This is a genomic window from Pseudomonas sp. PA-7-1E, from assembly GCF_021605325.1.
GTDB lineage: Bacteria > Pseudomonadota > Gammaproteobacteria > Pseudomonadales > Pseudomonadaceae > Aquipseudomonas > Aquipseudomonas fluorescens_BV.
The window spans coordinates 1-57,123 of record NZ_WKFA01000033.1; the positions used below are offsets into that span (position 1 = coordinate 1).

The window sequence follows — 57,123 nt, forward strand, 5'->3', positions numbered from 1 at the left end:
GCTGGCATTGACCACCAGTAGATGGGGAACGCCAGCACCAGCGCGTCGGCGCGGTCTATGCGGGCCTGTTCGGCCTGCACGTCGGCTGGCGGCGTCGCCCGAGTACGGTGCACCCGATGGTCGGCGACGGTGTAGCGTGGATCGAACCCTTCAGCGGCAAGGTCGGCTATTTCAAAGGTGTGGCCAGAGGCGCTCAAGCCCGCGCCCACCTCGGCGGCCACACTGTGGGTGAGGGATTGCGGGTCGTGATGAGCAACTACGATCAGTGCGTGCATGACTTTGACTCCATTTCGGATTAATCTACTTTTAGTAAGTTACGTCGAATAAGTTACTTTTGGTATATAAGCATGTCAAGCAGTGAATCCCCTGCCCCACGTCGTCGTTTGTCCCGTGAAGATCGCCTGCGCCAGTTACTCGACGTGGCCTGGCAATTAGTGCGTGACGAAGGCACCGACGCCCTGACTCTGGGCCGCCTGGCCGAGCTGGCGGGCGTCACCAAACCAGTGGTTTACGACCACTTCGCTACACGCGCAGGGTTGCTGGCCGCGCTGTATGCAGACTTCGACGCGCGCCAGGACCAGGTATTTGCCGATGCCATCGCCACCAGCAAGGCGACCCTTGAGGACCGCGCGTGGGTTATCGCGTCGTCGTATGTCGATTGTGTGTTGTTGCAAGGTCGGGAAATACCCGGGGTGATTGCCGCCTTGAGCGGTTCGCCGGAGTTGGAAGCATCCAAGCGCGAATACGAGGCGATCTTTCTCGATAAATGCCGAGACGCGCTGTCGCCCTTCACCCACGGCGGCAGCATCTCTCAGGCCGGGTTGCGCGCCATGCTCGGCGCGGCGGAAGCCCTGTCCCATGCGGCGGCCAATGGCGAGATCAGCCGCGAGGAAGCTCAGCAGGAGCTGCTGGAGACTATCCTCGCGATGGTCATGCGCGTCAGGCCGTAGGCAGACGGCCCTGGACGAACAGTTGCGCCTTGCGCGTCAACTGGTCCAGGTGCCGATCACGCTGTTTCTCTGCGTCGACCATGGCGCGCTTGCCGTGTTTTTGCAGCAGGTAGGTGTGGATCTGCCGCACTTCCAGCGAGCTGTAGATTGAGGCCACATCCAACACGCCCATCAACCCATCGGTGCCGTAGTTGCGGGTGTTCATCACGACCTGGGGGCCACGCGCACCGCGTACCTGGAAACCCATGGCTTCGAACACCGCAACCTTCTCTACCGCACAGGCCAGTTCGGCGTGGGGATAACGCGCCAACACTTCGTCCATCATGCTGCGTGCCACACCCTGGCGACGAAAGCCCGCCTGCACCGCCATAAACGCGATGCCACACGCGTGCGGATCATCCTTCACCGGCAGATACAGGCAAAAACCCACCACCGTCTCGTCTTCCATCGCCACGACCAACTCGACGGCGATGCCCTTTTCGCCATTCAACGCCTCAAGGTACAGGTGCACCTCAAACCCGATGGCGTACTGGTAGATGTTGTAGAGCAGATTGCTCGGTGCCAGCGCTACGCTGCTGATATCGGTGAGGTTGTCCACCACCATCTGCAGGATCTGGCTGTTGACCGGTTCGGGGCACGGCGTGGTGTAGCGGGTAAGACTGAACATGCAAATTCCTGGGGTTTCGCGTCAAGGCAGCGGCGATTGTACCTGTTGCGCGCCGATCATGGCCCGCACACCTCGCGCAAACATGCGCGCAGCCAGCGATGGGCCAGGTCGGCGTCCTGCCGCGGGTGCCACAGCATCGCCACGGTAAATGGCGGCAATGTCACCGGCAGCTCAAAGCAGTACAAGCCTCGAGGCGGCACTGTGATATAGCGCTCAGGCACGCTGGCGATCAGGTCGGTATCACGCGCCAGGGCGATGGCCGTGTTGAAACCGGCGACCACGATGCCGACCTGCCGAACCAGACCTTGCGCCTCAAGGGCCTCGTCGATCTGGCCACGGTCCTGCCCACGCCGCGACACGTAGACATGTTGTCCCTGGGCGAAACGCGCTGCGCTAAGAGGGCCGCGGCTCAGAGCATGGCCCTCGCGCACCACGCCCACCAGGCGGTCACGGAACAGCGCCTGGGTCAGCACCTCCGGGCTGGCGCCGGCATCGACCACACCGGTTTCCAGGTCGACGACACCGTCGCGCAGCAACGTACTGTGCTTGTCGCTCTTGTGCACGAAACGCAATCGCACCCCTGGGGCGTCCTGGGCGATACGCGCCAGCAAGGCGGGGCCGAAGCGTTCGACGAACTCCTCGCTAGTGCGCAGGGTGAAGGTGCGCACCACCTCACCCAAGTCCAGGGTGTTTGCCGGGCGCAATACCGCATGGGCGTCCTGCACCAATTGGCTGACCTGTTCACGCAATTGCAACGCCCGGGGCGTCGGTACCAGGCCGCGCCCGGCACGTACCAGCAGCGGATCGCCAGTGGCTGCACGCAAACGCGCCAGGGCCCGGCTCATGGCCGAAGGGCTCAGGCGCAGGCGCTGGGCGGCGCGAGCGACGCTGCCTTCGGCAAGCAACACGTCCAGGGTGATGAGTAAATTGAGGTCGGGCATGGGGTCTCCTTATCAGGCGTTGGATGCAGCTATAACCTGCAACCCCTGCGTCTTCCGCCATCTTAGGCGACGCCGTAGATTTGCGACAGGTGCATTCACTCAAGGAAACGCGCATGCAAACCTCCACACGCGGCGGCCTGGTGGCCTTGTCGCTGTCCATGTTGCTGGCCGCCCTGGGCACCAGCATCGCGAATGTCGGCCTGCCCAGCCTGGCGCACGCCTTCGGTGCCTCGTTTCAGGCCGTGCAGTGGGTGGTGCTCGCCTACCTGCTGGCCATCACCGCCGTGATTGTCAGCGCCGGGCGCCTGGGCGACCGTCTGGGGCGCCGGCGCTTGCTGCTGGCCGGGTTGCTGGTGTTTGCCCTGGCCTGCGCCGGGTGTGCCGCCGCGCCAACCCTGTCCTGGCTGATCGGCGCACGGGCATTCCAGGGCCTGGGCGCGGCGATCATGATGGCGATGACCCTGGGCATGGTCGGTGACACCGTCACGAAAGCGAATACCGGCCGAGTCATGGGCCTGCTCGGCACTATGTCGGCACTCGGCACGGCCATGGGGCCGAGTGTCGGCGGAGTATTGCTCAGCCTGTGGAGCTGGCGCGCACTGTTTCTGATCGGCCTGCCCTTGGCGGGTGTGGCTGCCGCCCTCGCCTACCGTTATTTGCCGGCGGATGCTAACGCCCGCGAAGCTTCGCCAGGCGATACACTCTGGGCGCCCCTGCGCGATGCGCCGTTGCGCGCCGGCCTGGTCATGAGCGTTCTGGTGTCGGCGGTGATCATGGCCACGTTTGTGGTGGGCCCGTTCTACCTGTCCCGTGGCCTGGGCCTCGATCCCGCCTGGATGGGCTTGGCCATGGCCGTCGGGCCAACGGTCGCGGCGGTTACCGGTGTACCGGCGGGTTACCTGACCGATCACCTCGGCAACCAACGCCTGACCCTCGTGGGGCTGAGCGTGATGCTGTGCGGGGCCCTGTTGCTGTCGCAGGCGTCCGGGCTTGGTGTTTATCTCGCGGCGCTGATCGTGTTGACAGCCGGCTACAGCCTGTTCCAGGCGGCCAACAACACGGCGGTAATGAGCGATATACAGGCGACACGCCGAGGCACAGTGTCCGGCCTGCTGAATCTGTCGCGCAACCTGGGCCTGATTTTCGGCGCCTCAGCCCTCGGCGCGGTGTTCGCCCGCGCCACCCCGGATGTCAGCCATGCCGCGCCCCAGGCGGTGGCAGCCGGCCTGCACGCGACCTTCGCCATGGCGGTAGGTTTGATACTGCTGGCCATTTTGGTGAAGGTCTTGGTCTGGCGCGATCAGGGCGCGAAACACTCGGCATTCAAGAACTGAGCAAAAAAGTTCGGACCAACGGGTGCATGGATGCACCTGGATCGCGCATCATGGGCACTTTCAAGCTCAAGGGTAACGTCCATGCGCGTTCTGTCATTGATGATGGGTCTTGCGACGCTGGCCGCCACTACGGTGTTCTGCGCCAGCGCGATGGCGAATGAAGAAAGTCAGTTAGTCCAACAGATCAACCAATACCGCAGCCAGGTGCAACGCTGCGGTGACCAGGGTTCCCAGGAGCTGCCGCCGCTGACCAGCGATACACGGCTGGTGTTGCCGGCCTCCAATGTCGGCGATTTGCAGCAGTCGCTGGCGCGGGCTGCGTACCCGATGGTGAACGTGCAGGCCATCAGTCTGTCCGGTCCCAAGGATGCCGAGGCTGCGATGAAAGCGGTGCGCGAGAGCTTTTGCCGCGTAGTGCTCGATCCGCAATTTGTCGACATCGGGGTCAGCAACAGCGGCCAGGACTGGCGCATCGTGCTGGCTCGCCCATTGGTGACCAGCGGCCTGGGCGATTGGCAGACCGAAGGCAGAAAACTGCTCGACCTGATCAACACCGCCCGTGCCGAGCCGCGCCAGTGTGGCACCCAGGCGTTCACCGCCACGGCGCCCCTGTCGTGGAACGACACCCTGGCCGGCGCAGCCAACAGCCATACCCGCAACATGGCCAACGGCAATTTCTTCGACCACCTGGACCCCGACGGCCGTACGCCCGGCGACCGCGCCGAGTTGGCGGGGTATATCGCGAAGAATATTGGTGAAAACATCGCCGCCGGCCTCGACACGCCGCGCAAGGTCGTAGACGGTTGGCTCGCCAGCCCCGGCCACTGCGCCAACCTGATGAACCCGCAATTTCGCGAATTGGGTGCCGCCTACGCCATGGACCCCAAGAGTGACGCGGGCATCTATTGGACGGGCTTATTCGGCACGCAATAAGGTTGAGCGCCGGCCCAACCCGGCCAATAATGACGGCGTGCAAATAGACAATGAAATCAAAGTGCTATCAGGGAGATAATTGCGCTGAACTGAATGCGGTCATTCCGGTCTGTTGCTAGTCGGCCTGACTCTTCAAAGCTAAACAATACGTAGCAAGCAAGGTGTGAACCCCATGATGAATTGGCTGCAAGGCAGCAGCGAAATGGCAGAGCGGGTTCGTCAGCACGATTGGGCCAATACGCCCCTGGGGCCACTTGAACACTGGCCCGATGTGTTGAAGACAACCGTTGCGCTGTGCTTCGCGTCGAGTTTCCCCCAGGCCATCGTCTGGGGGCCTCAGTTGATTACTCTCTACAACGACGCGTTCACGCCGATCCTGGGTAGCAAACCCGACGCCTTGGGCCGCCCGTTCAACGAGATCTGGCACGAGGTGTGGGACGATATCAGCCCTATCGCCGACGCCGCGTTCGATGGGCACGCCACCTATATCGAAAACTTCCCGCTGTTGATCCAACGCAACGAAGCGCCGGAACAAGCCTATTTCACCTTTTGCTACAGCCCGATTCGCAATGCCCAAGGCGTGGTGGTCGGTTTGCTCGACACGGTGACCGAAACAACCGCCACGGTATTCCTCGCCCGTCGCCTGGCAGTGCTGGACGCCATCGGCAACAGCGTGGTCAATGCTACCGACGCCGAAACCATCCTGACGTCTACGACTCGCCTGCTGGCCGAACATCTGCAGGTGTCCATCTGTGCCTACGCCGACATGGACGAGGATGAAGATGGCTTTACCATTCGGGGCGACTGGTCGGCGCATGGCTCGCCGAGCATCATCGGGCATTACAGCCTCGCGGCGTTCGGGGAATGCGCGGTCAACTGCCTGCGTGCCGGCGAGCCACTGGTGATACGCAATAATCTGATCGAGTTGCCGCCCCATGACGCCGCGAGCTTCCAGGCACTGGGGGTGACAGCCACTATTTGCATGCCGTTGATCAAAGACGGGCGGCTTACGGCGCTGATGGCCGTGCACGACAAACTGCCGCGCTTTTGGTCTTCCTATGACATGGCGCTGGTGGGCGAAGTCACCGAGCGTTCCTGGGCGCATATCGAGCGCGTACGCGCCGATGCCGCCGTGCGCGAGGGCCTGGCCGCCTATACAGAACTCAATGCCAGCCTGGAACAGCGCGTGAATGAGCGTACCCATGCACTGGCCGAGGCCGAAGCCGCACTGCGCCAGTCACAGAAGCTGGAGGCCATCGGCCAATTGACCGGCGGCGTCGCCCATGACTTCAACAACCTGCTGACCATTATTCGCTCGTCGGTGGACTTCCTGCGCCAGCCGGGCCTGTCCGAGGAGCGTCGGCAACGCTACATGTGCGCGGTGTCCGACACCGTAGAGCGGGCCAGCAAACTCACCAGCCAACTGCTCGCCTTTGCCCGTCGCCAACCGTTGAACCCGCAGGTGTTCGATGTCGGCCAGCGCGTGCAGAATATCGGCGAGATGCTCGAGAGCGTTACCGGTGCCCGCATTCATGTGCAGGTTAAATTGCCCGATCAGCCCTGCTATGCGCGCATCGACCCCAGCCAGTTCGAAACCGCACTGATCAACATCGCCCTCAACGCCCGCGATGCGATGGAAGGCCAGGGTACCCTGACCCTCAAGGTCACAGGGCAGCAAGCGCTGCCACGGATTCGCGGGGATGCCGAGTCGTGTATGCCCTACATCGCCATCTCCCTGGCTGACACCGGCAGCGGGATTCCCAGCGACACCTTCGAACGCATCTTCGAGCGGTTCTTCACCACCAAGGCCGTGGGCAAAGGCACGGGCCTTGGCCTGTCGCAGGTATTCGGCTTCGCCAAGCAGTCAGGCGGCAATATCGATGTGGCCAGCACCCTCGGCCAGGGCACGGTGTTTACCTTGTATCTGCCGCAAGTCGAAGGCGAAGCGGCGCCGGATCAAGACACCCGTGCAGATCTGCCAGGGCCGCTAGAGGCGGCTCATCAGCATGTGCTGATCGTCGAGGACAACCTCGAGGTGGGACGCTTCGCCAGCCAGATCCTCAAGGACCTCGGTTACCAGACCACCTGGGCGACCAATGCCGAACAGGCGCTGAACCTCGCTGGCAATGACGTTCAGGGGTTCGACGCGATTTTCTCCGACGTGGTGATGCCCGGCATGACCGGCGTGGCCATGGCCAGGTTGCTGCGCCAGCGCCGCCCCGACCTGCCCGTGGTACTCGTCTCTGGCTACAGTGAGGAACTGGCAGACAGCGGCTACGAAGGCTTTGAGTTCCTCGCCAAGCCCTACTCCGCCGACCAAGTTGCGCGGGTGCTGGCAAAGGCGATGTGCAAGGATCAGTCGACGACCGCTACCTGATTGCGACCCGATGCCTTGGCCTGGTACAGGGCCTTGTCGGCGCTGTTCATCAAGGCGTTCAAATCCAGAGGCTGAGTGCAGGTCGATGCTACGCCCAGGCTTGCGCTCACCCCTTGTACCGGGTCGGCGGGCAAATCATGAATCGTCTGGATCAACTCCTCGGCGATGCTGCGTGCGGTCTCCAACGAGGTATTGGGCAGCAATACCGCAAACTCTTCACCCCCCAGGCGACCGTAGATATCGGTCTGGCGAAAGGACGCACTGATCACCGCGCCAATCTGGCGCAACACCTGGTCGCCGGCCTGGTGGCCGTAGGTGTCATTAATGGCTTTGAAATGGTCCATGTCCATCATCAATGCACACAGCGGCTGCTGCTCGCGAAGGCACTGGGCATACAGCAATTGGGCCTGTTCATAGAACGCCCGGCGGTTCATCAGCCCGGTTAACTCATCGGTCTGGGCGGCACGGGTGGAAATATGATGAGCGCGCTCCATTTGCCTCGTCAGACGGAAGGCTTTTTCCAGGGCATCGGACAGCTTGCGCGTCGCACCGACCACAAACGAAGCAAACACCAGCACCGCCAGCGCCACGCCAACCTGCATCGGCGAAGGCTGAAACAGCATCCATACCGTACAGGGAAGCAACACCAGCGCCATCGAGCCCAGCGTCATGTAGCGATAGGCTGAATAACAGGACACCGCGCTGACCGACATGCCCACGGTAAACAGCATCACCAGCACCTGGGACAAGCGGTCATCGACCGGCATCACTGCCAGCGCCCCGCCGCCCCAGATACCCGCCGACAGCATCAGCGTGACCCAGTAGTGGCGCTCCCAACGTGCGGGTGTGCGCCCCGCGTCAGGGCAGCGAAACCATTGCACAAACAGATGCAGGCGCACCAATGACGAGCCCGCCAGCAGTACCAACCACACCAGGATGACCTGCTGATCGAATCGATCCCAGCACAGCCAGCAGAGCATGACGGCGCCCAGGTAGCTGCCGAAGATCGCCGAGAATGATTGACGAAAGAGCTGGTGCAAACGGTCGGTTCGCACCTGCTCTTCGATGGAGTGACCCTGATCTTGCCCGAGGCTATGCATGGGGTTGGCCTGTTTGACCGGCGACGACAAAGGCGCCATTGTGGCACCTTGCCAGCAAGCCGAACAGCGGCATACGCTGCGCTAGAGCGTTTCAGGCTCTTGAGGTCGCAAAATGAGCACGCCCAGGGGCGGCAGGTTCAACGACAGCGACACCGGTTGCCCATGGCGCGGCTCATCCTGGGTAAACACGGCCCCGCCATTCCCGTAGTTGGAGCCCGCGTAGGTATCGGCATCACTGTTGATCACCTCACTCCACCGCCCGCCAAACGGCACACCGACTGCGTAGCCTTCACGGGGCACCGGGGTGAAGTTGGCAACCACCAACACCGGCTTGCCATCCTTGCTCCAGCGCAGCCAGGCGTAGACGCTATTGATCGCGTCATCACCGATCAGCCATTGGAAGCCCTGGGGCGCATCGTCCTGTTCGTGCAGCGCCGGCTCTTCGCGGTACAGGCGGTTCAAATCGCCTACCAGCTTCTGCACCCCACGGTGCTCGGGGTACTGCAGCAAATACCAATCCAGTTGCTGATCGTGGTTCCACTCGCGCCATTGGCCAAATTCGCAGCCCATGAACAGCAACTTCTTGCCGGGGTGCATCCACATGAAACTGAGGTAGGCGCGCAGGTTGGCAAATTTCTGCCAGCGGTCGCCGGGCATCTTGTCGATCAGCGAGTGCTTGCCGTGCACCACCTCATCATGGGAAATCGGCAGGATAAAGCGCTCCGACCAGGCGTACACCAGCCCGAAACTCAGCTCGTTGTGATGATGGGCGCGATACACCGGGTCTTGCTGGATGTAATGCAGGGAGTCGTGCATCCAGCCCATGTTCCATTTGTAATTGAACCCCAGGCCACCCTGTTGGGTAGGCTGGCTGACGCCAGGCCAGGCCGTGGACTCTTCGGCAATCACCAAGGCGCCCGGGGCTTCAAGGGCAACCACGTCGTTCAGGTGCCGCAAGAAGTCGATGGCTTCCAGGTTCTCGCGACCGCCATGGCGGTTGGGCACCCATTCACCGGCCTTGCGCGAATAATCGCGATACAGCATGGAGGCCACTGCGTCCACGCGCAGGCCATCGACGTGGAAATGCTTGAGCCAGTGCAAGGCCGACGCGAGCATGAAACCGTGGACCTCGGTGCGGCCCAGGTTGTAGATCAGCGTGTCCCAGTCCTGGTGAAAGCCTTCCAGGGGGTTGGCGTATTCGTACAGAGCGGTACCGTCAAATTGCGCCAGGCCGTGGGTATCGGTGGGGAAATGCGCGGGTACCCAATCAAGGATCACGCCGATATCGGCCTGATGGCAGGCATTGACGAACCAGGCAAAGTCTTCCGGCGAGCCAAAGCGAGCACTGGGGGCAAACTGGGATAACGCCTGATAGCCCCAGGAGCCACCAAAGGGGTGTTCCATGATCGGCATCAGCTCGATATGAGTGAAGCCCAATTGTTGAACGTAAGGAATCAGCCGCTCAGCCAGTTCGCGCCAGCCATATTGACGGGCAACTTCACCGGCCTCGTCCAGCTCGCACTGCCAGGACCCCACATGCAGCTCGTAGATCGACAACGGCGCAGTGGTTTTCTGCTTGTCTCCCCGCGATTGCATCCACTCATGGTCCTGCCAATCCACTTGCAAAGGTGCGGCGACCTTCGAGGCGGTGTCCGGCGGCAGTTGGGTGGCCAACGCCACAGGGTCGGCCTTGAGCGGCAAAATGCCGTGGGCACCGAGAATTTCATACTTGTAGGCCGCGCCCGGCTGCAAGCGTGGGATGAAGATTTCCCACACGCCCGATGGATGGCGCAGGCGCATCGGGTGGCGGCGCCCGTCCCAGATATTGAAGTCGCCCACCACCGAAACCCGCCGTGCGTTCGGCGCCCAGACGGCAAAGCGCACGCCTTGCACGCCGTCGACGCTGACCACCTGAGCCCCCAGGCAGTTGCCCAGGTCACGGTGATTGCCTTCGGCAAACAGGTACAGGTCCATTTCCCCCAGCAGCAATTGGCTGAAGCTGTAGGGATCTTCGGTGATCTGCTCACCGCCGGCCCACTGGATTTTCAGCAGGTAGGGCTGGCGAGTGCTGAAGTGCCCAATAAACAGGCCTGGCACCTGGGTGGCATCGAGGCTGCCAAACGGCTCACCTGTGTCACGCGCCAGTACCTGGACACTCAGGGCCTCGGGCAGGAACGCACGGATAAACTGGCCGCCCTGCTCGTCATCATGGGGCCCCAGGATCGAAAAAGGATCGGGGTGCTCGGCGCGCACCAGCGCATCGACGTCCTTGGACGCCGGCATTGCAGTCAACTTGGGCTGCAGCGGTTCTCTCTGTGTAAAACTCATGACGTCTCCCCACCGCGTACAGGTTTAGATATAGGTGTCAGCCCGCTCAGCAAGCCGTGCAGCCCTTGCAGGGGCACCGGCAGCCAGGTCGGGCGGTTTTCTGCTTCGTAGGCCACTTCGTACGCGGCCTTTTCCAGGCTGAACAAGGTCAGCGCTGCGTCTTGGCCGTTGGCATCCTGCCAGTCATGCGCCAGTGTAGACGCAGCGGCCTGGTAAGCCTGGGTAAATGCTACGCGGGCTTCATTCAGGTAGCGGTCGGTCACGCGTTTACGCGCAGCGTTCGCTTCTGGCGTGTGATCCACCCCCTGCACATTCAGCGCCATCGCCGCGGCATAATCGAAGGAACGCAGCACACCGCTCACATCTTTATAAGGGCTGTGTTTGCCGCGCCGCTCATGCAGCGGTCGCGCCGGTTCGCCCTCGAAGTCGATCAAGTAGGCATCGCCCTTGACCACCAATACCTGGCCCAGGTGCAAGTCACCGTGGACGCGAATGCGCAACCCGCCCACCGTGGCTTTGGCCAACGCCTGAACATGCGCCGCGATGGCTTTTTTCTGCGCCAGTAATTCACTGACCAACGCCTGGTCGGCGGGGTTCAACTGGCTTTGATTAAGCTTGAGCAACTGCAAGGCGCGGTCGATCTGGGCGCCGACATCCTGGGCCCAGGCTTGGGTGTCTTTGGCTGTGGTGGGTTCGGGTTTGAAAGCCTTGTCGGCGGTTGGCGCACCCAACACCAGGTGCATTTCACCCAGGCGCTGACCGAGCAAACCGGCAAAATCCGCCAGTTCGCCGAGGGCGTTGTAATGCTGTTCCTGTTCAGAGATCGCGTCGGCCAGCTCATCGCGGATCGCCCGCTCCAGGTTGTTCTGGGTCCAGCTCCAGGCATCGCCCTGATTGCTCAGGTAACCCTGGGCAATCATCAGCAGGTTGTCCTGCCCCTGCCCGTCGCGGCGGCTCATAAAGCCCAACAGCGGCGAGATATTCGGGTAGCCGGCGGCGGTCAGGTAGGCACTCATTTCCAGCTCCGGGTGCACACCGGCGCTGACTTTACGAATCAGCTTGAGCACCAGGCTGTCACCGACCACCACCGAGCTGTTGGACTGCTCGGCAGACAAATAACGCACCGGCGATTCACGGGTCAGTTGCAGTGCAGCCAAGTGCTCAGTCGCCTCGAACCGCAGATCGCCGTCAGGGGTATTGAGCACGGTGCCGGCCTGCATGGCCTGGATCACCTCAAGGATAAAATGCTCAAGGCTGAAGGCATCGGTCACCAAACCTACCTGGCGGGTGCGTCGTACTCGGGCCAACGCCAATTGCTGGGGCAAGGCGCTGGTGAACTGGTCTTCGCCAAGGAAGCCCAAGGGCAGTTGGTAGCGGCTGACCTGGCCAGCACTGGTCACTTCGATCTCGCTGAGCAACACCGGATGCTGCGGGTCGCCAAAACGCACGCCATAAGCGATGTGCACCGTGTCGATTGCCGTATCTTTGCCGGCAAACCAGCGACGCTTGGGCAGCCAGGCGGGCAGTGAAGTCTGTTCCAGGCTGGTGCGGCAAGGTTCTTCCAGTAACTCTTCCATGCGTTTTTTCAGTACCAAAGTGGTGAAGTCGGGCATGCTTTGCGCCGGTTCCACATGCCAGCTGGGCATCTGGTTTTCCGCTGCCAGCACGAACCAATAGAAACCATAGGGCGCCAGGGTCAGCAGGAAATTCAGCTGGCCGATCGGCGGGAAGGCATTACCGCCGAGCATCTCTACCGGCACCATGCCGGCAAAGGCCGACAGGTCCAGCTCCGCCGCCTGGGCGCTGCGCGACACATTGGCTACGCACAGGATGATCTCGGTGTGGCCGTCTTCGCCGGTGTATTCACGGGTGTAAGCCAGGATGCGCCTGTTAGTCGGCGAGAGCATCTTCAGGCTGCCACGGCCAAACGCCTTGGACTGCTTGCGCACTGCGAGCATGCGCCGGGTCCAGTTGAGCAATGAGTGCGGGTCCTGGGCTTGGGTCTCGACGTTGACCGACTGGTAACCGTATTGCGGGTCCATGATCGGCGGCAACACCAGGCTGGCCGGGTCGGCACGGGAAAACCCGCCATTGCGGTCGATGGACCATTGCATGGGCGTGCGCACGCCGTCACGGTCGCCCAGGTAGATGTTGTCGCCCATGCCGATTTCATCGCCGTAGTACAGGGTCGGCGTGCCCGGCATCGACAGCAACAGGCTGTTGAGCAATTCCACCCGCCGACGATCCCGCTCCACCAGCGGCGCCAGGCGTCGCCGAATACCCAGGTTGATACGGGCGCGGCGGTCTGCGGCGTAGTAGTTCCACAGGTAGTCGCGCTCTTTGTCGGTGACCATTTCCAGGGTCAGCTCATCATGGTTGCGCAGGAAAATTGCCCACTGGCAGTTGGCGGGAATCTCCGGGGTCTGGCGCAGAATGTCCGTGATGGGGAAGCGATCTTCCTGGGCCAACGCCATGTACATGCGCGGCATCAGTGGAAAGTGGAACGCCATGTGGCATTCATCGCCGTCATCACCCTTTCTGTCGCCAAAGTACAGCTGCGTGTCTTCGGGCCACTGGTTGGCTTCGGCCAGCAGCATGCGGTCGGGGTAATGGGCGTCGATCTCGGCGCGGATCTGCTTGAGGACGTCGTGGGTTTCCGCCAGGTTTTCGTTGTTGGTGCCGTCCCGTTCGATCAGGTAGGGAATGGCGTCCAGGCGCAGGCCGTCGATGCCCAGGTCGAGCCAATAGCGCATCACCGACAGCACCGCTTTCATGACCTGCGGGTTATCAAAGTTGAGGTCGGGTTGGTGCGAGTAAAAGCGGTGCCAGAAGTACTGGCCGGCCACCGGGTCCCAGGTCCAGTTGGACTTTTCGGTGTCGAGGAAAATAATGCGTGTGCCGTCGTATTTCTGGTCATCATCCGACCACACGTAGAAGTCCCGTGCGGCCGAGCCTGGCTTGGCCTTGCGCGCGCGCTGGAACCAGGGGTGCTGGTCGGAGGTGTGGTTGATCACCAGTTCAGTGATCACGCGCAACCCGCGTTGGTGGGCTTGGGCAATAAAGCGCTTGGCGTCGGCCATCGTCCCGTAGTCGCTGTGCACGCCGCGGTATTCGGCAATGTCGTAGCCGTCATCACGCCGGGGAGACGGGTAGAACGGCAGCAGCCAGATGGTGTTCACGCCGAGGTCGGCGATGTAGTCGAGCTTGGCGATCAGCCCGGCAAAGTCACCAATGCCGTCGTTGTTGGAGTCGAAATAGGATTTGACGTGAACCTGGTAGATCACTGCGTCTTTGTACCAGAGCGGGTCTTTGATAAAGGTGGCTGCCTTGGGTTTCTTGGCCATTGCAAACTCCTGAAAATACAAAGTTCTCGAGGATCGTTCCCACGCTCCGCGTAGGAACGCAGCCCCGGACGCTCCGCGTCCCAAGCGCGACGCAGAGCGTCAAGCGAGGCATTCCCACGCAGAGCGTCAAGTGAGACGTTCCCACGCAGAGCGTGGGAACGAGCACTCAGGATGTACTGATGCGCCAGATCCCGAACGGCATCTGCGGCTCCAGCCGGGTCCATTGGGTCTTGCCGTACCAGGTCCAGCGGTGGCCGTTCATCAAGTCTTCGCCTTGGGTCTGGGCATCGTCGGGCAAGCCCATCTCCCACAGCGGCAATTCAAAGTGGGCTTCCTGGACGTTGTGCGGGTCGAGATTGACGGCGACCAGAATGAAATTGCTGCCGTCTTCGCTGCGCTTGCCGAAATACAGAATGTTGTCGTTCCAGGCGTTGTAGAGCTTGAGCCCCAGGTGCGTGTGCAACGCCGGGTTCTGGCGGCGGATGCGGTTGAGCTGGGCGATCTCGGCGATGATGTTGCCCGGCGCGGTGAAGTCCCGAGGTCGGATTTCGTACTTCTCCGAGTCCAGGTATTCCTCTTTGCCCGGCACCGGCGCGGCTTCGCATAACTCAAAACCCGAATACATTCCCCACAGGCCCGAGCCCATCGTGGCCAGCGCAGCGCGAATCAGGAAGCCTGCGCGACCGGACTCATGCAGGAAACCCGGGTTGATGTCCGGCGTATTGACGAAGAAGTTCGGGCGGTAGCACTCACGCCAGGGCGACTGGTTCAGTTGGGCAAGGTACTCGCTCAGCTCAGCCTTGGTGTTGCGCCAGGTGAAGTAGGTATAGCTCTGGGAATAGCCGACCTTGCCCAGGCGCGCCATCATCGCCGGGGTGGTGAAAGCTTCGGCGAGAAAGATCACCTCCGGGTACTTGGCACGCACGTCGCTGATCAGCCATTGCCAGAACGGCAGCGGCTTGGTGTGCGGGTTGTCGACGCGAAAGGTCTTCACGCCCTCTTCCACCCAGCCCACCACGATGTCACGCAACTCGGTCCACAGGCTGGGGATGGCATCGGCCGCATAGAAATCGACGTTGACGATGTCCTGGTACTTTTTCGGCGGATTTTCCGCGTATTTGATCGTGCCGTCCGGGCGCCAGTTGAACCAACCCGGATGCTGTTTGAGCCACGGGTGGTCCTGGGAGCACTGGATGGCGAAATCCAGGGCGATTTCCAGGCCGTGGTCGGCAGCAGCCTTGACCAACCGGCGGAAATCATCGCGAGTGCCCAACTGCGGGTGAATAGCCTCGTGACCGCCCTCCTCACTGCCAATGGCGTAGGGGCTGCCCGGATCATCAGGGCCGGCGGTGAGTGAGTTGTTCTTGCCCTTGCGGTGGCTACGGCCGATGGGGTGGATCGGCGGGAAATACAGCACGTCGAAGCCCATGTCGTGGATCATCGGCAAGCGTGCGTGCACGTCGTTAAAGGTGCCGTGCCGCGCCGGATCGTCGGTGATCGAGCGGGGAAACAGCTCGTACCAGCTGGCAAATTGTGCGGCTTCACGTTCCACGTCAATCGGGTAGGCGGGGCTGACGCTCAAATAGGCGCGATGGTCGGCCCGGGTCATCAGGTGTGCACTGTCTTCGTGCAGGAACAACGCCACCTGCTCGGTTTCCAACAGGCCGGAAAGCTCATGGTGCAACAGCATCAAGCGGTCACGCAGTTCGTTGTCACTGCGTTCGGCGGCCTGCAGCACCAGGCTACGGCCCTCCTGCAACTCCAGGCTGACCGGCACGCCAGCTTCATGCTTCTTGCGCAGTTCGTAACAGAAGCTGGCAAAGGTGTCGATCCAGGCTTCGATGCAGTACTCATGGCGGCCTTGGTGGGCCACGGTAAACGCGCCCTCCCAACCATTGTTGCCGATATCAAGCATGACCACGCTGTGCCAGCTTTCGTCTCCCAGGGCGCGCCAGCGGATCAACACCGCCAGTTTATCGTGGCCATCGGCGAACACTTTGCTGGTGACATGAACCCGCTGGCCCACCACCGCCTTGACGGCAAACTCTCCGTTGTCGATGACCGGCATGGTGCTTTCGATCGCGATCCTGGGTAACAGCAGCGCCTGCGACAACGGCAGCACGGAGTCTTCTGGAACCAGTGTTTCGGCAGTCATCGAGCAGCTTCCCCTTACGCCCTTTGGACGCTCTTTGCTTGATACGAATTCAGAGACGGCGACGCTATCCTTGAGCTGGGCCGTTTAAAGTCCGAGCCTGGGCGCTGCCCAAAAGTTCAGGTGGATATACCGCCCCTGGGCGGGAATCATTTCCAGCAGGCGATGGTCCACCGATAGAGCAAAGCACAAACGAGGCCATCCCCATGAGTATCCCGATCCCCCCTGAGCCCGAAGATCCGAATATCGACGCCCCACCATTACCCCCGCCCGAACCGGAACGCGATCCTGAACAGGAGCCGCCTGAAAACCAGCCGCCACCGGTGCAGGAACCGCCCACGACGATGCCGCCGGTTATTGCCTGACTCACAGACACGCAAGCACTTGCCCGTGAACACAATATCGCGGGCAAGCGCTACTGAGCTTTCCTACTTCAATCACCGACAATACCGAGATCCCGCTCTTGATGAACAAGATAGATTCAGTCTCTCGTACGCTGCCTCGCCCCCTTGCCGGCCGCAGACTATCTTGTCCGTTAAGCGAGTACCTTCTATGCGCACCTCACTACTGCCCCCGTTCTCGGCTGTTCACGGCATCCAACAACCGCCAGTCAACGATTATCGGGAAAAACTGAACGATCTGTTCAGGGCCGGCCCAAGCGCAATCATGCGCAGGAAAGAGCCTGACACGCCCGCCTCCGCCCCTTCCAGGGCGCCGCAAACCTTTACCTTGCCCAACCCTGCCCCCTCTGCGAACGTAGAGCCGAAGACGGCCGGTGCCGACGCCACCCAGCTTGCCCAACTTCGTGCGCTGACCAGCCAGCAGAACATTACCAATATGCTGCGCGCGCCCAACTCACACGAGACCTCCGGGCAGGTGACCACGATTCGAAGCCTGTTAAGCAGGGAAAACGTCAAATCCTTGCTGCACGGCCCGGATGCAGACGAAGCGCGTAAACTGATTACCGATGTGAAGGAGCGTTTAGGTCAGTCAAGCCTGCAGATGATTCATGACCGATCCTCACATATCGAGGTCCCGGGCTTGAGCCTTGAGGAAATTCGCGAGCGTACCTCCACTCTTGATCCCGAGGAAGGGTTCAACTGCGCTATACAAATCGAGCGTGATCTACGCATTGAGAAGCTTTCTGCCATACAGCGAATGCGGCAAAGTACGCCTCTGGCTTCAGCCCTCTTCGATATCGGCAAAGAGGCGGACCTCGGCAACCCGCCCCCTCAACCGGATAATCCACCGCCCCCGGCAGAAAGCCTCACACACAACAACAATGTCAGGAATGACAATGGTCAGACCTTCACCTTCCGTAATACCCGTGAATCAAGTTTCGACGCACCTGAGCAAGTGATGGATTTTGACCACCACAGAGACAAACTCGATGTATCGGCAATTAGAAATCAACTCGGCAACACGCCATTGAAATTGGTAGGAAACTTCTCGGGAGCCAGTAGCGAGGTACAGATTCACTATAGCCCGGCTCACAATACGAGCGTGGTGATGATCTCCGGCAACCCGGGAGAGTCGCCCTTTGTGGTGAAAGCCTTAGGTGAGGTGAGATACGGCAACCTCATCACTTGACCTCCTTCACTCATCCTTCTCCAGCAGCTTGACGATCCGTGGCATCACGCTGAATACCGCCAGGGCCAGCAGCGTACTGAGCACCGCCGTCGATTCACGCCCCATTCCCGCCGCAACCCCAATGGCGGCGGTCATCCACAACCCGGCCGCGGTGGTCAGGCCCTTTACATGCTGGCCCTCTTCGTCTTCCTTGCCCTTGAGGATGGTGCCAGCGCCGAGGAAGCCAATGCCCGCGATGACCCCTTGAACCACACGGCTCATGGCATCCGCCTGGCTGCCGGACATCTGCGGCACCAGCACAAATAGCGCGGCGCCAAGCGCCACCAGCATATGGGTGCGCACTCCGGCCGCCTTGCCCTTGTGTTCACGCTCAAACCCCAGGATGCCGCCGAGGATCGCCGCGATCAGCAGGCGCACGGTCACTTGGGTGAGTTGCCGGGCATCGCCAATGTCTGCGAATTCGGCTTGCAGGGTTTGCCACGCCAGATGCCACCAGGCCTCCATGGATGCGCTCCTTTTTATTATGGATAGATAAAGGATGGACAGCGCAGACCGCCAGTCAGTTGCCTGGAACCCGTGCGCATGGCGGCCGCCTAACGCTGCATAGCCCACAAAACGGAGATTGTCATGACCGTACGCATCGAAAATCATCTGTGCTACTTCACGCTCGACGACAATGGCCAGGAACAAAGCCTGCCAGCCACACGGGTGACCGTCCTGACCGATCACGACAAAGCCATGTCTTATCTGGAACTGGCAGGTTCGCGCATCTACATCACCGAAGCCGAGGCGGACGCGCTGACGGTTGAAGGCGCAACCGATGGCCGTGAGCATGTAAAGGCGGGCCAACCTGGTTCGGTGATTTAATTGATCTGCATCATCAGACCCGCTCAACCCCTGCACCCCTATGCCCATGGGGTGCAGCAGATTGACGCACAAGAACGCTTCAAGCTGATCTGATCCGCTTTTTATCACCCCACCTGAGTCTGTTATGCAAACAGTCTGTCGCCCATAGTTCGTCGGCCTGATGGAGGCTGATGAGCGAATGACCATGAGCGAACGAATCCCAACCGTGGAAACCTTTGAGCCCATTCACCCCAAGAAAGTGAAGGCCAAATCCAGCGACAACCTGATCCATACCCGCAGCTTTACCGGCTTGTTTCGCACCCTGCGAGTGGGCGGTGCCGGCCTGCTGTTCCTGGCTTTTTTCGGCACCGTGTGGCTGAACTGGGGTGGGCGCCAAGCCGTACTGTGGGACCTGGCCGAGAGCAAGTTCCACATTTTTGGTGCGACGTTCTGGCCCCAGGACTTCATCCTGCTCTCGGCGCTGTTGATCATCTGCGCCTTCGGCCTCTTCGCGATCACGGTGTTTGCCGGCCGCGTATGGTGCGGCTACACCTGCCCGCAAAGCTCGTTCACCTGGCTGTTCATGTGGTGCGAGAAGGTGACCGAAGGTGAGCGCAACCAGCGCATCAAACTTCAGGCCGCCCCCTGGAGCCTGAATAAGCTGGCGAGGCGCTCGGCCAAGCACACATTGTGGCTGGGTATCAGTGTGTTGACCGGGCTGACGTTTGTGGGCTACTTCACCCCGATCCGCCCCTTGGCCGCCGAACTGTTAACGTGGCAGATCGGTGGGGTGAGCCTGTTCTGGGTGCTGTTTTTCACGGGCGCTACCTACATCAATGCCGGCTGGCTACGCGAAGCGGTGTGCATGCACATGTGCCCCTATGCACGCTTCCAGAGCGTAATGTTTGATAAGGACACCCTGACCATTTCCTACGACACCACCCGCGGCGAGCATCGGGGCCCGCGTAAACGTGACGTGCAGCCAGCCGAGGTTGGCCTTGGCGATTGCATCGATTGCCAGCTGTGCGTTCAGGTTTGCCCCACGGGCATCGACATCCGCGACGGCCTGCAAATGGAATGCATTGGTTGTGCGGCCTGCATCGACGCCTGTGATTCGATCATGGACAAAATGGGCTATGCCCGTGGCTTGGTCAGTTACACCAGTGAGCATCAATTGCAAGGTGGCAAGACCCACCTGCTCAGGCCGCGCCTGATCGGCTACAGTGCCGTGCTGCTGGTGATGATCGCGGCGTTGGTGGTGGCGCTGATTGAACGGCCGATGGTGTCGCTGGATGTGACCAAAGACCGAGGTATGTTCCGTGAAAACAGCCAGGGGTTGATCGAAAACATCTACAGCCTCAAGGTGATCAACAAGACCCAGCAGCGCCAGGACTACCGCCTGGAACTGGTGGATGCCGAGGGGTTCCAGCTGCAAGGCAAGACCCAGGTCAGTCTGGCTGCCGGGGAAATTGTCGATATACCGGTGTCGGTAGCGTTGCTGGCGGACACACCGGCCAGCAGCTCTCAAACCCTGCGTTTTAAAGTCACTGATGTGGATGAGCCTTGGATTTATACCGCTGCTGACAGCCGCTTCGTTGCGCCCTTGAATCGCTGAACAACGATAGAGATCAACTGTAGGAGCGAGCTTGCTCGCGAAAAACTCACCGTCGCCGCGTTCATTCAGGAAACACACGTTATCGTTGACGTTTTTCGCGAGCAAGCTCGCTCCTACAGTTCGCCCTGCATACACATTCAAAAAGCTAATCAGGCCGCCATGAAACGCTACGAAAAATTTGCCGACGACATCGCAGAACTGATCCGCTCCGGCGTCCTCGGCCCCGGCCAGCGCGTACCATCGGTACGCTATGCCAGCCAGGCCTACGGCGTCAGCCCGTCCACGGTATTCCAGGCCTATTACTTGCTGGAGCGTCGTGGCCTGATCAGGGCGCGCCCGCGTTCTGGCTACTTCGTCAACACCCACGCGCCGAGCCCGTTTTCCGAGCCGGTGGTGAGTGAGCAGGTGCATGAGTCCACCGATGTGGGTGTCAGTGAGCTGGTGTTCTCGGTACTGGACTCGATCAAAGACCCCAACACCGTGCCCTTCGGCTCGGCCTTCCCCAGCCCCATGCTGTTCCCGCTGCCGCGCCTGGCCCGCTCCCTGGCCAGTGCCAGCCGCGACATGGACCCCCGCCTGGTGGTCACCGACATGTCGCCAGGCAACCCACAACTGCGCCGCCAGATTGCCCTGCGCTATATGGTCGGCGGCCTGATGCTGCCGATGGAGGAGTTGCTGATCACCAACGGCGCCCTCGAAGCACTCAACCTGTGCCTGCAGGCCGTGACCGAACCGGGCGACCTGGTGGCCATCGAAGCGCCGGCGTTCTACGCCTGCTTGCAAGTGCTTGAACGCCTGAAGCTCAAGGCTGTGGAGATCCCGGTGCACCCGCGCGACGGTATTGACCTGAACGCCCTGGCCCAAAGCCTTGAGCGCTATCCGATCAAGGCCTGCTGGACCATGACCAGCTTCCAGAACCCCATGGGCGCCACGTTGCCTGAAGAGAAAAAACAGGCGCTGGTGGAACTGCTGCGCAGCCATCAAGTGCCTCTGATCGAAGATGACGTCTACGCCGAATTGTATTACGGGCAACAGGCCCCGAAACCGGCCAAGGCCTTCGACACCGAAGGGCTGGTGATGCACTGTGGCTCCTTTGCCAAGAGCCTGGCACCGGGTTACCGCGTGGGCTGGGTCGCCGCCGGGCGCTTCGCACAGAAGGTCGAGCGGCTGAAACTGATGACCTCACTGTGCCCGTCAATGCCGGCCCAGGCGGCGATTGCCGACTACCTGCAACACGGCGGCTATGACCGGCACCTGCGCAAACTGCGCTACGCCCTGGAAGAACAGCAAAGCGCCATGCTGGCGGCCATCGCTCGTTATTTTCCGGCGCAAACACGGGTCAGCCAGCCGGCGGGAGGCTATTTTCTGTGGTTGGAACTGCCGGAGCAGACCGACTCGCTGAAATTGTTCCAGATGGCTCTGGCCCAGGGCATCAGCATTGCGCCGGGGCCGATCTTTTCCGCCACTCAGCGGTTCAGAAACTGCATTCGCCTGAATTACGGAAGCCCTTGGAACGAGGCGTCGGAAAAGGCCATGGAGACACTAGGGCGGATCGTGCGCTCGTTTTAACGGCCGCCGCCCAAGTCGATAAACGTTCCGGTGGAATACGATGCCTTGTCCGACAGTAACCAGATAATCGCCTCTGCCACTTCATCCGGGCGCCCGCCACGCGCCATCGGGATACCGGATTCCAGCTTGCTGACCCGGTCCGGGTCGCCGCTCAGGGCATGGAAATCGGTAAAGATATAGCCAGGGCGCACGGCGTTGACGCGAATGCCCTCGCCCGCCACCTCCTTGGACAGCCCCAGGGTAAAGGTGTCCAGCGCCCCCTTGGAGGCCGCGTAGTCGACATACTCTCCCGGCGAGCCCAGCCGCGCCGCCACCGACGACACGTTGACGATACTGCCTCCCTGCCCTCCATGCCGGGGCGACATGCGCAATACCGCGTGTTTGGCACACAGGATCGGGCCCAGCACATTGGTCTTGAGGATTTTGAGGATACGAAACTCGGACATCTCATCGACCCGCGACTTATGCCCCACGGTGCCGGCGTTATTCACCAGCGCGGTGACCCGGCCCAGTTCCGTATCAACGCGATTGAACAGAGCGATCACTTCATCCTCGCTGCTGACATCGGCCCGCACGGCAATCGCCTGGGCACCCAGCGCGCGAACCTGATCCAGTACACGCAGGGCAGCGTCTTCATCAGACTGGTAGTTGATGCAGATGCGATAGCCTTGGCGAGCGGCGAGCAATGCCGTTTGGGCGCCAATGCCACGACTGCCCCCCGTGATGATGACGACTTTGTCCATGGCTGCGGCCTCCCGATTCAACCGGATGTTCAGGGTTGGATCCAAGAATACCCGTCACTGACTGCTTTTGTCAGGCGCCGGCTGTTCGGCGCCCCGGATATTCGCCATGAAGCTATCGGCCGGCAATGGATGCCCCAATAAGTAGCCTTGCAAGGAGTCACACCCCAGGCGGGTGAGGAAGTGCTGCTGCACATCGGTTTCCACCCCCTCGGCGACGATCCGCAGGCCCAGGGCCTGGCCGAGGGCCACGATGGCCGAGACGATGGCCGCGTCATCGCTGTCGTGTTCCAGGTCACGCACAAAACCGCGATCGATCTTCAGCTCGTTGGCCGGCAGGCGCTTGAGGTACATCAGGCTGGAGTAACCGGTGCCAAAGTCATCGATGGACAGGTCAACCCCCATGTCCGACAGTTGCTGCAATACCGTCATGCTCGCATCGGCATCGCTCATGGCGGTGGTCTCGGTGATTTCCAGCGTGAGGCTGTTGGCCGGCAATTGGTACCGTTCCAGTGCAGCCGCTACGCTGTTGACCAACCCGGCGTGGCAGAACTGCAACGCCGAGAGGTTCACGGCAATGCGCCAGTGCTCATAACCCTGTGCGTACCACTGACTCATCTGGCGACAAGCTTCATCGAGCACCCATTCGCCGATGGGAATGATCAGCCCGGTTTTCTCCGCCAGTGCAATAAACGTAGCGGGCATCAGCAAGCCCTGATGCGGATGCTCCCAGCGCAACAGCGCCTCGGCCCCCACGGCAAGACCACTGACGGCGTCGAACTTGGGTTGGTAATGCAAACGAAATTGCCCCTGCTCAAGGGCAATGCGCAGGTCCTGCAGCAATTGCAGTTGTTTGCGCGCATTGGTGTTCATCGACACATCGAAGAAGCTGTAGCCATTCTTGCCCATGCCCTTGGCGTGATACATCGCCGCGTCGGCGTTCATCAGCAGTTCCTGGGGGTTGCTACCGTTGCCCGGGAACATGGCGATGCCGATGCTGGCCGAGATCTGCAACTCATGCTCGGCCACCGTGAACGTGCGGTTGATCAGGCCCACCTGGCGCTCGGCCAAGCCCATCGCATCATCGGGCTGGGTGAGTTGCACCAGCAACACGAACTCATCGCCGCCGATGCGGGCCAAGGTATCCTGGCTGCGCAAGTCCTCGCGCAGGCGCAAGCCAACTTCGCGCAGCAACTGGTCGCCCAGGTGATGACCAAAGGCATCGTTGACCGGTTTGAAACCATCCAGGTCGATAAACATCAAGGCAAAGCAACCGCCCCGCTCGTGCACCGCCTGGATGCCTTGTTGTATGCGATCTGCCAGCAAGGTGCGATTGGGCAGGCCGGTGAGCATGTCATGCAGGGCCAGGTGGGTGAGTTCCTGGTTGGCCAGGGTCAGGGAATCGGCGAGTACGGCGGTGCGCGCTTCCAGGCGCGCATCCAGCACCGACGTCAACAGCGCAATGACCAATACCGCCAGCGAAGTGACCAAGACCAGGTTATCCAGGCCCTTGCCGCTCAGGCCCGTCAGTGCGGCACCGCAGAAGCTGTCATCGGCAAAGCGCGCCGCAGCCATCCCGGTGTAGTGCATCCCAACGATGGCCACGCCCATCACCACGGCTGCGCCGCCCCGAGCCAGACGCACATAAGGTGTGTTGCGCCGCAGGTTGAAGGCGATCCACAGCGCGGCGCCGGAAGCCACCACCGCGATCAACAACGAAGCGCCGAACAAGGCCGGGTCGTAGTCGATGCCCGGCGTCATGCGCATCGCGGCCATGCCGGTGTAATGCATGCTGGCGATACCGGCCCCCATCACCAGTGCGCCAAACGCCAGTTGCCAGGCCGGCAAGCGTGGCTGGCTGACCAGCCATAACGCGAAGCCACTGGATAGCACGGCGATCAACAGCGACAACAGGGTAATGCCTACCTCAAACCCAAGGGCAAACGGCAGGCGCAGGGCCAACATCCCGATAAAGTGCATGGACCAGATGCCGACGCCCATCGCCACTGCGCCACCCGTGATCCACAGGTAAACGGCACGCCCCTTGGCGGTCGCGATACGCCCGGCCAGGTCCAAGGCGGTGTAGGACGCCAGGATGGCCACGCACAGGGAAATCACGACAAGGGAGGTTGAATAGCTACCGATCAGCATGGGACGTCTCGCAGGCGACCGGCGCAAAAGCCCGTGCCGGGTGGCAAATCGGGCGATTGTAGCGAGTATGAATACAGGACAGGTGATTAATTAATCCATTGGCCATCACGCAATTTCTGGCGTCAATCGGCTGGCTTTATCTGGCTGTTTTCAACCACATCATGGACATCAAAATGTGCGGGGCTTGCGCAGATTTCCTGTGGGAGCGGGCTTGCCCGCGAAGGCGGTGTGTCAGTCACCGCATCTGCTACTGCACTAACGCTTTCGCAGGCAAGCCAGCTCCCCCCAGGGTGCTGTGCTTGACTGACTGGCATTGGGGCAAGCCCACACATTTGATCTTGCACCCACAGGATGCGCGGCGTATCCGGTTACTCCTTTTCGGCCAGGGAGGTCTGGCCATCCCAGCCTCCGCCCAATGCTGCGATCAACTGCACACTGGCCACCAGCCGCGACTGCAGCAAGGTCAATACCGTGCGCTCGTTGCTCAATGCCGTCGCCTGCACCGTGACCACATCCAGATAGGCAATCAACCCGGCCTTGTACTGGTTTTCGGTCAAGCGCAAGGATTCACGCGCGGCTTCCAGTGCTTCATTGCTAACCACCGCCTCATCGGCGAGCACCTTGAGCTGGACCATGTAGTTTTCCACCTCACGGAAACCGTCCAGTACGGTCTGGCGGTATTTGGCCACGGTCTCGTCATAGCTGGCCACGGTGCGGTCGACTTCCGCCGAGCGCTGGCCGCCATCGAACAGGGTCATCGCCAGTTTCGGCCCTACCGACCAGAAGCGGTTTGGCAGGCTGATCCAATCTTCATAGGTGCTGCTGGAGTAGCCCCCCGCCAAGCTCAAGGTCAGGTCGGGGTAATAGGCAGCCTTGGCCACGCCAATATTGGCGTTGGCGGCGATGACCGAGCGCTCGGCCGAGGCGATATCGGGGCGACGCTCCAGCAACTGGGACGGCAGGCTCACCGGTATCTGCGGCAGGGCCGGGATGTCTTTACTCACCGCCAAGTTGAAGTTGGCTGGCGCCTCACCGATCAGTACGGCGATGGCGTTTTCCAATTGGGCACGCTGCCAGATCAGATCGATCAGGCTGGCCTGAGTGGTCTTGAGCTGGGTTTGCGCCTGGGCGATGGCATCCTTGCCAGCCACACCGGCACGGTATTGGTTTTCGGTCATTTTCAATGAGCGCTGGTAGGTGTCCAGCGTGGCTTGCAGCAAACGCGTCTGCTCGTCCATGACCCGCAGTTGCAGGTAGCTTTGCACCAGTTCGGACTGTTGGCTCAGGCGCATCGCGGCCAAGTCGGCCGAGCTCGCCTCGGCGCTGGCTTCGTTGGCCTCCAGGCCTCGGCGCAACTTGCCCCAGATATCGGCTTCCCAACTCACGCCCAACTGGGCGTTGAGGGTGTCGCGGATACCGCTGCTGGAACTGCTGAGGCTGGCACTGCTGCTGCCGGTGCCCTGGCTGGCGCGGGTCTTGCCGACGCTCAGGTCAACGCTGGGGTAAAAGGCCCCCCGTGAGCTGCGTACCAGCGCCTGTGCCTGGCGAAAACGCGCCTCGGCCTGGGCGACGGTCTGGTTGGACGTGTTAAGGCGCACCACCAGGTCATTGAGTTGTCGGTCACCGTACAGCTCCCACCAGGCGCCACGCGCCAGGGAGTCGCTCGGGTTAGCCTGGCGCCAGCCTTGGGCCTCCTTGAACTGCACCGGCTCGATGACGTCCGGGCGTTTGTAGTCAGGGCCGATGGCGCAGGCGCTGAGCAACACACCACACATCATCACGGCCAATAACTTCATGCCATTGCCGCCAGCTTTATTGTGGCGAGGGAGATTGCTTGCGCTGGAGGGCGAAGCACTCCCAGGCTTTTTGGGGGCCGCTTCGCAGCCCAGCGGAAGCAAGCTACCTCGCCACAGCAGGCCCGCAGCTACGAGGGATTGGGTTGAGTCGGTCATAGCGCAGTGTCCAGGGCAGCATCGGTACGCACGCCGCGCCAGGCGTTGAAGCGATGGCGCGCGCGGTCCAGGTAAAGGTAAACCACCGGGGTGGTGTAAAGGGTCAGGACCTGGCTGAACACCAGGCCGCCAATAATGGTCAGGCCCAACGGGTGGCGCATTTCCGCACCATCACCACTGCCGAGCAGCAACGGCAAGGCACCGAGGATCGCGGCCAGGGTGGTCATCAGGATCGGCCGCAGGCGCAACAGGCAGGCGCTGCGGATCGACTCCAGCGGGCTCATGCCATCGTTGCGCTCCAATTGCAGCGCCAGGTCGATCATCAGGATCGCGTTCTTCTTCACCACGCCGATCAACAGGAACAAACCCAGCAGCGAGATCAGGCTGAACTCGCCCCCGAGCAGGTAGATCGCCAACAACGCACCGACACCGGCCGACGGCAGCGTAGACAGGATGGTCAGCGGGTGGATGTAGCTTTCATACAAGATACCCAGCACCAGGTACACCGCCACCAGCGCGCCGAGAATCATGAACGGCTGGCCTTTCTGGGTCGCGGCGAACGCATCGGCAGTGCCGGCCATCTTGGCGATCACATCCTCGGGCAACCCGACTTTGGCAATCGCACGCTCGATAGCCGCCGTGCCCTGCTCCACCGTGACCCCGGGCGCCATGTCGAAGGCGATATTCTCCGAAGCGAACTGGCCTTCATGGCTGACGCGGTCGTCGGCCAGGCTGTTCTCATAGTGGGCAATGGTCGACAACGGCACCCGTGCGCCGTCGGCCGTGATCACCTGCACCTGGTTGAGGGTGATCGGGTCTTGGGCGTATTTTGGGTTGACCTCCATCACCACCTGGTACTGGTTGAGGCTGTCGTAAATGGTGGAAATCTGCCGTTGGCTGTAGGCGTTGTTGAGCACCGCCGTGACCATGTCCATGTCGATGCCCAGGCGCTTGGCCTGGTCGCGGTCGACAATCAACGTCACTTGGGCCGCACCGCGGCCTTCGCGGGCGTCGATGGCGGTCAGCTCCGGCAACTCACGCATCGCCGCCACCACTTTCGGGTACCACAGGCGCAACGCGGCCAGGTCGCCGCTTTGCAGGATGTAGGAATATTGCGCGCTGGTCTGGTCGCGGCCGCCCCCGAACTGCAGGTCCTGGTCGGCCATGAGGAACAAGCGCCCGCCCGGCACCAGCGGCACCTCCTTGCGCAGGCGCTCGATCACCGCCTGGGCGGAGATCTTGCGTTCGCCAAGCGGCTTGAGGCGCACCAGCATCACTGCGTTGTTAGTGCCTTGGTTGCCACCGATAAAGCCGGCCACACTGAGCACCGCCGGGTCCTTGAGCACCGCCTGGCGAAAGATCTCCATCTTCGGCTGCATGACGCTGAACGACAGGCCATCGTCACCGCGCACAAAGCCGATCAACTGGCCGGTGTCCTGCTGGGGCATGAAGGTTTTGGGCACCACCACGTACAGCGCGATATTCACGCCCACGGTGACGAACAGGCTGAGCAAGGTCAGGCGCCGATGGCGCAGCACCCAATCCAGGCTGGTGGCGTAGCCGGCGACCATGCGCTCGTTGATCTTCTGGCTCCAGCGCTGCAAACCGGTCTGCCGGTCCTTCACATGCGGCTTCAACCAGCGAGCACACAGCATGGGTGTCAAGGTCAGCGAGACAATCAGCGAGACGATGATCGCCGCCGACAAGGTGATGGAAAACTCGCGGAACAGGTTGGTAACAATGCCGCCCATGAACAGGATCGACAGGAACACCGCCACCAGCGACACGTTCATCGACAGCAAGGTAAAGCCCACTTCCTGGGCGCCCAGGTAGGCGGCTTTCATCGGTGGCACGCCGTCGTCGATGTGCCGGGAAATGTTCTCCAGCACCACGATGGCATCGTCCACGACCAAACCGGTGGCGAGGATCAGCGCCATCAGCGAAAAGTTATTCAGCGAAAAGCCATACAGGTACATCACCGCAAAGGTGCCCACCAGCGACACCGGCACCGCCAGGGTCGGGATCAGCGAAGCACGGAAGTTACCCAAGAACAGGTACACCACCAGGATCACCAGCCCCACGGCAATCAGCAGGGTCATTTCCGCCTCATGCAGGGTGGCAGTGATCACTGGCGAGCGGTCCATGGCCAGGCTGAGCTTGACGCTGGACGGCAACACCGCCTGCAACGCCGGCAACTGCGCCTTGATCTGCCGCACGGTTTCGATGATGTTGGCGCCGGACTGGCGGTTGATCACCAGCAACACCGCCGAATCATTGTTGAAGAAGCCGCTATTGTAGCGGTCTTCCACGCCATCAGTGATCTTCGCCACGTCCTTGAGGCGCAGGGCGGCGCCGTCCTGGTAGCGAATCAGCAGGGGCTCATAGTCCTTGGCTTTCTCCAACTGGTCGTTGGCCTGGATCTGCCAGTTGCGCTCGCTGTCTTCCAGTGAGCCTTTGGGCCGGCGCTGGTTGGCATTGGCGATGGTGTTGCGCACATCGTCCAGGGCGACGCCGTACTGATCGAGGGCCTTGGGTTCCAGTTCGATGCGCACCGCCGGCAGCGAACTGCCGCCGATCTGCACTTCGCCCACACCCGGCACCTGGGACAGGCTCTGGGACAGAATGGTCGAGGCCAGGTCGTACAACTGACCCTTCTGCAACACGTCGGAGGTCAGCGACAGCACCATGATCGGCGCCTGGGACGGGTTGATCTTCTTGTAGGTGGGCATGCTGCGCATGCCACTGGGCAGCAGGTTGCGCGACGCGTTGATGGCCGCCTGCACTTCCCGCGCCGCCCCGTTGATATCGCGGTCGGAATCGAACGCCAGAATCACCCGGGTAGAGCCCTGGCTCGACGAGCTGCTCATGGTGGTGATACCGGCAATCGCGCCGAATGAACGCTCCAGCGGCGTGGCCACCGTAGACGCCATCACCTCGGGGCTGGCGCCGGGCAAGCTGGCCGACACCACGATCACCGGAAAGTCGATCTGCGGCAATGGCGACACCGGCAACAAATTGAAGCTGACGCCACCGAGCAACATGATCGCCAGGCTCAGCAGCATGGTCGCGACCGGCCGGCGGATGAAAGGTCCGGACAGGTTCATGGCTCAACCGGCTCCAGGCGTTGTGGCTCTTTGCGCCAGCGCCGGCCAAGACGATCGAAGTACAGGTAGATCACCGGCGTGGTGAACAGCGTCAACACCTGGCTCACCAGCAACCCGCCGACCATCACCAGGCCCAGGGGCTGGCGCAGTTCGGCGCCGGAGCCGCTCGCTAGCATCAAAGGCACCGCGCCGAACAAGGCAGCCAGGGTGGTCATCAGGATTGGCCGGAAGCGCAACAGCGCGGCCTGGTAGATCGCGGTCTGCGGGTCCAGGCCCTGGTTGCGTTCGGCGTCGAGGGCGAAGTCGATCATCATGATCGCGTTCTTTTTCACGATACCGATCAGCAGGATGATGCCGATGATCGCGATCATGCCCAGGTCATTGCCACTGAGCAGCAACGCCAGCAAGGCCCCCACCGCCGCCGACGGCAAGGTCGATAGGATAGTGATCGGGTGGATGTAGCTCTCATAGAGCACACCGAGCACGATGTACATGGTGACCACCGCCGCCAGGATCAACAGCAAGGTGCTCGACAACGAGGCTTCGAACGCCTGGGCCGCGCCCTGGAACTGGGTTTGCACGCCCACCGGCATGCCGATGTCCTTCTGGGTCTGGTTGATCAGTTCCACGCCTTTGCCCAACGCTACGCCGGGCGCCAGGTTGAACGACATCATCACCGCCGGGAACTGGCCGATATGGGCAATTGCCAATTGCGCCTGGCGCTGTTCCACATGGGCCAGGCTCGACAGCCGTACCTGACCACCGTCAGTGGTTTTCACATGGATCTGGTTGAGGGCCGCCGGGCCGAGGGTTTCGCCGGACTGGGCCTGCAACACCACTCGATACTGGCTGGCCTGGGTGTAGATGGTGGAGATCTGGCGCTGGCCGAAGGCGTCATACAGCGCATCGGTGATGGTCGAGACACTTACGCCCAGGCGCGAGGCCGCGTCGCGGTCGATCACCAGGTACACCTGCAAGCCTTTGTCCTGCAGGTCACTGGCCACGTCGGTGAGTTCCGGCAACTGGCTGAGGGCGTGTACCAGCTTGCCGCTCCATAACGCCAACAACTCGGCGTCCGGGGAGGACATGCTGAACTGGTACTGGGTACGGCTGACCCTGTCCTCGATGGTGAGGTCCTGCACCGGTTGCATGAACAGGCGGATACCCACCAGCTTGTCGATCTGCGGTTGCAGGCGGGTGATGACCTCGGCTGCGCTCAAGTCGCGCTGGCCGTGAGCCTTGAGGTTGATGAGCAAGCGGCCGCTGTTGAGGGTGGCGTTATCGCCATCCACGCCAATGTAGGACGACAGGCTCTCGACCGCAGGGTCGGCGAGAATGATCTTCGCCAGTTCCTGCTGGCGCTGGCTCATGGCCGCAAAGGAAATCGACTGCGGCGCCTCGGAAATACCCTGGATCACCCCGGTGTCCTGCACCGGAAAAAAACCCTTGGGCACCACCAGGTACAGCACCACCGTAAGCCCCAGGGTGGCGATCGCCACCAGCAACGTCAGCGGCTGGTGCTTGAGCACCCACTGCAACTTGCGGCCGTAGGCTTCGATCAGCCAATCAATCCAGGCGCCGCTGGCTTTGTAGAAGCGGCCCTGCTCTTCTTCCTTGGGTTCGCGCTTGAGCAGGCGCGCGCACATCATGGGCGTGAGGGTCAGGGACACTACCAGGGAAATCAAGATCGCCACTGCCAGGGTGATGGCAAACTCACGGAACAGCCGCCCGACCACGTCGGCCATGAACAGCAACGGGATCAATACCGCGATCAACGACAGCGTGAGGGACACCAGGGTGAAACCGATCTGCTTGGCGCCCTTGAGCGCGGCCGCCATCGGCGTCTCGCCTTCCTCGATATAGCGCGAAATGTTCTCCAGCATCACGATGGCGTCGTCCACCACAAACCCGGTGGCGATGGTCAGGGCCATCAGCGTCAGGTTATTGATGGAGAATCCGGCCAGGTACATCACACCAAAGGTGCCCACCAGGGACAGCGGCACGGCGATGGACGGAATGATCGTGGCGCTGACCCGGCGCAGGAACAGGAACGTCACCATGACCACCAGAGCAATGGCGATCAGAAGCTCGTGTTGCACGTCTTTGACCGAAGCGCGGATGGTCTGGGTGCGGTCGGTGAGCACCGTCACGTCCAGGCCGGCCGGCAGGTTGTCGGTGATGCTCGGCAGCAGGGCCTTGATACGGTCTACCACCTCGATCACGTTGGCGCCCGGCTGGCGCTGGATATTGAGCAACACGGCCTGGTTCTCGTTGGCCCAGGCGGCAAGGCGCTCGTTTTCGGCGCCGTCGACGATCTGCGCGACATCCTTGAGCCGCAGCGGAGCGCCATTGTTGTAGGCCAGGATCAGTTCGGCGTATTGCTCGGGCGAGACCAGTTGGTCGTTGGCGTCGAGCATCGAAACGCGGGTGGGGCCGTCAAAGTTACCTTTGGGCTGGTTGACGTTGGAGGCGGCGATCAGGGCGCGTACGTCCGAGAGGTTCAAGCCATTGGCCGCCAGGGCCTCGGGGTTGACCTTGATACGCACGGCCTGGCGCTGGCCACCGGCGATGCTGACCATGCCGACACCGCTGATCTGCGCGATTTTCTGCGCCATGCGTGTGTCGACCAAATCATTGAGCTTGGGCAGCAACATGGTCTTGGAGGTGATTGCCAGGGTCAGCACCGGGGTATCCGCCGGGTTGACCTTGTTGTACACCGGCGGCGCCGGCAGATCCTTGGGCAACAGGTTGGTGGCGGCGTTGATCGCGGCCTGCACCTGTTGCTCGGCCACATCCATATTGATGTCGAGGTTGAAACGCAGGGTCAGCACCGAGGCGCCGCCGGAGCTGGTAGAGGCCATCTGGGTCAGCCCGGGCATCTGCCCGAACTGGCGCTCCAGCGGTGCGGTGACCGCGCTGGTCATCACATCGGGGCTGGCGCCGGGGTACAGGGTCATCACCCGGATAGTCGGGTAATCCACCTGGGGCAACGCCGACACCGGCAGCAGGCGGTACGAAATGATGCCGGCCAGGACAATGGCCAGCATGCTCAGCGTGGTGGCGACCGGGCGAAGGATGAACAGGCGCGACAGGTTCATGAACCGACCTTTTGCGCCTTGCCGGCGTCAGCCCCGGTCTCCCCTTTCGCTGCGGGCTTGCCTTGCAGGTGCTCGGTCGGCGTGGTCGGCACCTCGCTGCTGGCGTTGACCACTTCGATCTCGCTGCCGTCCTTGAGGCGGTCGGTGCCTTCCAGCACCACGCGGTCGCCAGCGACCAGGCCGTCCTTGATCACGGTGTTTTCGCCATCGGTGTCACCTACCACCAAGGGCTGGACCTTGACCTTCTTGTCGCCGTCGAGCTTGTAGACAAAGGTGCCATTGTTGCCGAACTGGATCGCCGCAGATGGCGCCAGCACCACGTTCTTCAAGGTATCAGCCAGCAGGTGCACATTGACGAACTGGTTGGGGAACAGCGCCTGGTCCTTGTTATCGAAACGCGCCTTGAATTTCAGTGTGCCGGTGGTGACGTCAATCTGGTTGTCCAGGCTTTGCAGTACACCGACTGCCTGCTTTTTCACGTCGCCACGGTCCCAGGCTTCCACGGGCAACTTGTTACCGGCGTGGTAACGAGCCAGCACGGTTTCCAAGGTATTTTCCGGCAGGGTGAAGGCCACGCTGATTGGCTGGGTCTGGGTGATTACCGCCAGGGCGGTGGTGTCGTTGGCGGCGACGAGGTTGCCGACGTCAAGCTGGCGCAAACCGACCCGGCCGCTGATGGGCGCGCGGATTTTGGTGAATTCCAGGTTGAGCTTTGCGTCGTCCACCGCGCCCTGGTTGGTCTTGACCGTGCCCTGGTACTGCAACACCAGCGCTTCGGCGGTGTCCAGGGTTTGCTTGGCGATACTGTCCTGGGCGTACAGGTCGCGATAACGCTGTACATCGACCTGGGCGTTCTTCAACTGGGCCTGGTTCTGCAGCAAGGTGCCCTGGGCCTGGAGCAAGGCGTTCTGGTAGCTGCGCGGGTCGATTTCTGCCAGCAGGTCGCCGGCCTTGACCATTTGCCCTTCCTCGAAGGCGATCTTGACCAACTCGCCGCCCACCCGGCTGCGCACATTAATGGTGTTCAGCGCCGTGACCGTGCCCAGCGCCTTGTAGTACACCGGGAACTCACCCAGCACTGCAGGGGCCACGCGCACCGGCACTGGGCCAGTGGACCCGCCGAAGCCCGGGCGCGCCATGCCGGTTTTACCCGTGTGCCCGGCCGGAGCGTCTTTATGGGCCGCGCCGCTGGGCCAGAATTTCCAGCACAGGCCGGCGATAACCAGCAGCACGAGCAGGCCAAACAGCCAGCGGCGGGAGTTGCGGGGGGAGGATTGCATGGAGTGATCAACCATTGGGCGCGAGAGCTTCTACTTTGGGAGGCTGAAAGATAAGCACTGGGGGGCCTTAAGAAAAGCACCTTTACCGGCTATTTACTTTGGGCTTACAACGTTTAACTTCTGATCTTAGTCCACCGGCTATTTCGCTAAACCGCTGACGCTCAAATAAAAACGGCCTGGACTAGGCCAGGCCGCAATCATGCATCATACGTGTTACTGCCAAACGACAGTCATACGTAGAAACAGTTACTTCAACACAGCCAGGGCGGCGTCGTAGTTTGGCTCTTCAGCAATTTCCTTGACCAACTCGCTGTGCAGCACGTTGTCGTTTTCATCCAGCACCACGACAGCGCGAGCGGTCAGGCCCTGCAGCGGGCCGTCAGCGATGGAAACACCATAGTCAACGGCGAAGTCGGCATTGCGGAAATCCGACAGGTTCTTAACGTTTTCCAGGCCTTCGGAGCCACAGAAACGCGCTTGGGCGAATGGCAGGTCGGAGGAGATGCACAGGACCACGGTGTTGGCCACATCGTTGGCCTGGGCATTGAACTTGCGCACGGAAGTGGCGCAGGTTGGGGTATCAACGCTTGGGAAGATGTTCAGCACTTTGCGCTTGCCGGCAAAGGTAGCCAGGGTGGCGTTGGACAGGTCGCCGGCGGTCAGGGTGAAGTCTGCAGCTTTGGCGCCGACTTTCGGCAGTTCGCCTTCAACCTGGACCGGGTTGCCTTTAAGGGTGACTTGAGCCATGAACGGAATCCTTATGCTGGTTTTTGGTTAAACAAATTCGAGAGGCGGAAGTTAACCACAAAGTGCCGACGCTACCTACCGCCAGACACAAATTGTCATGTCGTCAGGTTGTGGTTTAATTGCGCGCTTTTCGCCCGCCCTTCAAGGAAACCTTTGCCGATGAATCAGCCTGTCACCAAAGTCCTGGTCATTGGTTACGTCTGGCCGGAGCCCCGCTCCTCGGCCGCGGGCGGGCATATGATGCAAATTCTTGAGAGTTTTCTTACGCAAGGTTGGGACATTACCTTCAGCAGCCCGGCCACCATTGGCGAGCACAAGGCCGACTTGCCGGCACTAGGGATCGCCGAACGCACCATCGAACTGAATAACAGCAGTTTCGACGACTTTATTCGCGAACTGGCCCCGGATATCGTGCTGTTCGACCGTTTCATGATGGAGGAGCAATTCGGCTGGCGCGTAGAACAATGCTGCCCCGACGCCCTTCGCGTGCTGGAAACCTCCGACCTGCAAAGCCTGCGCGACGCCCGTCACCAGCGGCTCAAAGAGCAGGTGAAAGCCCAACCCGACAGCGACGACTTCAGCGCCCTGTTCGCGCCGGCGCTGGAAGACGAGTTCCAACGCATGGCCGACACCGACCTGGCCAAACGCGAAATCGCCGCCATTTACCGCTGTGACATCAGCTTGATGATCTCCGACGTGGAAATCCGCCTGCTCACCGAACAGTTCAAGGTGCCTGCCGCCCTGCTCCACTGGTGCCCCTTGATGCTGCAACCGCCCACCGACGCATTTGCGCCCTTTGACGACCGTGCGCATTTCCTCAGCATCGGTAACTTCCGCCACGCGCCCAATTGGGATGCGGTGCTGTGGATGAAGCACCGCCTGTGGCCACTGATCCGCCAACAACTGCCAGGCGCCCAATTGCATATCTACGGCGCCTACACCCCGCCCAAGGCCACCGCCCTGCACAATCAGGCCCAGGGTTTCCATGTAATGAACTGGGCCGAAGATGCGCTGCAAGTCATGACCGCCGCGCGCATCTGCCTGGCACCGTTGCGCTTTGGCGCGGGCATCAAGGGCAAGTTGGTCGACGCCATGCTGTGCGGCACGCCCAGTGTCACGACCCCAATCGGCGCCGAGGCCATGGGCGATGACCAGCCCTGGCCCGGCGTGATTGCACAGGATGCGCCGGCCCTGGCTGCCGCTGCCGTGGCCCTTTATCAGGACCGTGAGCGCTGGACCCGGGCCCAGGAACACGGGCGCCAACTGCTGGCCCGGCGCTATGACCAGAACATCCACGGGGCCGCCTTGGTGGAATGCCTGGAACGCTGTCGCCGCGACCTCGCTGCCCATCGCCGGGACAACTTCACCGGCAGCATGCTGCGCCACCACGCGCATAAAAGTACCCAATACATGTCCCAGTGGATCGAGGCGAAAAACCGCACCCTGTAAACACTGCTGCTGGCGAGGACGTGCGTGACGGGGCATTATCCTACGCAGCGATCACAATAAAGCGACGGCAGCATGACCCGAGCAACGCGCATTACTGACCCTTCCTACGAGTTGATGGACGACCACAACGGCCTGTCCATCATCTATCGCCAACACGGCTTCCCCTGCCCGCTGGTGCGCTGGCACTTCCACAAGGAATACGAGCTGCACCTGATCGTCGCCAGCTCCGGCAAGGTGTTTATCGGTGACTACATCGGCAACTTCTACCCCGAAAGCCTGTTCCTCACCGGCCCCAACCTGCCCCATAACTGGATCAGCCAGGTGGAAGAAGACGAAGTGGTGCCCAAGCGTGACATGCTGGTGAACTTCACCGATGACCTGTTCGAGAGCGGCAGCCATATTTTTGCTGAACTCAAGAACCTCGCACCGCTGCTGGAGCGCGCGCAGTACGGCATCGAATTTCGCTGCAAAAAAACCATCACCCAGGCCATGACCTTGATGCAACACATCGAGGACGCCAAGGGCATGGCGCGCCTGGGGCAGTTTTTTATCTTGCTGGACGTGTTGAGCGTGTGCGAGGACTACCAATTGCTGTCCGGCGTAACCACGCCGCAATTGGCCGACGAGCACAGCATAGACCGCACCAACCGGGCAGTGGATTACATCTTTGCACATTACGCCCGCGAGCTACCGCTGGAAGAAGTGGCGCAATACCTGGGGATGAAGCCGACCTACTTCTCGCGGGTGTTCAAGCAGGCGACCGGTCGCACCTTTATCGAATTCGTCAACCGGCTGCGCATCAGCAAGTCCTGTGAATTACTCGCGGACGGTGACAAGGCCGTCACGGATGTGTGCTTTGAGTCAGGCTTCAACAATATTTCCAACTTCAACCGACGCTTTCAGCAACTCAAGGGCATGACCCCTTCCCACTACCGACGGTTGGCGATGCAGCGGTTGACGGAGCAGAACCTGATGCCGGTAGACGCCTCGCACTTCAGTTAAAAACCGCAAGCTGGCCATCTGGCGAACGCTCTCACGCCTGTCCCGATCACATCCCGTAATAGCTGGGGCGGAACGCCTCCCTGTGTATGACCAAAAAGTGACAAGTCAGTTGCTGACCACGCGCTTTCTTATCGTACCCATGAGGCCCCCATGAGCATTATTGCAACGTACTCGCCCTTACCCACCCCGCCCCGAACTTTGCCTCCATCCCCTGCAACAGTGGACGCGCAAACCAGCTTGATTCGGACCCCACGCAGCCCATCGGCCGGTGTAGTGACCCTGGAAGGCCGAAACACAGCCGAGCCGTTGGTGAGTCAGGCTGACGCGGACATGGCAGATAAACTCGCCACCGCCCTGATGGAGGAGGTCAATGTACACGCTACCAGCCGTTACATGCCGTCTTCCTTCGGCACAGTCCATGACATTCCAACTCACTCAACATTCGGGCAGCTTTGGTCACAGCTGACGCACGCACTCAAAAACGAGCCGTTCGCGACGTTTGCGAAGAATAACAACATCAACATTTCAAACCTGAAACTAACGCCTTCCGGATTTCTGGATGGCACCATTAACGGCAAACGCAGCAGTTTTTCCAAATACGACGATGGCTTCGAGGAAGCCGCTGTCAACGTCTTCGAGGTTGTGCGCAAACTCTCTACGAACAACGTCCCGATTCTGTATATCGGCGAACACACCGCCACCACCCATGCCGTCGGTGCTTTTTACGCCATGAGGGTTCCGACGACGAAGGCCGAGGCACTCGAGCAAATCCGGGTGTTGCAGGATATCAAGACATTCCCATCGCTACTTGCTCCTGAAGGCAATGCTGCGCGGCCCCACCGACAGGACGTTCAGCACGTCAGGCATATGCGGGATGAAGCCATACAGAACCTTGCGCTGCAGGTCATGCTTGAGCCTGGCAAGTTCCCCCAGGCACAACGCCCGGACGTCGTGCAGCCGCCGGCGCCGCCCGGCAGCGCAGAACCGGCCACCACACCGATCGGAACCTCGAGCGCCACCACTGACCCCGTCGCAGATATTGCCCGTCGCCAGTTTGCCGGTGAGCCCAACGTTTACTCGGTGGTCGCTCGAGTGCTCAGCAACAGGCTGAAGGAAGCCTCTCCAGGGCTGGATTTCGACATCAACCAGATTGCCATTGAAACGCCCGATCCGGACAATCCCTCCAAACCCAAGCGCACACAATTGATGGCACTTGCCTTCGACTACCTGACTGGCGGTGACGCCCCAGACTTCCTCGATTCCGCCAGGGCGTTTGACACGCGTCCCGATCGACTGGCACGCACAGGCACCGCTGCCGACACTCCGCTAGTCCTCGACTTTTCAGCTCTGAGCGGCGTCATGGGTGCGCTGCCGGACCGACTGAACCAGGCCTATGAGGCAAATTTGCGTGAGTACTGGGCCAAACCTGCGTTCAACACGGGCATTGATACCGGTGCCGTTTTCAGCGGCAGTCACCGGACGTTGGTCAGCCGCATTCTGAAAAGCAACCTGCAACTGGCCAGCCTTAAACAATCCGGCCTGGATGATGAACAGCGCAAGACCATCGACATGGTCGTGAGGCATCCCGAAGGCGCCACGCGCCCCGCCCCACTTGACCCCAACTCATCGGGCGCCACCGTCTACAGCCTGGCCGACTCCGCACCGAACATGGTGGTTCATCGCTACCTGGCGCAAGCCAATCGCGACATCCTGCTGCTGGTGGAGCCCAACGGCAAAATCACTCCCTTCAACAGTTGGGATGAGCTCGAAAGCCTGGGCGGTTCAAAGGAAGAGATGACCGGCAATCTGTTCGATGGCCAGGCCGACGTCCTCATCAATCGGCATCTCGGCAGCAGTCTGATTTCCCCTGCCTCCCCACGTGGCCCGGACAGTTCGGTGCAGGCGCCGCCCACACTGCCCGACTGGATGAGCAACGCAGGCGAGGCCGAGCGTTTCATCATGCATGAACTCAGCCTGGGACTGGCCAGTTTCAACCAACTGAACGAAGGCCGCAGCTACAACAGCGATATCAAGGACATCCACACGTTCGCCCAGCAGCAATTCGACTTTTTGCCCAGAAGCAAAAAACTCACGGCGCACCCCGCGGCTAAACTCGAGGTGGTCTTCAAAGTCGCTTATGGGGCACAGGGTACCGCCGGGGAAATCGTCCGCCAGACCATGAGCCTGACAGACATGCTCCTCAATAACTTGTCAGGATTACCCAGCGGCCAGATTGAGGTCTTTTACAATACAGGGCTCAAGTATAAAGGCTCTGACTTCAAAGTCAGGGTGCCGGAGCTAGAGAAAGAAGGCGTACTCAAGCAGTTGGTCGACGACCTTGATATCGGCAAAACCTACCCTGACTTGCTGAGGAAAAAACTGCTTGAGGACCAAACCGAAAAAGCCCGGCGCCAGGCACTGTTCGCTCAGCAGGTACCGCTGGAGCTGCAGTTCAAGGCGCTGGAACTGAGCATCAAGGCAGAGTCCGGTTTCAACACCACGGGTTTTCGCTACGTTCAGGAGCTATTCAAGCCAGGCCCTGGCCCCAGGATCGTTGATGGCCAGGAAATCGTGATCCGACCGCTGGCGTTCGATAACCGGGCCAATGGGAAAACCGATGTGGTCGAAGGCGCCTATCTGATCGAACCCAAGGACAGCACGAACGGCCCGCACATCCTGTACCGCCCCCTGATGGACGATGCGTCGTTGATGCAGTTTCCAACCCGCCAGGCGCTGCTGGAAGCCATACAGAACAAAGGCAAGCTGCAAAACGACATCCTCGCCTGGTTGCCTGACGAACAGACCCGCAACACCTACAGTGGCAACGGTTTCAAACATCCAAACCTGGTGATATTCGGTTTAAACCTGGGCTCTGTCCCGATGAACAAAACTATTCCCTTGGCCATGGATACCCGCCTGCAACAGACGCTGCAGGCGGGAACATTGATAAACCACCTGTACGAAGCCAACGCCCGCAGCTTGATCACCTTGGCCGGACAGCAATCGACAGCCGACGCACAAAGCCGCTGGGCGAGCCTCAAGGAAGGCGGTTTCCTGTTGCTCAATTCTGTCCTGCCAGTATTGCGCGGGCCCGGTGCCATGCTCGGCTTGATGATGCAGTCCCAGGGCATAATCAATGACCTGGGCGTCCTGCTCGATGATGACGCGCAAAATAAAGAGGCGGCCCTGACGGACCTGCTGGTCAACCTGACGACGTTGCTCGCCCAGTTCAAGGAGCGCTCATTGTCGGAGCCTTCAGCCGTCACCTCAAACAGGTCGGCAACCAACACCAGCGTATTGATCGACGGCGATGCACGCCTTACCCCGCCGCCACAACGCTTTCGAATGGGAGGCCCGCTGGAAAAGATCACACCTGTGGACGGTGAGATCCAGACCAATGTAGATACTTACAATCGTAAAGGTGAGGAAGTTAAACGCTTGAATATCATCGGTCACGCGGCCAAGCCTGAAGGTGAGCAAGGAGCGCTGATTGTCGGGGAGAATGACAAAGTCTTTACGGCTGAAGACATCAATAATGAGCTTTTCGCCCGTGGCATTGACATCAGGAATTACCCGGAAGTGCGTTTGCTGGTCTGTTACTCCGCCAAGGGCGGTGATAACTCGCTGGCATCACAACTGCACGCGCTGACTGGCGTGCCGGTCAAAGGTTATGAAGGCCCAGTGGACGTGAGTTACACATCTGGTACGGGCATAGACCCTGAGGATATCTACAAAACTGCCCTTGCAAAATACAAGGCAAAGTACCCAAGATTTTCTAAAGCCGACATTATCGAATTGGCAGAGATGGAGTTAAACAAACAACTGAAAGACGTTGATATATTTACCCACGTGGAAAAACAGAGTGGCAAAAAAGTAAATGTTAACTGGGGCACTATTAAAAAACCTCTTTGGGAGGAGATCGAAGTCGATTACCGGCCCAAGCGCTTCGGCTCGTCCAAGAAACGAACAAGTGCGGCCCCTGCCGAAATTCAAAGCCCCTCGAAAGAACTCAACGCCCTGGGTGAGTACAAGGATTTCAAGGATCTACCCGAGCCTGAAAAAATTAAAAACAGTATTGCCTTTACCCCCTCTGAAGACGGCCAGTATGAGTACTTCCTGGATCGACCAGCGGGCAGTAATGAAATCCGATTAAACATCATTGGGCATGGCGACAAAGGTGGAGTGACCTTCAAAAGCGAATTGAAAAATGCGCAGTCTTATTCACCCGAAGCGTTCGTTGGACTGATCGCGCCCATGCTGGAAAAAACCAGCGCTACCCAAATCAGAATGATCAGTAGTAAATCCGGCAGTACAGGTTTCGCTGAAGAGTTATCCAAACGCTTGAACGTTCCCGTGAAGGCCCCCGTCGGTACTGTCACACAGTTCGAAGTCATGAAGGACAGGTATTGGATTTTGGAAAAGCTCCCCAACCCACGTCGACCCCATGACCATGAGTGGAAAATCTTTACTCCCCCCGCCTCCGCCAGCTCGCGAGCTTTGAGGTTATGAGCCCGCGCGCAGGGCGGCGCACCCGTTGACTGAGCAGAGCCTGGCTTGAGCAAGCGCCCACCCGTCTGAACTGGTAGATGTGACAGTTCCCTGGATCACGGCGATTGTGAACTCTGGCTCTGTGAATAGTCCATTGGAGCCCCGTCATGAAGAAAACAGCCACCCCTCGTGCAATCAATGAGTTCAGCCGCTTTGAAATACCCGGAGAGACCTTCGGCTGGACCGGCGAAGGCCAGATACATATCGACAATTACGACAAACAAAGTCGCTGGTTCTCGACATCGGTCAATAGAGACTGGGGCAAAGCGCTGACCGGGGCCGCCGACGTTGAAGTGGTCATCAGGCTGCGCGGCGAACAAGCCGGTGAAACACTCATCGCCGCTCATCCGGAAGGAACAGGACGGCTCAACGACATATCAGTCGAAAAGCCAAGCCTTTATCGGTTCTACATCAGGTCCACGGCGACTGGCGAGGTGTGGGTAAGCTTCAAATTTGACTCCAACCGGAAAATGGTGATCGAGAGCATCAGCGTGCTGGGGCCCGTTCGAAAAAAAACCACTAAAGCACCCATACACCCCTGACGGTCTGTTCACCACGCAAACTGGGCGAGCAATTTGCTCAGCAGGCCAATATGGCGCAAGGCATTCTGCGCTCCGGAGCCAACGAGCCGGTCGAACTCAATGCGGTATGCCAGAACGGTAGCTGGTATGCCTATGACGCGAAAGCACAGGCAGGTTATGGGCCTGTGCTGGAAGGCTTTGTATCGGATACATCGTCAGCCGTTTGGCTGGGGAGTGCCTATAAATAGCAAATAGGCATTACCCCTCTTCGGGTGCCTGATCCGCGCTCGAAGATTCTCAGTGCAAAAAAGTATCAGTCCCAGTGCTCCCAAGGATTTGTCACCGCCGCTTTTGAAGGCTGTAATCAACGCACACTCTTCCTGACTCCTTGTAGGAAGACACAACAACAATAACCGTCCTTCTGTAGCCCCCTGGGCGCGGAAATGGAGTGCGCGATGAAGTTCACAGTAAAAACCCTGCTTGCCTGTTCTTGCATGACTGCATGCATGACCCTCAGCGCCGTCAGCCTTGGCGCGCAAACCCTGACCATTGCCACCGTCAACAACAGCGACATGATCCGCATGCAGAAGCTCTCGAAAACCTTCGAGGCCGAGCACCCGGAGATCAAGCTGAACTGGGTGGTGCTCGAAGAAAACGTGTTGCGCCAACGGCTGACTACCGACATCGCTACCCAGGGCGGGCAGTTCGATGTATTGACCATCGGCATGTACGAAGCCGCACTGTGGGGCGCCAAGGGTTGGCTGGAGCCGATGAAAGACCTGCCGGCTTCCTATGACCTTGATGACGTGTTCCCTTCGGTGCGTGACGGTTTGTCCGTCAAGGGCTCGCTGTACGCCCTGCCGTTCTACGCCGAAAGCTCGATCACCTATTACCGCACCGACCTGTTCAAGGACGCCGGGCTGAGCATGCCTGAGCACCCGACCTGGAGCCAGATCGGCGAATTCGCCGCCAAGCTCACCGACAAGTCCAAAGAGCAATATGGCCTGTGCCTGCGCGGCAAAGCCGGTTGGGGTGAGAACATGGCGCTGATCACCACACTGGCCAACGGCTTCGGCGCGCGCTGGTTCGATGAGAAGTGGCAGCCGGAATTCAACGGCCCCGAGTGGAAGAACGCGCTGAACTTCTACGTCGACAACATGAAGAAATCCGGCCCGCCGGGTGCTTCCAGCAACGGCTTCAACGAGAACCTGGCACTGTTCAACAGCGGCAAGTGCGCGATCTGGGTGGATGCCAGCGTGGCGGGCTCGTTTGTTACCGACAAGAGCCAGAGCAAGGTCGCCGAGCATGTGGGCTTCACGTTTGCGCCCCACGAGAAGACCGACAAGGGCACGTCATGGCTGTATTCCTGGAGCCTGGCGATCCCGACCAGCTCCAAAGCCAAGGATGCCGCCAAGGTATTCACCAGTTGGGCCACCTCCAAGGAATACGGCCAACTTGTGGCCAAGACCGATGGCATCGCCAACGTACCACCGGGCACACGCACCTCGACCTACAGCGAGGAGTACATGAAGGCCGCGCCGTTCGCCAAGGTGACGCTGGAATCGCTGAAAGTGGCCGACCCGACCAAGCCGACCGAGAAACCGGTGCCGTATATCGGTATCCAGTTGGTGACCATTCCGGAATTCCAGGCGATTGGTACCCAGGTGGGCAAGTTCTTCTCGGGTGCGCTGACCGGTCAGCAGACCGTCGAGGCTGCATTGACCGCCGCGCAGACCACCACCGAGCGGGAAATGAAGCGGGCTGGTTACCCCAAGTAACCCCATAGCCTGTAGGAGCGAGCTTGCTCGCGAAGGTATTCCAAGCACATCGCGGTGTCGGATGTACCTTTTTCGCGAGCAAGCTCGCTCCTACAGGGCTTTTGCGCACCTGTCTCTATCTGGCCTTGATTATCATGAATACACCCACAAAAAACCGCCTGGCCAACCCCGGCTGGTTTCTCGTCAGCCCCTCGGTGGCCTTGCTGCTGCTGTGGATGATCGTGCCGCTGGGCATGACCCTGTACTTTTCGCTGATCCGCTACAACCTGCTCTACCCCGGCGAAAACCAGTTCGTGGGGCTGGAAAACTTCAGCTACTTCATCACCGACTCGGGGTTCCTGCCTGGCGCCACCAATACCCTATTGCTGGTAGGCAGCGTATTGCTGATCAGCGTGGTGTTCGGCGTGTTGATCAGTGCGTTGCTGGAGGCCAGTGAGTTCCTGGGGCGCGGCATCGTGAGGGTGATGCTGATTTCGCCGTTCTTCATCATGCCCACCGTCGGCGCGTTGATCTGGAAGAACCTGATTTTCCACCCGGTGTCGGGGATTCTCGCCGCCGTGTGGAAGTTCTTCGGCGCCGAACCGGTGGACTGGCTGGCGCATTACCCGCTGCTGTCGATCATCATCATTGTGTCGTGGCAATGGCTGCCCTTTGCGATCCTGCTGCTGATGACCGCGATGCAGTCGCTAGACCAAGAGCAAAAGGAAGCGGCACGCCTGGACGGTGCCGGCGCCATTGCGATTTTCTGGCACCTGACCCTACCCCACCTGGCCCGCCCGATTGCCGTGGTGGTGATGATCGAAACCATCTTCCTGCTCTCGGTGTTCGCCGAAATCTTCACCACCACCAACGGTGGCCCCGGCTACGCCTCGACCAACCTCGCCTACCTGATCTACAACCAGGCGCTGGTGCAGTTCGACGTGGGCATGGCCTCGGCCGGCGGCTTGATTGCCGTGGTCATCGCCAATATCGCGGCGATCATCCTGGTGCGGATGATCGGCAAAAACCTGACTGACAAGCCTTGAGGGCCGCGCCATGACGCTTCAACAATCCCGCCGCCTGCAAAGCCTGTTGCTCGGCACGCTGGCCTGGGCCATTGCGATCCTGATTTTCTTCCCGATCTTCTGGATGGTGCTGACCAGTTTCAAGACCGAAATCGACGCGTTCGCCACGCCGCCGCAGTTCATCTTCACGCCGACGCTGGAGAACTACCTGCACATCAACGAGCGCAGCAACTACTTTGCCTACGCCTGGAACTCGGTGGTGATTTCGTTCAGCGCCACCGCCCTGTGCCTGCTGATTTCGGTACCGGCCGCCTACTCTATGGCGTTCTACGAAACCCAGCGCACCAAGGGCACGCTGCTGTGGATGCTGTCCACCAAGATGCTGCCGCCGGTGGGCGTACTGATGCCGATCTACCTGCTGGCCAAGAGCTTTGGCCTGTTGGATACGCGCATTGCGCTGATCATCATCTACACCCTGATCAACCTGCCGATTGTGGTGTGGATGGTGTACACCTACTTCAAGGACATCCCCAAGGACATCCTCGAAGCCGCCCGCCTGGACGGCGCCACCCTGTGGCAGGAAATGGTGCGCGTGCTGCTGCCAATCGCCAAGGGTGGCCTGGCGTCCACGGTACTGCTGTCGTTGATCCTGTGCTGGAACGAGGCGTTCTGGTCGCTGAACCTGACCTCCTCCAGCGCCGCGCCGTTGACCGCCTTGATCGCCTCCTACTCCAGCCCCGAAGGCTTGTTCTGGGCCAAGCTGTCCGCCGTCTCGACCCTGGCCTGCGCGCCGATCCTGATCTTTGGCTGGATCAGCCAGAAGCAGTTGGTACGCGGTTTGTCCTTTGGCGCCGTCAAATAATAATTCGAAAAGGAGGCCCATCATGGCCAACCTGAAAATCAAGAATCTGCAAAAAGGCTTCGAAGGTTTTTCCATCATCAAGGGCATCGACCTGGAAGTGAACGACAAGGAATTCGTGGTGTTCGTCGGCCCGTCGGGCTGTGGCAAATCCACCCTGCTGCGCCTGATCGCCGGCCTGGAAGAGGTCAGCGACGGCACCATCGAACTCGATGGCCGCGACATCACCGAAGTCACCCCGGCCAAGCGCGACCTGGCCATGGTGTTCCAGACCTACGCGCTGTACCCGCACATGAGCGTGCGCAAGAACATGTCGTTTGCCCTGGACCTGGCGGGTGTCGACAAGAAGCTGGTCGAGAGCAAAGTCAGCGAAGCGGCACGCATCCTTGAGCTGGGGCCTTTGCTGGAGCGCAAGCCCAAGCAACTCTCGGGTGGCCAGCGCCAGCGCGTGGCGATTGGCCGAGCGATTGTGCGTAATCCGAAGATTTTCCTGTTCGACGAACCGCTGTCCAACCTCGACGCGGCGCTGCGCGTGCAGATGCGCCTGGAGCTGGCGCGCCTGCATAAAGAACTGCAAGCGACCATGATCTACGTGACCCACGACCAGGTCGAAGCCATGACCCTGGCCGACAAGGTGGTGGTGCTCAACAGTGGGCGCATCGAACAGGTCGGCTCGCCGCTGGAGCTGTACCACCAGCCAGCCAACCTGTTTGTGGCCGGTTTTCTCGGCACGCCGAAGATGGGTTTCCTCAAGGGCCAGGTCACCCGCGTCGACAGCCAAGGCTGCGAGGTGCAACTGGACGCCGGCACCCTGATCAGCCTGTCGTTGAGCGGCGCCGCCCTGAGCGTGGGCAGCGCGGTAACCCTGGGCATTCGCCCGGAACATCTGGAAATCGCCGCGCCAGGGCAAACCACTCTGACCGTGACCGCTGACGTTGGCGAACGCCTGGGCAGCGACACCTTCTGCCACGTCATCACCCGCAACGGCGAACCGCTGACCATGCGTATCCGTGGCGACATGGCCAGCCAATACGGCGAAACGCTGCAGTTGCACCTGGACCCGGCGCACTGCCATCTGTTCGACACCGATGGCGTAGCCGTGGCCCGTCCACTGCGCGCTGCCGCCTGATTTCGTGAGTATTTCCAGATGAAACTGAATAAAGCCAACCTCACCCAACTGGCGCCCGAAGTGCAGGTTCCGACCTACGCGCTTGCCGATGTCCGCCAGGGCATCGCGCACATTGGCGTCGGCGGTTTCCACCGTGCGCACCAGGCGTTCTACACCGATGCCCTGATGAACACCGGCGAGGGCCTGGACTGGGGCATCTGCGGCGTCGGCCTGCGCAGTGAAGACCGCAAGGCCCGCGATGACCTGGCCGGCCAGGATTATTTGTTCACCCTGTATGAACTGGGCGACACCGATGACACGCAAGTGCGCGTGATCGCCTCGATCAGCGACATGCTGCTGGCCGAAGACGGTGCCCAGGCGCTGATCGATAAACTTGCCAGCCCCCAGATCCGCATCGTCTCGCTGACCATCACCGAAGGCGGTTACTGCATCGACGACAGCAACGGCGAGTTCATGGCCCACCTGCCGCAGATCCAGCATGACCTGGCGCACCCGAGGGCACCTAAAACCGTGTTCGGCTTTATCTGCGCTGCGCTCACCCAGCGCCGCGCCGCTGGCACTCCGGCCTTTACGGTGATGTCCTGCGATAACCTGCCTCACAACGGCGCCGTCACCCGCAAGGCCTTGCTGGCCTTCGCCGCCCTGCACGACGCGGGCCTGCATGACTGGATCAAGGCCAACGTGAGCTTCCCGAATGCCATGGTTGACCGCATCACGCCAATGACCAGCACCGCCCACCGCCTGCAACTGCACGACCAGCACGGGATCGACGATGCCTGGCCGGTGGTGTGCGAGCCGTTTGTGCAGTGGGTGCTGGAAGACAAATTCGTCAACGGCCGCCCGGCCTGGGAAAAGGTCGGCGTGCAGTTCACCGATGACGTCACGCCTTATGAAGAAATGAAGATCGGCCTGCTCAACGGCAGCCACCTGGCCCTCACGTACCTGGGGTTCCTCAAGGGCTACCGGTTCGTTCACGAGACCATGAACGACCCCCTGTTCGTGGCGTATATGCGCGCCTACATGGACCTGGACGTCACGCCGAACCTGGCGCCGGTACCTGGTATCGACCTGACCGAATACAAGCAGACCCTGGTGGATCGCTTTTCCAACCAGGCGATTGCCGACCAGTTGGAGCGCGTATGCTCCGATGGTTCATCGAAGTTTCCCAAGTTCACCGTGCCGACCATCAACCGCCTGATTGCCGACGGCCGCGACACGGACCGTGCCGCCCTGGTGGTGGCGGCCTGGGCGCTGTATTTGAAAGGCGTGGATGAAAACGGCGCGCACTACAGCATCCCGGACCCACGGGCAGCGTTCTGCCAGGAGCTGGTGAGCGATGACGCGCTGATCAGCCAGCGGTTGCTGGGGGTGGAAGAGATTTTTGGCACGGCTATTCCCAAGTCGGCGGCGTTTGTGGCAGCGTTCGAACGTTGCTACGAAAGCCTGCGCGACAAAGGCGTCACAGCCACACTGCAAAACCTCCTGAACAAACCGGATTAAACATGTGGGAGCTGGCTTGCCTGCGAGAGCGGTGGTCCAGTCAACCCTGCGGTGACTGCCAGACCGCTATCGCAGGCAAGCCAGCTCCCACATTGACCGTATTTTCAATCCAACAATAAGACTGCTGAGCACTCCATCATGACCCAGCAAAACCTCTACCTCGGCATCGACTGCGGCACCCAGGGCACCAAGGCCATCGTCCTCGATGCGTCCAGCGGCAAGGTGCTGGGCCTGGGCGCCGCGGCGCACACCTTGATCAGCGGCGCCAATGGCCGTCGTGAACAACACACCCAGGAATGGCTGGACGCCTTCACCGCTGCCACCCATCGCGCCCTGCAACAGGCCGGCGTGGATGGCCAGGACATCCTCGGCATCGGCGTATCCGGCCAGCAACACGGCCTGGTGTTGCTGGATGATCATGGCCAAGTGCTGCGCCCGGCCAAGCTGTGGTGCGACACCGAAACCACGCCGGAGAACGACCGGCTGCTGCAGCATCTGGGTGGCGAACGCGGCTCTCTGGAGCGCCTGGGCGTGGCCATCGCACCAGGCTACACGGTGTCCAAGCTGCTCTGGACCCGCGAGCAGCACCCGGACGTTTTCGCGCGCATTGCCCATATCCTGCTGCCCCACGACTACCTCAACTACTGGCTCACCGGCCGCGCCTGCGCCGAGTATGGCGATGCGTCGGGTACCGGTTACTTCAACGTGCGCCGCCGCGAATGGGATGTGGCGTTGCTCCAGCACATCGACCCCAGTGGCCGCCTGCAAGCCGCTTTGCCGACACTGATCGAGGCCGACCAAGCGGTGGGCACGATCCTGCCGGCCATTGCCGAGCGCCTGGGCATCAACCCCGACGCGGTGGTGTCCAGTGGTGGCGGCGACAATATGATGGGCGCCATTGGCACCGGCAATATCGCCCCCGGCGTGATCACCATGAGCCTGGGCTCATCGGGCACCGTGTATGCCTTTGCCGACCAGCCAAACGTCAGCCCCCAAGCCTCGGTGGCGACCTTCTGCTCCTCCAGCGGCGGTTGGCTGCCGCTGATCTGCACCATGAACTTGACTAACGCCACCGGGGTGATTCGCGAGCTGTTCGAACTGGACCTCGACACCTTCAACGCCCTGGTCGAACAGGCACCCATCGGCGCCGATGGCGTGAGCATGCTGCCGTTCCTCAACGGCGAACGCGTACCCGCCCTGCCCCACGCCACCGGCAGCCTGCAGGGCCTGACCATGACCAACCTGACCCGCGCCAACCTGTGCCGCGCGGTGGTCGAAGGCACCACCTTCGGCCTGCGTTATGGCCTGGACCTGCTGCGCCAGACCGGCCTGCAAAGCCAGAGCATCCGCCTGATCGGTGGCGGCTCGAAAAGCCCGCTGTGGCGGCAGATGGTCGCCGATATCATGCACACCGAAGTGGTGTGTACCGAACAGAGCGAGGCCGCCGCCCTGGGCGCGGCGATCCAGGCGGCGTGGTGCCAGAGCGGCGAACCGCTGGCCAGCCTGTGCGACAAATGCGTGAGCATTGACCCGGCCAGCCGCACCTTACCCGTGGCCGCCAATGTCAGTGCCTATCAACAGGCGTATCAGCGTTATCAACAGCACGTGGCAACCCTTTAAGAGCGAGCAACTATGTATCTGGTGTGTGGTGAAGCGCTGTTTGATTTCTTCAGCGAGGAGGATGCCAGCGGGCAGGCCGCCAAGCTCAATTACAAGGCGATTGCCGGTGGCTCGCCGTTCAACGTCGCGGTGGGTTTGCGCCGCCTGGGGATCGAGTCGGGGTTCTTCGCCGGCCTGTCCACCGATTACCTTGGACGGCGCTTGCAGCAAGTACTGAAAGACGAAGGTATCAGCGAACGCTTTCTGGTTGAGTTCGACGCGCCGACCACCCTGGCGATGGTAGCCGTGGGCGCCAATGGCTCGCCGCAGTACAGCTTTCGCGGCGAAGGGTGTGCCGACCGGCAATTGCAACTGACCCACTTGCCACCTTTGGGCGACGAGATTCGCGGGCTGCATGTGGGCTCGTTTTCGCTGGTGGTGCAACCGATTGGTGACACACTGCTCAGCCTGGTCAAGCGTGAAAGCGGCAAGCGCTTGATCAGCCTCGACCCCAACGTGCGCCTTAACCCGCAGCCCGATATTCACCTGTGGCGCGCACGCGTCGCAGAGCTGGTGCAACACGCCGACCTGATCAAGGTCAGCGACGAAGACCTGCACCTGCTCTACCCCGACCAGACACCGGAAAGCGTGCTGCAAGGTTGGCTGCAACACCGTTGCCAACTGGTGTTCCTCACCCGTGGGGGCGATGGCGCGTCGGTGTTCAGCCGCCAGCATGGCACCTGGTCGCAACCAGCCGTCAAGGTGGTGATGGCCGATACGGTGGGCGCTGGTGATACCTTCCAGGCGGCGCTGATTGCGTGGCTCACGGAACAGCAGTTGGATTCGGTTGACGGGCTGCAAAGCCTCAGTCGCGAGCAGATCGACGCCATGCTGGGCTTCGCGATTCGGGCTGCCGCACTGACCTGCGGCAAGACCGGCCCAGACCTGCCCTATCGTCAACAACTGGCTTGAGCTGAGCGGCCAAAACTCAAAGTGCCATCACGCAGGCCACGTATTCCGTGGCCTGCGCGCCATGCATAAAAAATTGCGCTACTGGAAAACTGTGCTAAACCCAAAAACAGGAGCAGTTATTACAACAAACCCAGGACACACCCATGCAAAAGCCCAGTGGTTTCTCGACCCGGGCCGTTTTAGCTGTCGGCCTCATCTCACTGCAGTACATGATCCCTCAACCCTCTCATGCCGCCTGCGTTCTCACCCCGGGAACCGGTAACGATACCTATACATGCGACAGCGGCAGCAGTCCCGGCCTTACCGACCTTTCCGGGGATAACCATCTGACCCTCCCCGCAGGCGGCACCGGCACCATCAACGGTAATGTCACCTTTGGCCCTGGCGTGGATACGGTGCGCATAGAGTCCGGGCAGATCACCGGCGCGGTGCAACAAGGGGCTGGCATCGATGACTTCGTCATGCTCGGAGGGCAAATACAGGCGCTGTTCCAGGGCGATGGGCTCGACACCTTCAGGATGGAGGGAGGCACCATCGTCGATGCCTTTGAGGACGGCGATGTGGCCTACCAGAGCGGTGGCACGATTGGCCGAGTGAATATGAAGCTGGACAAGAACCTCTATGACATGTCCGGAGGCGCCATCCTGGGCAACCTGGTCACCGGTTTTGATACTGACACCATCATCATTTCCGCTGGCAGCATCGGCGGCAATATCAGCACCAGCGGTGGTGACGACAGCATTACCGTGAGTGGCGGCGTGATCAGTGGTGAGATCCGTGCCAGCGTCGGCAACGACACTTTCCGGTGGCTTGACGGTGGGCAGATCAAGTCCTCGGTGTTGATGGGCGATGGTGACGACACCGCCCTGCTGCGCGGCTTGAATGAAAGCCTGCTGGCCACCACACCCTCCGTCGATGGTGGCCTGGGCAACGATGAATTGACCTTCGACACAACGACATCCAGCACCGCGGCCCGCTATATCGGCTGGGAGACCGTCAACCTCACCAACCACTCACGCCTGGACCTGGCCGGGGATTTTTTCCTCGGTGACAGTGGCAGCAATACCGGCACGTTCAACATCGACGGCAGCAGTACCCTGGCCGTGACCCAAGGCAGCATCCGCCCCTACACCGCCGGGCAACTGGCGACGCTCAATAACGCCGGCACTGTCGACATGACCACCGACAACAGCGCGACCAGCGTATTGACGGTGCATGGCAACTACGTGGGCAACAACGGCCAGTTGCACCTGCAGACCGTACTGGGCGACGAAAACTCTGCCACCGACAAGCTGGTAGTGTCCGACGGCAACATCAGCGGTCACACCCAATTGAGCGTCAACAACCTCGGCGGTATCGGCGGGCTGACCCAGAACAACGGTATCGAAGTGGTCCAGGCGCTCAACGGCGCCGTCAGCACCAACGATGCGTTCGCCTTGAAGGGCTCGGTCTCCGCCGGAGCTTATGAATACCTGCTGTTCAAGGGCGGCACCACCGCCAATACAGAAAACAGCTGGTTCCTTCGTTCCTCGGTGGTGGCCGTGCAACCGCCCGCGGTCCCACCCGTACCGCCGACACCGCCCGTGGTGGTGCCGGTGCCGCCGGTCCCCGCCACTCCCCCTGTAGTGGATTCGGATGAACCCTCCGTGGAACCGCCCACTGCGCAACCGCAGCCCCCGATCGAGCCTGCCGCGCCACAGCCCAGCCAAGTCGCCGCGGCCACGTCGCCGCAATCGGCGGCGAGTAACCCTGTGCTTCCTACCGCCGTGGCAGGTGCCGCGCCGATTCCACTGTATCGCCTGGAAGTTCCGGTCTACTCCGTAGACATCCCCGCTGCGCAACTGATGACGTTGCAGGCTCTGGGCACCTTCCATGAACGCCAGGGCGAGCAAAGCCTGCTGACCGAGACCGGTGCAGTGCCGGCAGGTTGGGGCCGCGCCTATGGCAGTGATTTCAACAAAAGCTGGTCGGGCACCGTGGCGCCGAATTTTGACGGCACGGTCAAGGGCTATCAGGTTGGCCATGACCTTTACGCCGCCGAAACCAGCGGCGGGCAGACGCAACGCCTTGGCCTCTTTATCGGCCAGAGCCGCCTGCGCGGCGACGTGAAGGGCTTTGCAATGGGCTGGCAGAACCATCGCTCCGGGCGGGTCAAACTCGACGGCGACAACTTCGGCGCTTACTGGACACTCACCGATCCGACCGGCTGGTACGTCGACCTGGTGGCCATGGGTACCCGCCTGGATGGCGACAACAAGTCCGACCGAGGGGTGAAGATGGATACCAAGGGCCACGCCTTGGCGTTATCCGCCGAGGCCGGCTACCCGTTCAGGCTGTCCGAGCATTGGGAGATGGAACCTCAGGCCCAAGTCATCGGCCAGAAGATCGATCTGGACAGTCAGCACGATGGCATTTCCAAGGTCTCTTTCGACTCCCAGGAGTATTGGACCGGCCGCATCGGCGCACGCCTCAAGGGCCGCTATCTGGTCAGCAACACACCCGTGGAGCCGTACCTACGGGCGAATGTCTGGCACACCTTCGGCGGTAGCGACACGGTGACGTTCGACAAGGTGGACCGGATCAAGAGCGATCACAAGTCCTCCACGGCTGATATTGGTGTCGGTGTTGTAGCTCAATTGTCATCCGCGTTCAGCGTTTATATGGAGGGTAACTATGGCACCCAACTGGACGACAACAACTTTGAGGGTGTCAGTGGCAATCTCGGCGTAAGAGTGTGCTGGTAAACAGGAAGGACGTCAACATTGGGCCTGGCAACTACCAGGCCCATGGGGTCAACTTACACTCAAGCATCCGCTAGTAATAACCGCGCGCGCCGGCTCGTTGCAGTACCGGTGCGTGGCTTTGCTTGAGGTCCTCACGCAACCCGGTGATCAGGTTGCAAATCGCTCGACTGCTGTCGAGCTTGTCAGGGTGTATACCTTTGACTTCCAAATCCACCCGGTCCCGGTCGCGGTCGTCGTAGACCTTGATCGTCAACGAGGCATCTTCGGCTTTGGTGCATTCGCACCGTTTAGGCAGGAAACTTCCTTCAATGATGCTGCGAAGCTCTAGTTCTGAAAGCATGGCTAACCTCTCCTTTTTTGAGACTGCCAACAGTTATATGTATCCGACAGGCACTTACCTGCCACGTCTTGCCAACCCTGGAAGACGCTTTCAATCAGTAAGCCTACTCGGCAAAAACTGTGGTGGTTGTAACCTTTCCTCATAAGCAAACCGCTTGCTCATATTAAAGAAGACAACCTGTTTGGCATCATCGTCGAACTACATCGATTAAACGTTTAACCCGCAGCGTGGGGACCGGCGTTTATGTGGAAATCCTTTTTTCGGCAACATATCGCAACCAATCAACCCATCACCGTTCAGCCGAAGGCGGTTTGCGATAAACATACGAAACATATACGATTCGTATATCAATTAAACACAGTGAACCTTATGGGCATCGTCAAGATCACCGATCAGCTGCACGAACAACTGCGCCTGGCCAGCGCCGCCATGGACCGCTCCATCAACGCCCAGGCCGAGTTCTGGATCAAGATCGGCCTGCTCGCCGAACTCAACCCGCACCTGCCCTACAACGAGCTGATCAACAAGCTGTTGCTGGACAAACCCGACCTGATCCGAGGGCGCAGCTGATGATCAAGACTCCCGCACAGTTGGTCGTAATGCGTGAAGCCGGGCGCCTGTTGGCGCAAGTCTTCGACATGCTCGACGGTTTCGTCGCCGCCGGCCGCTCTACCCTGGAGCTGGACAGCGCCGTCGAAGCCTTCATCCGCAATGACCTCAAGGCCCGCCCTGCCAGCCTTGGGCAGTACGACTACCCCTTCTGCATCAACACCTCGATCAACGAAGTGGTGTGCCACGGCATGCCCAGCGCCAAGCAATTGCTCAAGGAAGGCGACATCATCAACATCGACATCACCCTGGAAAAAGGCGGCTTCATTGCCGACTCCAGCAAGATGTACATGATCGGCAACGTGACGCCCAAGGCCAGGCGCCTGGTGGACATGACCTTCGAGGCGATGTGGGCCGGTATACGCCAGGTCAAGCCCGGGGCGCGCCTGGGCGATATCGGCCATGCTATCCAGAGCCATGCGCAAGCCAACGGCTACAGCGTGGTGCGCGAATACTGCGGCCACGGCATCGGCCGACAAATGCACGAAGAACCGCAAATTCTGCACTTCGGCCGGCCTGGCACCGGCCTGGAACTGCGCGAAGGCATGGTGTTTACCATCGAACCGATGCTTAACCAGGGCAGCGCCAAAACCCGCAGCCTGAAAGACGGCTGGACGGTGGTCACCAAGGACAACAGCCTCTCGGCGCAATGGGAACATACCGTGGCGGTGACGGCGGACGGGTTTGAGGTGTTGACCTTGCAAGCCACTCAAAACCTTCACACCCTGTAGGAGCGAGCTTGCTCGCGAAGGCCTCAAGGACTGCGCGTTAAACCAGGCTACCCACTTCTTCGTTGACGTTTTTCGCGAGCGAGCTCGCTCCTACAGTGGCCTTGGCTTCAAGCTCGCGCACCAGCGGCAATACACGTTTGCCGAAATACTCCACTTCTTCCTGGAAGTGCAGAAAGCCTGCCAGCACCAAGTCCACACCCACGGCCTTGAGTGCCACGATGCGCTCGGCGATCTGCTGCGGCGTGCCGATCAGGTTGGTCTTGAAACCATCGTTGTATTGCACCAGGTCCTCAAAGCTGGACTTGGCCCAGTTCCCCTCGCCCTCCGGTGACGCCTTGCCCGCTTGCCTGGCCGCGTCACCAAAGGCGTTGACCGCCTCCGGGTCGGCTTCGTCAATGATCTGCGCCAGCACCGCACGTGCCTCCTCCTCCGTGTCGCGGGCGATCACGAAGGCGTTCACGCCCACCTTCACCGAATGCTGGTTGGCAGCGGCCTTGGCGCGGATATCATCGACCTGGGCCTTGACCCCTTCAGGCGTGTTGCCATTGGTGAAATACCAATCCGACACCCGCGCCGCCATGTCCCGAGCCGCCCGCGAACTGCCACCCTGGAAGATTTCCGGCTGGCCCAGGGGTTTGGGCTTGAGGGTGTATTGGTTGAACCGATAGAAATCGCCCTTGAAGATGAAATCGTCCTGGGTCCAGATGCCTTTGAGAGCACGGATAAACTCTTCGGAACGCCGATAGCGCTCATCATGCTCCAACCAATGCTCGCCAATGGCCTGGAACTCGCCCTTGAACCAGCCACTGACGATATTCACCGCAATACGGCCATTGGTCAGTTGGTCGATGGTCGCCAATTGCTTGGCCGCCAACGCCGGTTGCCACGGCCCGGGCAGGATCGCAGCAATGACCTTGAGGGTGGTGGTCGCCGCCAGCAACGCATGGCTGAACGCCACAGACTCATGCTGGTTCTCGGCACCGTAACCTGCGGTGAAGCGAATCTGCGTCAAGCCATACTCAAAACCCGCCGCCTCCGCCAGTTGCGCCAGTTTGCGGTTGTAATCAATACCCCAGTGGGTGCGTTGTTCAATCTTGCTGACGACCAACCCACCGCTTACGTTGGGCACCCAATAGGCAAATTTCACGGCTTGCTGACTCATCGGACGGTACCTCGTACAAGGGATTTACAAGGGCTTACGCAGCAAGCGTGCCAGGGGCAGGCAAATGCCCGTAGCCTGGGGGTTGCGGAAAAAAAGGGGGATTGAAGCGATGGCTTGCCAGTGTCTGGGATCGCAGCAGTTTGTGGATCTGCTGTTGCTGGAGCAACAGTTGCGACCAGCACCAAGCGTACCCACGATGCGAAGCGAGTCGCTCTTGATCTTGATCTGCTTTTGATCTCAGGCGCCCCGTTAAACCACGCTGGCCGGAATTCGACAGGGATTTGGGGGGTAAACCGGCAGGGATGCCGGTTTAGCCGCCCCGCGCCATGGATGGCGCGTGGCGGCGGCCCCCCAAATC

Annotated in this window: 40 protein-coding genes; 23 read left to right on the forward strand and 17 right to left on the reverse strand. The window is 60.7% G+C overall.

Features of this window, described 5'->3' with window-relative positions; translation table 11 throughout:
• Nucleotides 1-275 (reverse strand): NAD(P)H-dependent oxidoreductase (locus tag GIW79_RS19365; protein WP_236477402.1); only part of this gene is annotated, 275 nt, incomplete at its 3' end.
• Nucleotides 276-347: 72 nt separating this feature from the next.
• On the opposite strand from GIW79_RS19365, the gene GIW79_RS19370 reads away from it, so the two are divergent.
• On the forward strand, nt 348-950 hold the full coding sequence (locus GIW79_RS19370) for a TetR/AcrR family transcriptional regulator (protein WP_054898697.1): 603 nt from the start codon (nt 348-350) through the stop codon (nt 948-950).
• Here GIW79_RS19370 and GIW79_RS19375 read toward each other — a convergent pair.
• Together GIW79_RS19375 and GIW79_RS19380 are read right to left on the reverse strand one after the other, a co-directional pair.
• Nucleotides 940-1,617, reverse strand: coding sequence for a GNAT family N-acetyltransferase (locus tag GIW79_RS19375; RefSeq protein ID WP_054898698.1), 678 nt, complete (start codon nt 1,615-1,617; stop codon nt 940-942). The two genes, GIW79_RS19370 and GIW79_RS19375, sit on opposite strands and share 11 nt — an antisense overlap.
• Before the next feature lie 56 nt (nt 1,618-1,673).
• Nucleotides 1,674-2,558: a LysR family transcriptional regulator gene (locus GIW79_RS19380; RefSeq protein ID WP_054898699.1), complete on the reverse strand. Its 885-nt coding sequence runs from the start codon at nt 2,556-2,558 to the stop codon at nt 1,674-1,676.
• A gap of 113 nt (nt 2,559-2,671) precedes the next feature.
• On the opposite strand from GIW79_RS19380, the gene GIW79_RS19385 reads away from it, so the two are divergent.
• From GIW79_RS19385 to GIW79_RS19395, 3 genes are all read left to right on the forward strand, one after another.
• The gene (locus GIW79_RS19385; RefSeq protein WP_236455839.1) at nt 2,672-3,892 is read left to right on the forward strand and encodes an MFS transporter; all 1,221 of its coding nucleotides are present in this window, start codon (nt 2,672-2,674) and stop codon (nt 3,890-3,892) included.
• 81 nt (nt 3,893-3,973) lie between these two features.
• Nucleotides 3,974-4,825: a CAP domain-containing protein gene (locus GIW79_RS19390; protein WP_054921410.1), complete on the forward strand. Its 852-nt coding sequence runs from the start codon at nt 3,974-3,976 to the stop codon at nt 4,823-4,825.
• Between the two features lie 172 nt (nt 4,826-4,997).
• The gene (locus GIW79_RS19395; RefSeq protein ID WP_236455837.1) at nt 4,998-7,202 is read left to right on the forward strand and encodes an ATP-binding protein; all 2,205 of its coding nucleotides are present in this window, start codon (nt 4,998-5,000) and stop codon (nt 7,200-7,202) included.
• On the opposite strand, the gene GIW79_RS19400 is transcribed toward GIW79_RS19395, so the two are convergent.
• From GIW79_RS19400 to GIW79_RS19415, 4 genes are all read right to left on the reverse strand, one after another.
• Nucleotides 7,181-8,341, reverse strand: coding sequence for a GGDEF domain-containing protein (locus GIW79_RS19400; protein ID WP_236455827.1), 1,161 nt, complete (start codon nt 8,339-8,341; stop codon nt 7,181-7,183). The genes GIW79_RS19395 and GIW79_RS19400 overlap by 22 nt on opposite strands.
• A 42-nt stretch (nt 8,342-8,383) precedes the next feature.
• Nucleotides 8,384-10,630 carry a 1,4-alpha-glucan branching protein GlgB gene (gene glgB / locus GIW79_RS19405; protein ID WP_057977237.1) on the reverse strand — a complete coding sequence of 749 codons (2,247 nt, stop codon included), beginning with the start codon at nt 10,628-10,630 and terminating at the stop codon, nt 8,384-8,386.
• The gene (treS, locus tag GIW79_RS19410; protein WP_236455824.1) at nt 10,627-13,974 is read right to left on the reverse strand and encodes a maltose alpha-D-glucosyltransferase; all 3,348 of its coding nucleotides are present in this window, start codon (nt 13,972-13,974) and stop codon (nt 10,627-10,629) included. Before treS ends, glgB begins: the two co-directional genes overlap by 4 nt.
• Nucleotides 13,975-14,140: 166 nt before the next feature.
• Entirely contained in the window at nt 14,141-16,129 is a 1,989-nt protein-coding gene (locus GIW79_RS19415) for an alpha-1,4-glucan--maltose-1-phosphate maltosyltransferase (RefSeq protein ID WP_236455822.1), read from the reverse strand.
• A gap of 203 nt (nt 16,130-16,332) precedes the next feature.
• Here GIW79_RS19415 and GIW79_RS19420 point away from each other — a divergent pair, with 203 nt between their 5' ends.
• Both GIW79_RS19420 and GIW79_RS19425 read left to right on the forward strand, forming a co-directional pair.
• Nucleotides 16,333-16,491 carry a hypothetical protein gene (locus GIW79_RS19420; protein ID WP_167514236.1) on the forward strand — a complete coding sequence of 53 codons (159 nt, stop codon included), beginning with the start codon at nt 16,333-16,335 and terminating at the stop codon, nt 16,489-16,491.
• Between the two features lie 187 nt (nt 16,492-16,678).
• Complete coding sequence (locus GIW79_RS19425; RefSeq protein ID WP_236477403.1) at nt 16,679-17,716, forward strand: M10 family metallopeptidase C-terminal domain-containing protein; 1,038 nt, start codon at nt 16,679-16,681, stop codon at nt 17,714-17,716.
• A gap of 6 nt (nt 17,717-17,722) precedes the next feature.
• Here the strand turns inward: GIW79_RS19425 and GIW79_RS19430 are convergent, their stop codons facing one another.
• Nucleotides 17,723-18,220, reverse strand: coding sequence for an MgtC/SapB family protein (locus GIW79_RS19430; protein WP_034127637.1), 498 nt, complete (start codon nt 18,218-18,220; stop codon nt 17,723-17,725).
• A gap of 123 nt (nt 18,221-18,343) precedes the next feature.
• Between GIW79_RS19430 and GIW79_RS19435 the strand changes: the two genes are divergently transcribed.
• From GIW79_RS19435 to mapR, 3 genes are all read left to right on the forward strand, one after another.
• Nucleotides 18,344-18,583: a DUF3203 family protein gene (locus GIW79_RS19435; protein WP_236455491.1), complete on the forward strand. Its 240-nt coding sequence runs from the start codon at nt 18,344-18,346 to the stop codon at nt 18,581-18,583.
• A 184-nt stretch (nt 18,584-18,767) separates the two neighbouring features.
• On the forward strand, nt 18,768-20,177 hold the full coding sequence (gene ccoG / locus GIW79_RS19440) for a cytochrome c oxidase accessory protein CcoG (protein ID WP_034127668.1): 1,410 nt from the start codon (nt 18,768-18,770) through the stop codon (nt 20,175-20,177).
• Nucleotides 20,178-20,336: 159 nt separating this feature from the next.
• Nucleotides 20,337-21,746 carry a GntR family transcriptional regulator MpaR gene (gene mapR / locus GIW79_RS19445; protein ID WP_054898710.1) on the forward strand — a complete coding sequence of 470 codons (1,410 nt, stop codon included), beginning with the start codon at nt 20,337-20,339 and terminating at the stop codon, nt 21,744-21,746.
• Here mapR and GIW79_RS19450 read toward each other — a convergent pair.
• From GIW79_RS19450 to tpx, 7 genes are all read right to left on the reverse strand, one after another.
• A complete protein-coding gene (locus GIW79_RS19450; RefSeq protein ID WP_034127640.1) occupies nt 21,743-22,489 on the reverse strand; it encodes an SDR family oxidoreductase in 747 nt (248 codons plus the stop codon). The two genes, mapR and GIW79_RS19450, sit on opposite strands and share 4 nt — an antisense overlap.
• A gap of 54 nt (nt 22,490-22,543) precedes the next feature.
• Nucleotides 22,544-24,637 carry a putative bifunctional diguanylate cyclase/phosphodiesterase gene (locus tag GIW79_RS19455; protein ID WP_054898711.1) on the reverse strand — a complete coding sequence of 698 codons (2,094 nt, stop codon included), beginning with the start codon at nt 24,635-24,637 and terminating at the stop codon, nt 22,544-22,546.
• 368 nt (nt 24,638-25,005) lie between these two features.
• On the reverse strand, nt 25,006-26,433 hold the full coding sequence (locus GIW79_RS19460) for an efflux transporter outer membrane subunit (RefSeq protein WP_057977224.1): 1,428 nt from the start codon (nt 26,431-26,433) through the stop codon (nt 25,006-25,008).
• Nucleotides 26,434-26,585: 152 nt separating this feature from the next.
• A complete protein-coding gene (locus GIW79_RS19465) occupies nt 26,586-29,693 on the reverse strand; it encodes an efflux RND transporter permease subunit (RefSeq protein ID WP_054921435.1) in 3,108 nt (1,035 codons plus the stop codon).
• Complete coding sequence (locus tag GIW79_RS19470) at nt 29,690-32,791, reverse strand: MdtB/MuxB family multidrug efflux RND transporter permease subunit (protein WP_014718694.1); 3,102 nt, start codon at nt 32,789-32,791, stop codon at nt 29,690-29,692. Before GIW79_RS19470 ends, GIW79_RS19465 begins: the two co-directional genes overlap by 4 nt.
• On the reverse strand, nt 32,788-34,086 hold the full coding sequence (locus GIW79_RS19475; protein ID WP_106118030.1) for an MdtA/MuxA family multidrug efflux RND transporter periplasmic adaptor subunit: 1,299 nt from the start codon (nt 34,084-34,086) through the stop codon (nt 32,788-32,790). Before GIW79_RS19475 ends, GIW79_RS19470 begins: the two co-directional genes overlap by 4 nt.
• Nucleotides 34,087-34,317: 231 nt before the next feature.
• Nucleotides 34,318-34,818, reverse strand: coding sequence for a thiol peroxidase (tpx, locus tag GIW79_RS19480; RefSeq protein WP_003190967.1), 501 nt, complete (start codon nt 34,816-34,818; stop codon nt 34,318-34,320).
• A gap of 159 nt (nt 34,819-34,977) precedes the next feature.
• Here tpx and GIW79_RS19485 point away from each other — a divergent pair, with 159 nt between their 5' ends.
• From GIW79_RS19485 to GIW79_RS19540, 12 genes are all read left to right on the forward strand, one after another.
• The gene (locus GIW79_RS19485; protein WP_181125110.1) at nt 34,978-36,267 is read left to right on the forward strand and encodes a glycosyltransferase; all 1,290 of its coding nucleotides are present in this window, start codon (nt 34,978-34,980) and stop codon (nt 36,265-36,267) included.
• 72 nt (nt 36,268-36,339) lie between these two features.
• Complete coding sequence (locus GIW79_RS19490; RefSeq protein WP_054921441.1) at nt 36,340-37,269, forward strand: AraC family transcriptional regulator; 930 nt, start codon at nt 36,340-36,342, stop codon at nt 37,267-37,269.
• Between the two features lie 330 nt (nt 37,270-37,599).
• On the forward strand, nt 37,600-41,778 hold the full coding sequence (locus tag GIW79_RS19495) for a dermonecrotic toxin domain-containing protein (protein WP_236455727.1): 4,179 nt from the start codon (nt 37,600-37,602) through the stop codon (nt 41,776-41,778).
• A gap of 146 nt (nt 41,779-41,924) precedes the next feature.
• Nucleotides 41,925-42,359: a hypothetical protein gene (locus GIW79_RS19500; RefSeq protein WP_034127648.1), complete on the forward strand. Its 435-nt coding sequence runs from the start codon at nt 41,925-41,927 to the stop codon at nt 42,357-42,359.
• 434 nt (nt 42,360-42,793) lie between these two features.
• Nucleotides 42,794-44,116, forward strand: a complete 1,323-nt coding sequence (locus GIW79_RS19505) for an ABC transporter substrate-binding protein (protein WP_054897451.1) — start codon at nt 42,794-42,796, stop codon at nt 44,114-44,116.
• A 134-nt stretch (nt 44,117-44,250) separates the two neighbouring features.
• A complete protein-coding gene (locus GIW79_RS19510; protein WP_014718700.1) occupies nt 44,251-45,141 on the forward strand; it encodes a carbohydrate ABC transporter permease in 891 nt (296 codons plus the stop codon).
• Nucleotides 45,142-45,151: 10 nt separating this feature from the next.
• Nucleotides 45,152-45,982 (forward strand): carbohydrate ABC transporter permease, encoded by an 831-nt coding sequence (locus GIW79_RS19515; RefSeq protein WP_005788583.1) that lies wholly within the window; start codon nt 45,152-45,154, stop codon nt 45,980-45,982.
• Between the two features lie 22 nt (nt 45,983-46,004).
• Nucleotides 46,005-47,108 (forward strand): ABC transporter ATP-binding protein, encoded by a 1,104-nt coding sequence (locus GIW79_RS19520; protein WP_236455729.1) that lies wholly within the window; start codon nt 46,005-46,007, stop codon nt 47,106-47,108.
• A gap of 18 nt (nt 47,109-47,126) precedes the next feature.
• The gene (locus GIW79_RS19525) at nt 47,127-48,608 is read left to right on the forward strand and encodes a mannitol dehydrogenase family protein (RefSeq protein ID WP_236455738.1); all 1,482 of its coding nucleotides are present in this window, start codon (nt 47,127-47,129) and stop codon (nt 48,606-48,608) included.
• Between the two features lie 138 nt (nt 48,609-48,746).
• On the forward strand, nt 48,747-50,228 hold the full coding sequence (gene xylB, locus GIW79_RS19530; protein ID WP_198791050.1) for a xylulokinase: 1,482 nt from the start codon (nt 48,747-48,749) through the stop codon (nt 50,226-50,228).
• Nucleotides 50,229-50,240: 12 nt separating this feature from the next.
• Nucleotides 50,241-51,179 carry a carbohydrate kinase family protein gene (locus GIW79_RS19535; RefSeq protein WP_213154241.1) on the forward strand — a complete coding sequence of 313 codons (939 nt, stop codon included), beginning with the start codon at nt 50,241-50,243 and terminating at the stop codon, nt 51,177-51,179.
• 143 nt (nt 51,180-51,322) lie between these two features.
• Nucleotides 51,323-53,923 (forward strand): autotransporter family protein, encoded by a 2,601-nt coding sequence (locus tag GIW79_RS19540; protein ID WP_236455740.1) that lies wholly within the window; start codon nt 51,323-51,325, stop codon nt 53,921-53,923.
• 70 nt (nt 53,924-53,993) lie between these two features.
• Here the strand turns inward: GIW79_RS19540 and GIW79_RS19545 are convergent, their stop codons facing one another.
• Complete coding sequence (locus GIW79_RS19545; protein WP_054897458.1) at nt 53,994-54,263, reverse strand: DUF1652 domain-containing protein; 270 nt, start codon at nt 54,261-54,263, stop codon at nt 53,994-53,996.
• Nucleotides 54,264-54,632: 369 nt separating this feature from the next.
• Between GIW79_RS19545 and GIW79_RS19550 the strand changes: the two genes are divergently transcribed.
• Both GIW79_RS19550 and map read left to right on the forward strand, forming a co-directional pair.
• On the forward strand, nt 54,633-54,833 hold the full coding sequence (locus GIW79_RS19550) for a ParD-like family protein (protein ID WP_003190946.1): 201 nt from the start codon (nt 54,633-54,635) through the stop codon (nt 54,831-54,833).
• Nucleotides 54,833-55,603, forward strand: coding sequence for a type I methionyl aminopeptidase (gene map / locus GIW79_RS19555; protein WP_236455742.1), 771 nt, complete (start codon nt 54,833-54,835; stop codon nt 55,601-55,603). The genes GIW79_RS19550 and map overlap by 1 nt, the downstream gene beginning before the upstream one ends.
• 37 nt (nt 55,604-55,640) lie before the next feature.
• Here the strand turns inward: map and sfnG are convergent, their stop codons facing one another.
• Nucleotides 55,641-56,765 carry a dimethylsulfone monooxygenase SfnG gene (gene sfnG, locus GIW79_RS19560; protein WP_236477404.1) on the reverse strand — a complete coding sequence of 375 codons (1,125 nt, stop codon included), beginning with the start codon at nt 56,763-56,765 and terminating at the stop codon, nt 55,641-55,643.
• Nucleotides 56,766-57,123: the final 358 nt, after the last annotated feature.

Coding starts and splice junctions, on each gene's coding strand:
- GIW79_RS19450 (WP_034127640.1), bottom strand. CDS start 22,489: ATGGACAAAGTCGTCATCATCACGGGGGGCAGTCGTGGCATTGGCGCC.
- GIW79_RS19460 (WP_057977224.1), bottom strand. CDS start 26,433: ATGAAGTTATTGGCCGTGATGATGTGTGGTGTGTTGCTCAGCGCCTGC.
- GIW79_RS19510 (WP_014718700.1), top strand. CDS start 44,251: ATGAATACACCCACAAAAAACCGCCTGGCCAACCCCGGCTGGTTTCTC.
- tpx (WP_003190967.1), bottom strand. CDS start 34,818: ATGGCTCAAGTCACCCTTAAAGGCAACCCGGTCCAGGTTGAAGGCGAA.
- GIW79_RS19415 (WP_236455822.1), bottom strand. CDS start 16,129: ATGACTGCCGAAACACTGGTTCCAGAAGACTCCGTGCTGCCGTTGTCG.
- map (WP_236455742.1), top strand. CDS start 54,833: ATGATCAAGACTCCCGCACAGTTGGTCGTAATGCGTGAAGCCGGGCGC.
- GIW79_RS19430 (WP_034127637.1), bottom strand. CDS start 18,220: ATGGAGGCCTGGTGGCATCTGGCGTGGCAAACCCTGCAAGCCGAATTC.
- GIW79_RS19400 (WP_236455827.1), bottom strand. CDS start 8,341: ATGGCGCCTTTGTCGTCGCCGGTCAAACAGGCCAACCCCATGCATAGC.
- GIW79_RS19390 (WP_054921410.1), top strand. CDS start 3,974: ATGCGCGTTCTGTCATTGATGATGGGTCTTGCGACGCTGGCCGCCACT.
- glgB (WP_057977237.1), bottom strand. CDS start 10,630: ATGAGTTTTACACAGAGAGAACCGCTGCAGCCCAAGTTGACTGCAATG.
- GIW79_RS19370 (WP_054898697.1), top strand. CDS start 348: ATGTCAAGCAGTGAATCCCCTGCCCCACGTCGTCGTTTGTCCCGTGAA.
- GIW79_RS19550 (WP_003190946.1), top strand. CDS start 54,633: ATGGGCATCGTCAAGATCACCGATCAGCTGCACGAACAACTGCGCCTG.
- GIW79_RS19385 (WP_236455839.1), top strand. CDS start 2,672: ATGCAAACCTCCACACGCGGCGGCCTGGTGGCCTTGTCGCTGTCCATG.
- treS (WP_236455824.1), bottom strand. CDS start 13,974: ATGGCCAAGAAACCCAAGGCAGCCACCTTTATCAAAGACCCGCTCTGG.
- xylB (WP_198791050.1), top strand. CDS start 48,747: ATGACCCAGCAAAACCTCTACCTCGGCATCGACTGCGGCACCCAGGGC.
- GIW79_RS19375 (WP_054898698.1), bottom strand. CDS start 1,617: ATGTTCAGTCTTACCCGCTACACCACGCCGTGCCCCGAACCGGTCAAC.
- GIW79_RS19455 (WP_054898711.1), bottom strand. CDS start 24,637: ATGCTGATCGGTAGCTATTCAACCTCCCTTGTCGTGATTTCCCTGTGC.
- GIW79_RS19395 (WP_236455837.1), top strand. CDS start 4,998: ATGATGAATTGGCTGCAAGGCAGCAGCGAAATGGCAGAGCGGGTTCGT.
- GIW79_RS19540 (WP_236455740.1), top strand. CDS start 51,323: ATGCAAAAGCCCAGTGGTTTCTCGACCCGGGCCGTTTTAGCTGTCGGC.
- GIW79_RS19490 (WP_054921441.1), top strand. CDS start 36,340: ATGACCCGAGCAACGCGCATTACTGACCCTTCCTACGAGTTGATGGAC.
- GIW79_RS19470 (WP_014718694.1), bottom strand. CDS start 32,791: ATGAACCTGTCGCGCCTGTTCATCCTTCGCCCGGTCGCCACCACGCTG.
- mapR (WP_054898710.1), top strand. CDS start 20,337: ATGAAACGCTACGAAAAATTTGCCGACGACATCGCAGAACTGATCCGC.
- GIW79_RS19465 (WP_054921435.1), bottom strand. CDS start 29,693: ATGAACCTGTCCGGACCTTTCATCCGCCGGCCGGTCGCGACCATGCTG.
- GIW79_RS19545 (WP_054897458.1), bottom strand. CDS start 54,263: ATGCTTTCAGAACTAGAGCTTCGCAGCATCATTGAAGGAAGTTTCCTG.
- GIW79_RS19515 (WP_005788583.1), top strand. CDS start 45,152: ATGACGCTTCAACAATCCCGCCGCCTGCAAAGCCTGTTGCTCGGCACG.
- GIW79_RS19380 (WP_054898699.1), bottom strand. CDS start 2,558: ATGCCCGACCTCAATTTACTCATCACCCTGGACGTGTTGCTTGCCGAA.
- GIW79_RS19520 (WP_236455729.1), top strand. CDS start 46,005: ATGGCCAACCTGAAAATCAAGAATCTGCAAAAAGGCTTCGAAGGTTTT.
- GIW79_RS19425 (WP_236477403.1), top strand. CDS start 16,679: ATGCGCACCTCACTACTGCCCCCGTTCTCGGCTGTTCACGGCATCCAA.
- GIW79_RS19475 (WP_106118030.1), bottom strand. CDS start 34,086: ATGGTTGATCACTCCATGCAATCCTCCCCCCGCAACTCCCGCCGCTGG.
- GIW79_RS19435 (WP_236455491.1), top strand. CDS start 18,344: ATGACCGTACGCATCGAAAATCATCTGTGCTACTTCACGCTCGACGAC.
- GIW79_RS19500 (WP_034127648.1), top strand. CDS start 41,925: ATGAAGAAAACAGCCACCCCTCGTGCAATCAATGAGTTCAGCCGCTTT.
- GIW79_RS19485 (WP_181125110.1), top strand. CDS start 34,978: ATGAATCAGCCTGTCACCAAAGTCCTGGTCATTGGTTACGTCTGGCCG.
- GIW79_RS19495 (WP_236455727.1), top strand. CDS start 37,600: ATGGCAGATAAACTCGCCACCGCCCTGATGGAGGAGGTCAATGTACAC.
- GIW79_RS19525 (WP_236455738.1), top strand. CDS start 47,127: ATGAAACTGAATAAAGCCAACCTCACCCAACTGGCGCCCGAAGTGCAG.
- GIW79_RS19420 (WP_167514236.1), top strand. CDS start 16,333: ATGAGTATCCCGATCCCCCCTGAGCCCGAAGATCCGAATATCGACGCC.
- GIW79_RS19505 (WP_054897451.1), top strand. CDS start 42,794: ATGAAGTTCACAGTAAAAACCCTGCTTGCCTGTTCTTGCATGACTGCA.
- ccoG (WP_034127668.1), top strand. CDS start 18,768: ATGAGCGAACGAATCCCAACCGTGGAAACCTTTGAGCCCATTCACCCC.
- sfnG (WP_236477404.1), bottom strand. CDS start 56,765: ATGAGTCAGCAAGCCGTGAAATTTGCCTATTGGGTGCCCAACGTAAGC.
- GIW79_RS19535 (WP_213154241.1), top strand. CDS start 50,241: ATGTATCTGGTGTGTGGTGAAGCGCTGTTTGATTTCTTCAGCGAGGAG.